Source organism: Streptomyces sp. NPDC023723 (assembly GCF_040639815.1).
Classification (GTDB): domain Bacteria; phylum Actinomycetota; class Actinomycetes; order Streptomycetales; family Streptomycetaceae; genus Streptomyces.
This window is the reverse complement of sequence record NZ_JBFAAP010000058.1, coordinates 1-42,335: the sequence shown is the minus strand read 5'-3', so window position 1 is coordinate 42,335 and position 42,335 is coordinate 1. Positions and strand designations below refer to the sequence as shown.

43 protein-coding genes and 1 pseudogene are annotated in these 42,335 nt (G+C 73.4%); 23 read left to right on the top strand and 21 right to left on the bottom strand.

Going from position 1 to position 42,335, the window contains the following annotated elements:
* Together AB0G32_RS34650 and AB0G32_RS34645 are read right to left on the bottom strand one after the other, a co-directional pair.
* Positions 1 to 340: pseudogene (locus AB0G32_RS34650) on the bottom strand (hypothetical protein); the annotation flags it as partial.
* A 104-nt stretch (positions 341 to 444) separates the two neighbouring features.
* Positions 445 to 675 carry a hypothetical protein gene (locus tag AB0G32_RS34645; RefSeq protein WP_361172793.1) on the bottom strand — a complete coding sequence of 77 codons (231 nt, stop codon included), beginning with the start codon at positions 673 to 675 and terminating at the stop codon, positions 445 to 447.
* A 114-nt stretch (positions 676 to 789) separates the two neighbouring features.
* Here AB0G32_RS34645 and AB0G32_RS34640 point away from each other — a divergent pair, with 114 nt between their 5' ends.
* Positions 790 to 1,695, top strand: a complete 906-nt coding sequence (locus tag AB0G32_RS34640; RefSeq protein ID WP_361172801.1) for a LysR family transcriptional regulator — start codon at positions 790 to 792, stop codon at positions 1,693 to 1,695.
* 168 nt (positions 1,696 to 1,863) lie between these two features.
* On the opposite strand, the gene AB0G32_RS34635 is transcribed toward AB0G32_RS34640, so the two are convergent.
* A complete protein-coding gene (locus AB0G32_RS34635) occupies positions 1,864 to 2,427 on the bottom strand; it encodes an NAD(P)H-dependent oxidoreductase (protein ID WP_361172790.1) in 564 nt (187 codons plus the stop codon).
* A gap of 131 nt (positions 2,428 to 2,558) precedes the next feature.
* On the opposite strand from AB0G32_RS34635, the gene AB0G32_RS34630 reads away from it, so the two are divergent.
* Together AB0G32_RS34630 and AB0G32_RS34625 are read left to right on the top strand one after the other, a co-directional pair.
* Complete coding sequence (locus AB0G32_RS34630) at positions 2,559 to 3,230, top strand: helix-turn-helix domain-containing protein (RefSeq protein WP_361172787.1); 672 nt, start codon at positions 2,559 to 2,561, stop codon at positions 3,228 to 3,230.
* A gap of 125 nt (positions 3,231 to 3,355) precedes the next feature.
* Positions 3,356 to 4,363 carry a LacI family DNA-binding transcriptional regulator gene (locus AB0G32_RS34625; protein WP_361172784.1) on the top strand — a complete coding sequence of 336 codons (1,008 nt, stop codon included), beginning with the start codon at positions 3,356 to 3,358 and terminating at the stop codon, positions 4,361 to 4,363.
* A gap of 29 nt (positions 4,364 to 4,392) precedes the next feature.
* Here AB0G32_RS34625 and trxA read toward each other — a convergent pair whose 3' ends face one another.
* Complete coding sequence (gene trxA / locus AB0G32_RS34620) at positions 4,393 to 4,776, bottom strand: thioredoxin (protein ID WP_361172781.1); 384 nt, start codon at positions 4,774 to 4,776, stop codon at positions 4,393 to 4,395.
* Positions 4,777 to 4,895: 119 nt separating this feature from the next.
* Between trxA and AB0G32_RS34615 the strand changes: the two genes are divergently transcribed.
* Positions 4,896 to 6,329, top strand: a complete 1,434-nt coding sequence (locus tag AB0G32_RS34615) for an NAD(P)/FAD-dependent oxidoreductase (RefSeq protein WP_361172778.1) — start codon at positions 4,896 to 4,898, stop codon at positions 6,327 to 6,329.
* Between the two features lie 81 nt (positions 6,330 to 6,410).
* Here the strand turns inward: AB0G32_RS34615 and AB0G32_RS34610 are convergent, their stop codons facing one another.
* Positions 6,411 to 7,055, bottom strand: a complete 645-nt coding sequence (locus AB0G32_RS34610) for a peptide deformylase (RefSeq protein WP_361172775.1) — start codon at positions 7,053 to 7,055, stop codon at positions 6,411 to 6,413.
* A 136-nt stretch (positions 7,056 to 7,191) separates the two neighbouring features.
* On the opposite strand from AB0G32_RS34610, the gene AB0G32_RS34605 reads away from it, so the two are divergent.
* Positions 7,192 to 8,610 carry a PepSY-associated TM helix domain-containing protein gene (locus AB0G32_RS34605; protein ID WP_361172772.1) on the top strand — a complete coding sequence of 473 codons (1,419 nt, stop codon included), beginning with the start codon at positions 7,192 to 7,194 and terminating at the stop codon, positions 8,608 to 8,610.
* Between the two features lie 31 nt (positions 8,611 to 8,641).
* Here the strand turns inward: AB0G32_RS34605 and AB0G32_RS34600 are convergent, their stop codons facing one another.
* The 3 genes from AB0G32_RS34600 to AB0G32_RS34590 all read right to left on the bottom strand — a co-directional run bounded on the left by AB0G32_RS34600 (position 8,642) and on the right by AB0G32_RS34590 (position 9,997).
* Positions 8,642 to 8,989: a tetratricopeptide repeat protein gene (locus tag AB0G32_RS34600; RefSeq protein WP_361172799.1), complete on the bottom strand. Its 348-nt coding sequence runs from the start codon at positions 8,987 to 8,989 to the stop codon at positions 8,642 to 8,644.
* Between the two features lie 80 nt (positions 8,990 to 9,069).
* Entirely contained in the window at positions 9,070 to 9,513 is a 444-nt protein-coding gene (locus AB0G32_RS34595) for a MarR family transcriptional regulator (RefSeq protein WP_361172769.1), read from the bottom strand.
* Positions 9,514 to 9,523: 10 nt separating this feature from the next.
* Positions 9,524 to 9,997, bottom strand: a complete 474-nt coding sequence (locus AB0G32_RS34590) for a MarR family winged helix-turn-helix transcriptional regulator (protein WP_361172766.1) — start codon at positions 9,995 to 9,997, stop codon at positions 9,524 to 9,526.
* A 146-nt stretch (positions 9,998 to 10,143) separates the two neighbouring features.
* Here AB0G32_RS34590 and AB0G32_RS34585 point away from each other — a divergent pair, with 146 nt between their 5' ends.
* Together AB0G32_RS34585 and AB0G32_RS34580 are read left to right on the top strand one after the other, a co-directional pair.
* Positions 10,144 to 10,470, top strand: coding sequence for a hypothetical protein (locus AB0G32_RS34585; RefSeq protein WP_361172763.1), 327 nt, complete (start codon positions 10,144 to 10,146; stop codon positions 10,468 to 10,470).
* 121 nt (positions 10,471 to 10,591) lie between these two features.
* Positions 10,592 to 11,974, top strand: a complete 1,383-nt coding sequence (locus AB0G32_RS34580) for a DUF3500 domain-containing protein (protein WP_361172760.1) — start codon at positions 10,592 to 10,594, stop codon at positions 11,972 to 11,974.
* A gap of 30 nt (positions 11,975 to 12,004) precedes the next feature.
* Here AB0G32_RS34580 and AB0G32_RS34575 read toward each other — a convergent pair whose 3' ends face one another.
* A complete protein-coding gene (locus AB0G32_RS34575) occupies positions 12,005 to 12,667 on the bottom strand; it encodes a TetR/AcrR family transcriptional regulator (RefSeq protein ID WP_361172757.1) in 663 nt (220 codons plus the stop codon).
* Between the two features lie 100 nt (positions 12,668 to 12,767).
* Between AB0G32_RS34575 and AB0G32_RS34570 the strand changes: the two genes are divergently transcribed.
* The 6 genes from AB0G32_RS34570 (at position 12,768) to AB0G32_RS34545 (ending at position 18,705) form a co-directional block, all read left to right on the top strand.
* A complete protein-coding gene (locus tag AB0G32_RS34570; protein WP_361172754.1) occupies positions 12,768 to 13,922 on the top strand; it encodes a CaiB/BaiF CoA-transferase family protein in 1,155 nt (384 codons plus the stop codon).
* Positions 13,922 to 14,947 (top strand): LLM class F420-dependent oxidoreductase, encoded by a 1,026-nt coding sequence (locus AB0G32_RS34565; RefSeq protein ID WP_361172751.1) that lies wholly within the window; start codon positions 13,922 to 13,924, stop codon positions 14,945 to 14,947. Before AB0G32_RS34570 ends, AB0G32_RS34565 begins: the two co-directional genes overlap by 1 nt.
* Positions 14,948 to 14,973: 26 nt before the next feature.
* A complete protein-coding gene (locus tag AB0G32_RS34560; protein ID WP_361172748.1) occupies positions 14,974 to 16,140 on the top strand; it encodes an acyl-CoA dehydrogenase family protein in 1,167 nt (388 codons plus the stop codon).
* Positions 16,137 to 17,915 carry an AMP-dependent synthetase/ligase gene (locus AB0G32_RS34555; RefSeq protein ID WP_361172745.1) on the top strand — a complete coding sequence of 593 codons (1,779 nt, stop codon included), beginning with the start codon at positions 16,137 to 16,139 and terminating at the stop codon, positions 17,913 to 17,915. Before AB0G32_RS34560 ends, AB0G32_RS34555 begins: the two co-directional genes overlap by 4 nt.
* Positions 17,916 to 18,070: 155 nt before the next feature.
* A complete protein-coding gene (locus AB0G32_RS34550; protein WP_361172742.1) occupies positions 18,071 to 18,193 on the top strand; it encodes a hypothetical protein in 123 nt (40 codons plus the stop codon).
* 107 nt (positions 18,194 to 18,300) lie between these two features.
* Positions 18,301 to 18,705 (top strand): hypothetical protein, encoded by a 405-nt coding sequence (locus AB0G32_RS34545; RefSeq protein ID WP_361172739.1) that lies wholly within the window; start codon positions 18,301 to 18,303, stop codon positions 18,703 to 18,705.
* Here the strand turns inward: AB0G32_RS34545 and AB0G32_RS34540 are convergent.
* From AB0G32_RS34540 to AB0G32_RS34520, 5 genes are all read right to left on the bottom strand, one after another.
* Positions 18,659 to 19,063 carry a hypothetical protein gene (locus AB0G32_RS34540; RefSeq protein WP_361172736.1) on the bottom strand — a complete coding sequence of 135 codons (405 nt, stop codon included), beginning with the start codon at positions 19,061 to 19,063 and terminating at the stop codon, positions 18,659 to 18,661. The two genes, AB0G32_RS34545 and AB0G32_RS34540, sit on opposite strands and share 47 nt — an antisense overlap.
* A gap of 446 nt (positions 19,064 to 19,509) precedes the next feature.
* Positions 19,510 to 20,415, bottom strand: a complete 906-nt coding sequence (locus AB0G32_RS34535; protein WP_361172733.1) for a hypothetical protein — start codon at positions 20,413 to 20,415, stop codon at positions 19,510 to 19,512.
* Positions 20,416 to 20,472: 57 nt separating this feature from the next.
* The gene (locus AB0G32_RS34530; protein ID WP_361172730.1) at positions 20,473 to 21,363 is read right to left on the bottom strand and encodes a fumarylacetoacetate hydrolase family protein; all 891 of its coding nucleotides are present in this window, start codon (positions 21,361 to 21,363) and stop codon (positions 20,473 to 20,475) included.
* The gene (locus tag AB0G32_RS34525; RefSeq protein ID WP_361172727.1) at positions 21,360 to 21,896 is read right to left on the bottom strand and encodes an SDR family NAD(P)-dependent oxidoreductase; all 537 of its coding nucleotides are present in this window, start codon (positions 21,894 to 21,896) and stop codon (positions 21,360 to 21,362) included. The genes AB0G32_RS34530 and AB0G32_RS34525 overlap by 4 nt, the downstream gene beginning before the upstream one ends.
* The gene (locus AB0G32_RS34520; protein ID WP_361172724.1) at positions 21,893 to 23,002 is read right to left on the bottom strand and encodes an epoxide hydrolase family protein; all 1,110 of its coding nucleotides are present in this window, start codon (positions 23,000 to 23,002) and stop codon (positions 21,893 to 21,895) included. The genes AB0G32_RS34525 and AB0G32_RS34520 overlap by 4 nt, the downstream gene beginning before the upstream one ends.
* 94 nt (positions 23,003 to 23,096) lie before the next feature.
* On the opposite strand from AB0G32_RS34520, the gene AB0G32_RS34515 reads away from it, so the two are divergent.
* Positions 23,097 to 24,023, top strand: a complete 927-nt coding sequence (locus AB0G32_RS34515; protein ID WP_361172722.1) for a LysR family transcriptional regulator — start codon at positions 23,097 to 23,099, stop codon at positions 24,021 to 24,023.
* 890 nt (positions 24,024 to 24,913) lie between these two features.
* Here the strand turns inward: AB0G32_RS34515 and AB0G32_RS34510 are convergent.
* Positions 24,914 to 26,029 (bottom strand): acyl-CoA dehydrogenase family protein, encoded by a 1,116-nt coding sequence (locus AB0G32_RS34510; RefSeq protein WP_361172719.1) that lies wholly within the window; start codon positions 26,027 to 26,029, stop codon positions 24,914 to 24,916.
* 87 nt (positions 26,030 to 26,116) lie between these two features.
* Here AB0G32_RS34510 and AB0G32_RS34505 point away from each other — a divergent pair, with 87 nt between their 5' ends.
* A complete protein-coding gene (locus AB0G32_RS34505; protein ID WP_361172716.1) occupies positions 26,117 to 26,743 on the top strand; it encodes a TetR/AcrR family transcriptional regulator in 627 nt (208 codons plus the stop codon).
* 19 nt (positions 26,744 to 26,762) lie between these two features.
* Here the strand turns inward: AB0G32_RS34505 and AB0G32_RS34500 are convergent, their stop codons facing one another.
* Complete coding sequence (locus AB0G32_RS34500) at positions 26,763 to 28,259, bottom strand: aldehyde dehydrogenase family protein (protein ID WP_361172713.1); 1,497 nt, start codon at positions 28,257 to 28,259, stop codon at positions 26,763 to 26,765.
* Entirely contained in the window at positions 28,256 to 29,170 is a 915-nt protein-coding gene (locus tag AB0G32_RS34495; RefSeq protein WP_361172710.1) for an oxygenase MpaB family protein, read from the bottom strand. Before AB0G32_RS34495 ends, AB0G32_RS34500 begins: the two co-directional genes overlap by 4 nt.
* Positions 29,171 to 29,433: 263 nt before the next feature.
* On the opposite strand from AB0G32_RS34495, the gene AB0G32_RS34490 reads away from it, so the two are divergent.
* From AB0G32_RS34490 to AB0G32_RS34465, 6 genes are all read left to right on the top strand, one after another.
* On the top strand, positions 29,434 to 30,072 hold the full coding sequence (locus AB0G32_RS34490; RefSeq protein ID WP_361172707.1) for a methyltransferase domain-containing protein: 639 nt from the start codon (positions 29,434 to 29,436) through the stop codon (positions 30,070 to 30,072).
* Positions 30,073 to 30,190: 118 nt separating this feature from the next.
* Positions 30,191 to 30,379, top strand: a complete 189-nt coding sequence (locus tag AB0G32_RS34485) for a hypothetical protein (protein WP_361172704.1) — start codon at positions 30,191 to 30,193, stop codon at positions 30,377 to 30,379.
* Between the two features lie 21 nt (positions 30,380 to 30,400).
* Positions 30,401 to 31,096 carry a hypothetical protein gene (locus tag AB0G32_RS34480; protein WP_361172701.1) on the top strand — a complete coding sequence of 232 codons (696 nt, stop codon included), beginning with the start codon at positions 30,401 to 30,403 and terminating at the stop codon, positions 31,094 to 31,096.
* A 41-nt stretch (positions 31,097 to 31,137) separates the two neighbouring features.
* A complete protein-coding gene (locus AB0G32_RS34475) occupies positions 31,138 to 32,040 on the top strand; it encodes a hypothetical protein (protein ID WP_361172796.1) in 903 nt (300 codons plus the stop codon).
* The gene (locus AB0G32_RS34470) at positions 32,037 to 32,960 is read left to right on the top strand and encodes a hypothetical protein (protein WP_361172698.1); all 924 of its coding nucleotides are present in this window, start codon (positions 32,037 to 32,039) and stop codon (positions 32,958 to 32,960) included. The genes AB0G32_RS34475 and AB0G32_RS34470 overlap by 4 nt, the downstream gene beginning before the upstream one ends.
* Complete coding sequence (locus AB0G32_RS34465) at positions 32,957 to 34,039, top strand: serine hydrolase domain-containing protein (protein WP_361172695.1); 1,083 nt, start codon at positions 32,957 to 32,959, stop codon at positions 34,037 to 34,039. The genes AB0G32_RS34470 and AB0G32_RS34465 overlap by 4 nt, the downstream gene beginning before the upstream one ends.
* Positions 34,040 to 34,143: 104 nt before the next feature.
* Here AB0G32_RS34465 and AB0G32_RS34460 read toward each other — a convergent pair whose 3' ends face one another.
* Together AB0G32_RS34460 and AB0G32_RS34455 are read right to left on the bottom strand one after the other, a co-directional pair.
* A complete protein-coding gene (locus AB0G32_RS34460; protein ID WP_361172692.1) occupies positions 34,144 to 35,520 on the bottom strand; it encodes an alpha-lytic protease prodomain-containing protein in 1,377 nt (458 codons plus the stop codon).
* A 149-nt stretch (positions 35,521 to 35,669) separates the two neighbouring features.
* On the bottom strand, positions 35,670 to 37,334 hold the full coding sequence (locus AB0G32_RS34455; RefSeq protein ID WP_361172689.1) for an alkaline phosphatase D family protein: 1,665 nt from the start codon (positions 37,332 to 37,334) through the stop codon (positions 35,670 to 35,672).
* Between the two features lie 179 nt (positions 37,335 to 37,513).
* On the opposite strand from AB0G32_RS34455, the gene AB0G32_RS34450 reads away from it, so the two are divergent.
* Entirely contained in the window at positions 37,514 to 37,792 is a 279-nt protein-coding gene (locus AB0G32_RS34450) for a hypothetical protein (RefSeq protein ID WP_361172686.1), read from the top strand.
* 146 nt (positions 37,793 to 37,938) lie between these two features.
* The gene (locus tag AB0G32_RS34445) at positions 37,939 to 38,298 is read left to right on the top strand and encodes a cupin domain-containing protein (protein ID WP_361172683.1); all 360 of its coding nucleotides are present in this window, start codon (positions 37,939 to 37,941) and stop codon (positions 38,296 to 38,298) included.
* Between the two features lie 12 nt (positions 38,299 to 38,310).
* On the opposite strand, the gene AB0G32_RS34440 is transcribed toward AB0G32_RS34445, so the two are convergent.
* Both AB0G32_RS34440 and AB0G32_RS34435 read right to left on the bottom strand, forming a co-directional pair.
* Positions 38,311 to 41,328 carry a glycoside hydrolase family 38 C-terminal domain-containing protein gene (locus tag AB0G32_RS34440; protein WP_361172680.1) on the bottom strand — a complete coding sequence of 1,006 codons (3,018 nt, stop codon included), beginning with the start codon at positions 41,326 to 41,328 and terminating at the stop codon, positions 38,311 to 38,313.
* A gap of 231 nt (positions 41,329 to 41,559) precedes the next feature.
* Positions 41,560 to 42,335, bottom strand: a 776-nt coding sequence (locus tag AB0G32_RS34435; protein ID WP_361172677.1) for an FtsX-like permease family protein, incomplete at its 5' end; no start/stop codon positions are given.

Here is a 42,335-nt window from a genome sequence, read left to right as displayed (position 1 = left end):
GTGCTGACGACAGGGTTGCGGCCCGGGTAGGACGCCGCCTCGTCGCCGCCGGACTCGGCGCCCGCCTGGGATGGTAGAGGACCGGCCGCGGCGCCGCGGCCGGTCCGGCCGGGCGGCAGACCAGCAGCGGCACGTCGGGCGCGCCGGGCGGGCCCGGCACCAGCCGCTCCGCCGCCTCGAAGGCGCCGTCCAGGGTGGGGTCCAGCACGGCGGCCAGCTCCCGGGCCTGGGCGCGGCGGGCGGGGAGGTCCCGCAGGGCGAGTCCCGGCCCGAAGTCCGCCGGGGCGGCGTCCAGGACGGCGGCGACTTCGGGGTCGAACGGGGGCGGGACCTGCGGCATGGTTCTCCGTACGTCGTCGGGGGCGGGGCGCGGGAGCGGGTGCGGCCCGTCCCGTGGTCCCTACCCTTGTGCCCCGGTCGTCGCCCTCGTGCCCCGGTCGGTTCCTACGGGCCCGGCCTGCGCGCCGGCCGGCCGGACGGGGCCGGCGCTGGACGGCTGCGCGAGACCACGCGGCTGCCGCCGCCGTCGACGACCCGCATCTGGAGCGAGCCGCAGGCGCACCGGGACCACACCGTGTGCCCGGTGGCCGTGGGGTGCCGGGACACCACCTGGTAGGGCTCGGCGCCGTCCGGCCAGCCGCAGTGCGGGCAGGCGGTACCGGTCGTGCTGGTCATGGCGGCTCCTTGTCCGTGTGCGGTCACTGATCTTCCGACACGGCCAAGGGTGCGGCGGAACGTCCGTTCACGTCCAGGTTGACTTCACGGACCACATTGTGAAGCGTGGCCTTCATGATTGACCTGCGCCGGCTGCACGTCCTCAGGGCGGTCGCCCACTACGGCACGGTCACCGCCGCCGCCCACGCCCTGCACTTCACGCCGTCCGCCGCCTCCCAGCAGATCCGGCAGCTCGCCCGGGAGCTGGGCGTCGACCTGCTGGAGCCGCGGGGCCGCGGGGTACGGCTCACCCCCGCCGCCGAGCGCCTGCTCACGCACGCGGACGCCATCCAGGCCCGCTGGGAGGAGGCGGAGCTGGACCTGAGATCGGGCCGGGCGCAGCCCACCGGACCGCTGCACGTGGCCGGGTTCGCGGCAGCCGTCTCGGCGCTGCTGGCTCCGATGGCGGCCCGGCTGCGCGAACGCCATCCCCGGCTCACCGTCCGGGTCCGGGAGGCCGGCGTACCGGACAGTTTCGACCTGCTGTTCGAAGGTGCGGTTGAGCTGGCCGTGGTGGAGTCGACGCCGCACAACCCGCCGCCGGGCGACGCCCGCTTCGACCAGCGGCCGCTGCTGGAGGAACCGTTCGACCTGGTCGTTCCCGAGGACCACCCGCTGGCCGGCCGGGACGGCGTGGACCTGGCGGACGCGGCGCACGAGTCCTGGATCGCGCCGATGCCCGAGAGCCCGTGCCGGACCCATGTGATGGCGGCGTGCGGCGGGGCCGGCTTCACCCCCGACGTGGTCCACCACGCCGTGGAGTGGGACGTGACCGCCCACCTCGTCGCCCACCGCCTCGGCGTCGCGCTGATCCCGCGGCTGGCCCGGCTGACCCCGGACCTGCCGATCGTCCGGGTGCGCTGCGCCGGCCGCCCGCACCGCACGCTGCTGACCTGCACCCGGCGCGGCGGCCACCAGCGGCCGGCGGTCGCCGCGGCGCTGGCGGAACTGCGCACGCTGGCGCCGACGGCGGTGGCCTGACCCGAGTACGAAACTTGACCCGCGTACGGAACCCGAGGCCCGTACGGAACCCGAGGCCCGCACGGAACCCGACGCGCGCACGAAACCTGGCCCGCGCACGGAACCCGACCCGCGCACGGAAAGGGGCCGGAGCCCCGCTGGACTCCGGCCCCTTTCCGCGCGCGCCGATCAGGCGGCCGCGATCTCCCCGGCGTGGCTGTGCAGCCGCGCGACGACCTCGGTGAGCTGGGCGGCGACCTCGGAGTCGTCCACCGGGTGGGTCTCGGCGAAGCGGGTCAGCGAGCCCGGGATGGACAGCTTCAGGTCCTCGACCACCTTGCCGCCGGCGATGCCCACGGCCTTGCGGGTGTCGTCCTGCGCCCACACGCCGCCGTACTGGCCGAAGGCGGTGCCGATGACGGCGACCGGCTTGCCGCCGAAGGCGCCGGCGCCGTACGGACGGGACAGCCAGTCGATGGCGTTCTTCAGCACGGCCGGAATCGTGCCGTTGTACTCCGGCGACAGGATCAGGAAGGCGTCGGCGCCCTGGGCGGCCTCGCGCAGCCGGGCGGCGGCGGCCGGCACGTTGCCCTCGACGTCGATGTCCTCGTTGTAGAAGGGGACCTCGGCCAGGCCCTCGAAGATCTCCACCTCGGCGCCGGCCGGGGCGAGCTTGCCGGCCGCCTCGGCGAGCTGGCGGTTGTGCGAACCGGCGCGGAGGCTGCCGACGAAGGCGAGGATACGAACAGACATGGTGATGACTCCAGGCACTGAAAACACTGCGGAAGACTGCGGATACGAATCCGGACCGAGGTCCGTTTAAAGTTCTAGCACCCTAAGCGGACCGCGGTCCAGTTTTCTTCCCGATGCTTTACGCTGACGACATGTCCGCCACCCTCCCGCCCAGCCCGAAGCCCTCGGTGCCCGTCGATCCGCCCCAGCTCCTCCAGCTCGGCGCGGGACCGCTGGAGCGGGAGCCGTGCCTGCGGGCGGACGCCGCGCGCAACCGGGCCCGGCTGCTGGAGGCCGCCGCCCGGCTGATCGCCGAGCACGGCGCGGCCGGGGTCACGATGGAGGCGGTGGCGGCCGCGGCCCAGGTCGGCAAGGGCACGGTGTTCCGCCGCTTCGGCGACCGCACCGGCCTGCTGATGGCGCTGATGGACCACTCGGAGAAGAAATTCCAGGCTGCGCTGCTCGGCGGCCCCCCGCCGCTGGGGCCCGGGGCGCCGCCGGTGGAGCGCCTGCGCGCGTTCGGCTGCGCGCTGCTGCGCCGCGCCAGCGAGGAACTGGACCTGCAACTGGCCGCCGAGCCCGGCCCCGAGCGCCGCTACACCGTCCCGGCCCGCCGCTTCCAGTGCGCCCATGTCGCCCTGCTGCTGCGCCAGGCGGCCCCGGACGCCGACGGCGAACTGCTCGCGCACACCCTGATGTCCTCGCTCGACCCGGTGCTGGTCCACCATCTGACCGTGCAGTGCGGGATGCCGCTGGCCCGGCTGGAGCGGGCCTGGCTGGACCTGGTGGCGCGGGCGACCGGGACGCCGTCGCCGCGGTGCTGAGGGTGCCGATCGGTCATTTCTGACGTTCGGTCAACTCCCTTGCCGGGCCCAAGACTTCGTCCGATCCGGACTACCTTCCCCCGGCCGACGGCCCGCGCCGCGGCTCTGCCAAGATGCCGTACGTCATGGTGCAGATACCGAACCCGCCCGTGCCCACGAGTGCCGATGTGGCCCGTCTGGCCGGCGTCTCGCGCGCGACCGTCTCCTACGTCCTGAACAACACCCACGCGGTGCGGATCAGCGAACCCACCCGCCGCCGGGTCCGCGAGGCCGCCGAACAACTCGGCTACGTCCCGCACGCGGCGGCCCGCACGCTGCGCGCCGGGCACAGCCGCACGGTCGTGATGCCCGCGCCCGCCTTCCCCACCGGCCCGCTCTACACCCGGTTCGTCGGCGAACTCCAGGGCGCCCTCGGCCAGCTCGACTACACCGTCGTGCAGTACGGCGCCGGCGGCCCCTACGGCGACGACGACGCCCGCGCCTGGGCGGAGCTGCGGCCGATCGCCGTACTGGTCCCCGGCCCCGGCCTCGGCCCGCGCGGCGTGCAATTACTCAAACGCTCGGGCGCCCGCGCGGTGGTGACCTTCGGACCCGAGGCCGTGGACGGCGCGCACGCCCTGCTCATGGACCACCGGACCGTCGGCCACGCCGCCGCCCGGCACCTGTACCAGCGGGGGCGGCGCCGCATCGGCGTGGTCATGCCGGCCGAACCCGGCCTGCGGCTGTTCTGCCTGCCCCGCCTGGAGGGCGTCCGCCGGGCCCTGTCCGGCACCGACGCCACCCTCACCGAGCTGCCCCTCGGCTACGAGGAGGAGGCCGCCGCCCGGCTCGCCGCCCGCTGGGACACCCTGCGGCTGGACGCCGTGTTCGCGTACAACGACGAGTACGCCATGCTGCTCTCCCGCGCCCTTCAGGACGCGGGGATCGCCATCCCGGAGCGGACGGCCGTCATCGGCGCCGACGACCTGGTGCTCGGCCGGCTGCTGCGGCCCCGGCTGAGCACCGTCCGCCTCGAACTGCCCGCCGGCCGGGAACTCGCCGCCCTCGTCGACCGGGCCGTACGCGAACCCGGTGCCGTCCTCGAGCGCCGCACGGCGCTGGGCGTCCGCGTGGTGCACCGCGACTCCAGCTGAGCCCCGCACGGGGGCGGGGGCACCGCGCCCTACTGCCCGCTCTGCTCCGACTGGGACTGCTGCTCGGCGACGGACTTGCGGACCTCGTCCATGTCCAGCTTGCGGGCCTGTCCGATGACATCCGTCAGCGCCGCCTCGGGCAGCGCGCCCGGCTGCGCGAACACCGCCACCTGGTCCCGGACGATCATCAGCGTCGGAATGGACTGGATGCCGAAGGCCGCGGCCAGCTCCGGCTGCGCCTCGGTGTCCACCTTGCCGAACACCAGGTCCGGGTTCTCCTGCGCCGCCTTCTCGTAGACCGGGGCGAACTGCCGGCACGGCCCGCACCAGGACGCCCAGAAGTCGATCAGGACGAACTCGTTGTCCGTGACCGTCCGGTCGAAGTTCTCCTTGGTGAGCTCCATGGTGCTCATGGCTGATCCCTCTTCCTGGTTCGGGGCGGCTGCCGTCGGCGCAAACAGCGACGGTCCGGTGGGTATTCCGCGCACGTACCCATGTGGCCCCGGCGCACACCACCCACCAGACTGACCCCATGACGGAAACGGAATCCAACGTGTACGACGTCGTGGTGATCGGCGCCGGACCGGTCGGCGAGAACGTCGCCGACCGCACCCGGGCGGCCGGACTGAGCACCGCGATCGTGGAGAGCGAACTGGTCGGCGGCGAATGCTCCTACTGGGCGTGCATGCCCAGCAAGGCGCTGCTGCGACCGGTCATCGCCCGCGCCGACGCCCGCCGCACCCCCGGACTGCGCCAGGCGGTACAAGGCCCGCTCGACACCGCCGCGGTCCTCGAGCACCGCGACTACTACACCTCCGACTGGAAGGACGACGGCCAGGTCCAGTGGATCGAGGGCATCGGCGCCGACCTGTACCGGGGGCTCGGGCGGCTCGCCGGACCGCGCACCGTGGAGGTGACCGGGCCGGGTGGCGAACGGCGGGTGCTGACCGCCCGGCACGCCGTCGCCGTCTGCACCGGCAGCCGCGCCGCCCTGCCGCCGCTGCCGGGCCTCGCCGACGTCCGCCCCTGGACCAGCCGCGAGGCCACCAGTGCCCATCAGGTGCCGGGCCGGCTGATCGTGGTCGGCGGCGGCGTGGTGGCCGTCGAGATGGCCACCGCCTGGCAGGCCCTCGGCGCGCGCGTCACCGTACTGGTCCGGGGCGGGGGACTGCTGGACCGCATGGAGCCGTTCGCCGGGGAACTGGTCGCCGCCGCGCTCACCGAGGCCGGCGCCGACCTGCGCACCGGTACCTCCGTCAAGTCCGTCAGCCGCGAGAACGGCACCGTCGTCGCCGTCACCGACAGCGGCGAGCGCATCGAGGCCGACGAGATCCTCTTCGCCACCGGACGCGCGCCGCGCACCGACGACATCGGCCTGGACACGGTCGGCCTGGCGCCGGGCTCCTGGCTGACCACCGACGACAGCCTGCGGGTCACCGGCCACGACTGGCTGTACGCCGTCGGGGACGTCAACCACCGGGCGCTGCTCACCCACCAGGGCAAGTACCAGGCGCGGATCGCGGGCGCCGCCATCGTCGCCCGGGCCTCCGGTACGAGCGGCCTGGACGCCGGCCCCTGGGGCGCGCACGCCGCGACCGCCGACCACACCGCCGTCCCGCAGGTGGTCTTCACCGACCCCGAGGCGGCCTCCGTGGGCCTCACCCTGGCCGAGGCGGAGCAGGCCGGCCACCGGGTGCGCGCCGTCGACGTGGACCTCGCCACGGTGGCCGGCGCCGGGCTCTACGCCGACGGCTACCGGGGCCGCGCCCGGATGGTGGTCGACCTGGAGGACGAGATCGTGCGCGGGGTGACCTTCGTCGGCCCCGGGGTCGGCGAGATGATCCACTCCGCGACCGTCGCCGTGGCCGGCCAGGTCCCGGTCAGCCGCCTGTGGCACGCGGTGCCGTCGTACCCGACGATCAGCGAGGTGTGGCTGCGGCTGCTGGAGTCCTACCGGGACAGCTGACCGCACCGTCTCCCGGCCGGTGCGGGCGGCCCGGGGCGCTCGCGGCGCGGTTCGCCCGGCCGGGGGTCCGCCGGACGGCGTTCAGGGCAGGTCGAAGCCCAGTGCCGTCGCCGCCTCGTGCGGGGTCGGCTGGGTCCAGCGCTGCGTCATCGACCGGGCCGACGCCAGTGAGCGCGGCTCCGCGCGGTCCACGTAGAGCGTCCCGTCGAGGTGGTCCGTCTCGTGCTGCACGATCCGGGCGGGCCACCCGGTGACCACCTCGTCCAGCGCGCGGCCGTGCTCGTCCGCCCCGGTCAGCCGCACCCGCGCCGGCCGGGCCACCACCGCCTGCCAGCCCGGCACGCTCAGACAGCCCTCGAAGAACGCGGCCCGGCCGGCCCCGACCGGCTGGTACGCCGGATTGACCAGCACCCGGAACGGCTGCGGCACCCGCCCGCGCGCCTGCCGCACCTCCGGCGGCACCGGCGCCGGGTCCTCGATCACCGCGATCCGCAGCGCCACCCCCACCTGCACGGCCGCCAGGCCGACCCCCGGCGCCGCCCGCATGGTGACCCGCAGCGCCTCGACGAACCGGGCCAGCAGCGCCGGTTCCAACTGCCCGTCGAACGGCTCGGCCGGGCGCCGCAGCACCGGATCGCCGGCCTCGACGATCGGCAACGGACCGACCCCGGCCAGGAGTTCCTCGACCTGCTCGGCGAGTGGCGTACGTCCGGCCCAAGTTCCCATCACGCCAGCATGCCACGGCCCACTGACACCGCCCCGCGCGCGAGTGACGCACGTCACACACCCGGCCGGGAACCCGGCGCACCCCGGTTCCGACCACTGAACCGCCACGCCGCCGAACGCCCCCGGAGAGACGCCCATGACGACCGCTTCCTCGACCACCACGGACGAGGCCCCGCAGCCGCCCGCCGCGCCGCCGGCGCCCGGCAGCTGGTCCCCGCTGCGTCCCCTCGTACTGCGCCTGCACTTCTACGCCGGGGTGTTCGTCGCCCCGTTCCTGCTCGTCGCGGCCGTCACCGGCCTGCTGTACGCCGCCTCCTTCCAGGCCGAGAAGCTGGTGTACGCCCACGAGTTGACCGTCCCCGACGTGCGGGAGCGCGCGCTGCCGGTGTCCGAGCAGGTCGCCGCCGCCCGCAGGGCCCACCCCGAGGGCACCGTCTCCGCCGTCCGCCCCGCGCCCGAGGCCGACGCCACCACCAGGGTGATGCTGTCCGGCGTCGCGGGCGTCGACCCCGCCCACACGCTCGCCGTCTTCGTCGACCCCTACACCGCCGAGGTGCGCGGCGCCCTGGAACAGTACGGCTCCACCGGCGCGCTCCCGCTGCGCACCTGGATCGACGAGTTTCACCGGGACCTGCACCTGGGTCAGCCGGGGCGCCTGTACAGCGAGTTCGCGGCGAGCTGGCTGTGGGTGATCGCCGGCGGGGGACTGGTGCTGTGGTTCTCCCGGCGCCGGGCCCGCCGGAAGGTGCGCGGCACCAGCGGACGCCGCCGCACCCTCGGCCTGCACGGCGCGACCGGCGCCTGGCTCGCCGCCGGGCTGGTCTTCCTCTCGGCGACCGGCCTGACCTGGTCGACGTATGCCGGGGCCAATGTCGAGAAGCTGCGCGTCTCGCTCGGCCAGACCACCCCCGCCGTGTCGTCGGCGGCGGCGGGCGGTGAGCACGCCGGGCACGGCGCGGCGGCGGGCACCGGTGGGGACGCGGCGCACGGCGTCGGCCTGGACGCGGTGCTGGCCGCCGCCCGCGCCGAGGGCCTCGGTGACCCGGTCGAGATCGTCCCGCCCGCCGACGCCTCCACCGCGTACGTGGTGAAGCAGGTGCGGCGCAACTGGCCGGAGAAGCAGGACGCGGTCGCCGTGGACCCGGCGACCGGCGAGGTCACCGACGTGCTGCGGTTCGCCGACTTCCCGGTGCTGGCCAAGCTCACCCGCTGGGGCATCGACCTGCACACCGGCAACCTGTTCGGCCTGGTCAACCAGCTCGCCCTGATGGCGCTGGCGCTCGCGCTGATCCTGCTCATCGGCTGGGGCTACCGCATGTGGTGGCAGCGCGGCCGGGGCTCGTCCTTCGGCCGCCCGGTCCCGCGCGGCGCCTGGCAGCAGGTGCCGCCGTACCTGCTCGTACCGCTGCTGGCCTGCGTCGCGGTCCTCGGCTACTTCCTTCCGCTGCTGGGCATCCCGCTCGCGGCGTTCCTCGCCGCCGACATCGCGCTCGGCGAGATCGCCCACCGCCAAGGGCGGCGGACGTACGCGAACGGCCCGGCCACGAAGCGCTGAGCCTCGGGACCGGACCGTCCGTGCGGCCGGCTCAAGCCTTGGCGAAGTCGCCCGCGAGGGCCGCGGCGATCCGCAGCTGGGAGTCGGCCTCGTCCTGGCGGCCCTGGCGCTCCAGCGTCCGGCCCAGCATCAGCCGGGCGTAGTGCTCCACCGGGTCGCGCTCCACGATGACCCGCAACTCGGCCTCCGCGCGGCGCAGTTGTGCCGAGTGGTAGTAGGAGCGGGCCAGCAGCAGCCGCGGCCCGGTCTGCTCCGGCGCCTCCTCGACCAGCCGGTCGAGGACGCGGGCCGCCGCCGCGTAGTCCTTGGCGGCGAAGAACATCCGGGCGCGCTCCCAGCGCTCCGCGGGCGTTCCGTGGTCGTAGTAGGTCGGTCGGATGGTGTTCACGGGTGGCCTCCTTCGGACCGGTCAACCACCCGAGGTGGTTGAACATTCCACGATCCGGCGGAGGGGTGCGGTCAGGCCGTCAGGGCGGCCAGTTCCGCGTCGGCCCGCTCCTTGACCTGGGCGAGCACCCGGCCGGCCGCCGCGAGGTCCGCGGCCGGGAGGCCGGCCCAGACGCGGGCGGAGATGCCGCCCACCTCGGTGGTGATCCGGGAGTGCAGCGCCCGCCCCTCGTCGGTGGCCCGCAGCCGGGAGCCCTCCGGGGCCACCAGCCCCTTGGCGGTCAGCGCGGCCACGTCGTCCGCTGTGCCGGCCGCGCCGCTCTTCAGGGCGTCGTGCACCTCGGCGACGAGCGCGCCGTGCTCGACGGGCGCCGGGGCCAGGACCACGAGGCGCAGGGCGAGCTGCTGCCGGAAGGTGAGGCCGTACCGGTCGAGGACCGCCTCCAGGACGCCCCGGGCGGCGTAGTGGGCGAGGCCGAGGCTCCGGCTGTCGGCGGCGGGCGGGGGCTGTGTCATGACTGCTCCTTCACGGGGCGGCGGGCGTGGACGGGTCGAGCGGTGCGTCGAGCAGGGAAAGCAGGTCGCGGGTGAACTCCCGCGTCCGGTCGGCGTCGAGCCCGCCCAGCGGGGCCAGCATCCGCTCCAGCAGTTCCTGGACCACCTCGATCGCCCGGCGGGTGACGTCCGCGCCCCGCTCGGTCAGCGCCAGTTGCATGGCACGGGGGTCGCGGGGATCGCGGGCGCGCCGCACCAGGCCGGCGGCCTCCAGGGAACGGGCGAGCTTGGAGACGTAGAGCGGTTCCAGCCCGGTGTGGTCGGCCAGCCGGCGCTGACTGGGCCGCTCACCGGCCCGCCGCATCCCGTACAGGGACGCCACCAGCGAGTACTGCGCGTGCGTCAGCCCCAGCGGGGCGACCGCGCGGTCGACGGCCACCCGCCACTTCGTCGACAGACGCCACACCAGGAAGCCGGGGGTCGGGCCCCCGTGTGCCGGACTCATGAGCGAAACAGTACATGGCTATTATGTACATGGCTACTGTCGGAAGGGCGTTGTCAGTGCCAGGCCGCAGAATGCGGTCAGCGAGATCAACTCCGGCCGGACCGGGTAGGCGGTCTCGGGTCCCGCCCCGCAGAAAGGCCTCGTCGATGCCGTTCACCACCGCCGGTCAGTCCAGCCCGGACACCGTCCAGGTCCTGCGCGTCATCTCCGACGCGCGGACCCCGGTCTTCGTCACCGAACACCCCGGCGGGCGGCGCAGATACGGCTACTGGCGGCCGATGGAGCCCGGCACGGCGGCGGGCGGCTGCCACGTCGCGCTGCCCACCGCCGTCTGCGAGGAACTGCGCGCGACCGGCCGGATCACCCTCGGCGAGCCCATCGTCGACCCGGCCAAGACGACCTACCGGGTCCGTGCGGTCCCCGCGCACACCGCCGCCGCCCGCACCCGCCGGCAGTGGCTCCGCGCGGCGTAACCGGTGCGAGTCCAAGCAAAGGGAACAACAGGGCGGTTGGTGCCCGTCGCGGCGAGCATTCCTACCCTGCGCACAGCTTCTTGCCATCGCACACATAATTGTTGACGAAATCGTTCTGTACATGGTCAACGAAACACACGGACACAAGCCCCGCACGCAGGCGGCCCACCGCTCCCGCCGCTGGTTCATGAACAAGGCCCTGCTCGCGGGCGGTGTCTCCGCCGTCGCGGTCATGGGCGGTTACGCCGCCACCCAGGCCGGCGCCGAGACAACGGCGGCCGCCGACACCTCGGCGAGCCCGAGTGCCTCTCCGTCCGGTCCGCCGGCCGGCGGACCCGGCGGTGGGCCCATGGCCATTGCCTACGACGACTTCGTCGGCGTCACCACCGACGGCACGGTCATCGACGATCTCTACGCGATCCACTCCACCGGTGTCTCCACCACCCCCGTGGTCCGTGCCGCCGCGGCCTTCGTCGACTCCCTCACCGACGACCAGAAGTCGTCCACCCTCTACGAAGTCGACGCCGACCAGTGGCTGGAGTGGACCAACGTCGACTCCAATGACCGCGACGGCCTCGCCCTGCGCGACATGACGGAGAATCAGTCCGGTCTCGCTCTCAAGCTGCTCAAGGCGGCGCTGTCGGCCCGCGGCCTCAAGCAGGCCAACAGTATCCGCAAGCTCAACCAGTACCTCGGTGAGTACTCGGGCGACACCACCAAGGCGCTCAACGAGGACGCCTATTGGTTCACCGTCATGGGCACCCCCTCGGCGACCGAGGCGTGGGGCTTCCAGTTCGAGGGCCACCACCTCGTCATCAACTACTTCGTCCTGGGTGACCAGGTCGTGATGACCCCGACCTTCATGGGCTCCGAGCCGACGAAGATCACCTACGACGGGGTGAACTACCACCTGTTCCGGGAGGAGACCACCGCCGGTCTCAAGCTCCTGCGCTCGCTGAACAGCACCCAGTTCGCCGCCGCGCTCTCCGACCAGGAGAAGTCCGGTGACGACCTGAGCGTCGGCGCCTACCAGGACAACAACGTCGTCCCCTACGCGGGAGTCAAGGGATCCGACCTGAACCGCCGCCAGCAGCAGCTCCTGCTCGACCTGGCCGAGGTGTACGTCGGCTACCAGGACGAGGGGCATGCTCGGGTCCGGATGCGGGAGATCGAGAAGCACCTCGACGACACCTACTTCCTCTGGATGGGTGAGTACGAGGACGACTCGGCGTTCTACTACCGCATCCACAGCCCGGTGGTACTGATCGAGTACGACGCCCAGCACCCGCTCGCCTGGCACGAGGAAGAGGACGGCAGCTCCGCGTCCCCGTCGGCGTCGGCTTCCGGCACCCCCTCGGCCTCCGCCTCGACACTGCCGGGCGGTGCCCCGGGAGGCCAGTCGGCCGAACCCACCCAGCAGCACATCCACACCATCATCCGCACGCCCAACGGCAACGACTACGGCGTGGACCTGCTCAAGCTGCACCTGGCGACCGACCACTGAGCAACCCGGCAGGCCGCGGGGCCGGCCGGCTCACCCAGTCACGGCCGGCCCCGCTTCACATACCGCGTCCGGATGTCCCACCGTGCCCAGGCTGAGCAGGACATGGCGCCGGGCCACCTCCTCGGCGGTCAGCGGACCGTCCGGGCGGTACCAGCCGGCCACGCCCTGACACATGATCAGCACCGCGCGGACCGCGTCGGCCGGGATCGGAGTGGTGAAGACACCCCGCTCGATGCCCGCCGCCACGGTGTCCAGCAGCATGTGTTCGAGATAGTCGCGCAGCGCCACGTACCGGGCCCGGTTGCCGGGCTCCAGGCTGCGGATCTCGGTGTCCAGGAACGCCAGCCCCTGCCGGTGGGCCATGTAGAGCACGATCGACTCCACCATCGCGCAGAACCGGGGCAGCGGTTCGTCGCCCGCCTCCTCGGCGGCGGCCCGGCAACGGTCGAGGACGTCCTTGATGGACGTCTCCAGCAAGGTGGCGAGCAGCGCCTGCTTGTTCTCGTAGTGGTAGTAGAGCGCGGGGACCGTGACCCCCACCCGGCCGGCGATGTCCCGGACCGACGTGCCGTGGTAGCCGTGCTCGTCGAACGCCGCCATCGCGTGCACCAGGATCGGGTGCAGTCCGAGCGGTCCGTAGGTCCGCCAGTGCGACGCGGCGGGGGCGGTGGTCTCTCGGGCATCACTTATCACTCGCTCAGTATAAGTCCCTCTGTCGTCTTCATTGACCCGTAACCGAGCCGCCCCTACCTTCTTAGCGAGCGCTAAGTAGGTCGATGGCAAAGGGGTGTTGATGGATACCGACAGCCGGGAGTGCGGGCCGCTCGCGGGGGTGCGGGTGGTGGAGCTGGCCGGCATCGGGCCCGGCCCGTTCGCCGCGATGCTCCTCGCCGACCTCGGCGCCGACGTGGTCCGCGTCGACCGGCCCGGCACCCCGGCGCTCGGCGTCGACTCCGCGCACGACGTCACCAACCGCAACAAGCGCTCGGTGCTGGTCGACCTCAAGGCACCGGACGGGCCGGCCACCGTACGCGCGCTCGCCGCCCGCGCCGACATCCTGATCGAGGGCTACCGGCCCGGCGTCGCCGAGCGCCTCGGGGTCGGACCGCAGGACTGCCGGGCCGGCCACCCGGCGCTGGTGTACGGCCGGATGACCGGCTGGGGCCAGGACGGCCCGCTCGCGCCCCGGGCCGGTCACGACATCGGGTACATCGCGACCGCCGGCGTGCTCGGCATGATCGGCGCCGCCGGCGGCCCGCCCGCCGTCCCCGCCAACCTGCTCGGCGACTACGCGGGCGGCTCCCTCTACCTGGTCGTCGGCGTGCTCGCCGCCCTGCACCACGCCCGCGCGAGCGGCATCGGCCAGGTGGTGGACGCCGCCATCGTCGACGGCGCCGCCCACCTCACCGCCGTCGTGCACGGCATGCTCGCCGCCGGCGCCTGGCGCGACGAGCGGGGCCGCAACCTGCTCGACGGCGGCTGCCCCTACTACGCCGTCTACCCGACGGGTGACGGCGGCTGGATGGCGGTCGGTGCCCTGGAGCCGCGGTTCTACGCCGAGTTCGTCCGGCTGCTCGGCCTGGCCGCCGACGAGCTGCCCGACCGGCACGACCCGCGGCACTGGCCCGGGTTGCGGGCGCGGTTCGCCGAGCGGTTCAAGACCGCCGGACGGGACGCGTGGACGGCCGTCTTCGAGGGCACGGACGCCTGCGTCGCCCCCGTCCTCTCGCTCGGCGAGGCCGCCCGCCATCCGCACCTCGCCCACCGCGCCACCTTCACCGAGGCGCACGGCATCGCCCAGCCGGGCCTCGCCCCCCGCTTCGCCACCACCCCCGGCGCGCTGCGGCTGCCGCCCGCCCGGCCCGGCGCCCACCAGGCCGAGGTGGCCCGCGACTGGCACGTCGACGCCCTGACCGCCGCCGGCACCGAGACCGAGAACGGACGCTGATGGAACTCTCCACCCCGCTCCAGTACGCCGCCGACCCGCGCACCGCCGCCGACCGGGCCGCCGCCCTGGAGACCGCCGGGCTCGACGCGGTCTGGGTGGCCGAGGCGTACGGCTTCGACTCGCCGACCGTCATGGGCTACCTCGCCGCCCGTACCACCCGGATGCGGGTCGGCTCCGCGATCCTCAACGTCTACTCCCGCACCCCCGCGCTGATCGCCCAGACCGCCGCCGGACTCGACGCCCTGACCGGCGGCCGGGCCGTGCTCGGCATCGGCGCCTCCGGTCCCCAGGTGGTGGAGGGCTGGCACGGCCGCCGCTACGACAAGCCGCTCGGCCGCACCCGCGAGACCATCGAACTGGCCCGCCGCATCTGGCGCCGCGAGGTCGTCGAACACCACGGCATCACCGACCTGCCGCTGCCGCCCGAGAAGGGCGGCACCCTGGGCAAACCCCTCAAGCTGCTCAGCCACCCGGTGCGCGACACCATCCCCGTGTACGTGGCCGCGCTCGGCCCCGCCAACGTCCGGATGACCGCCGAACTCGCCGACGGCTGGCTGCCGTTCCTCTACGTCCCGGAACACGCCGGCAAGGTCTGGGGCACCCCGCTCGCCGAGGGCACCGCCCGCCGCGACCCCGCCCTCGGCCCGCTCGCCGTGGTGGCCGGCGGCCTGCTCGCGGTGGGGGAGGGGGCGGCGGCGGTACGCGACCTGGTCCGGCCCCAGGTCGCCCTGTACGTCGGCGGCATGGGCGCGCCCGGCCGCAACTTCTACTACGACCTGGTGTGCGCCTACGGCTACGAGGCGGCGGCCGCCGCCATCCAGGAGCACTACCTCGCGGGCCGCAAACGGGAGGCCGAGCGCGCCGTCCCCGCCGACCTGTGCGAACTGCTGTGCCTGGCGGGCCCCGAGGGCTACGTCCGCGACCGCGTCGAGGCGTTCCGCGAGTCCGGGGTGACCATGCTCAACGTCACCCCGGTCGACCCCGAACCGGCCCGGCTGATCGAGCGGGTCAAGAGCTGGCTGTGAGACACCACCCCTGACCCGGAGGCGCCATGGAACGGACCATCTGCACGGCGGAGCACGAGGCGTTCCGCGACACCGTACGCACCTTCCTCACCAAGGAGGTCCTCCCGCACCACGAACGCTGGGAACGCGACGGCGTCGTCAGCCGCGAGGTGTGGCGGGCGGCCGGCCGCCAAGGTCTGCTCGGCCTCGCCGTACCGCAGGAGTACGGCGGCGGAGGCACCGACGACTTCCGCCACAGCATGGTGCTCATCGAGGAGTTCGCCCGCGCCGGGGCGTCCGGCCTGGCGCTGAGCCTGCACAACGACATCGTCGGCCCCTACCTGACCCGGCTGGCCACCGGCGAGCAGAAACGGCGCTGGCTGCCCGGGTACACCTCGGGCGAGCTGATCACCGCCGTCGCCATGACCGAGCCCGGCGCCGGCTCCGACCTCCAGGCAGTCCGCACCACCGCCACCGACCAGGGCGACCACTACCGCCTGGACGGCACCAAGACGTTCATCTCCAACGGCATCCTCGCCGACCTGGTGATCGTCGTGGCCCGCACCACCGCCGAGGGCGGCAGCGGCGGCCAGAGCCTGCTGGTCGTGGAGCGCGGCATGCCGGGCTTCGAGCGGGGCCGCAACCTGGCCAAGATCGGCCAGAAGGCGCAGGACACCGCCGAGCTGTTCTTCGACGGCGTACGCGTCCCGAAGGCGAATCTGCTGGGGGAGGAGAACCAGGCGTTCGCCTACCTGATGGCCAACCTCGCCCAGGAGCGGCTGGCCATCGCGGTCGGTGCCGCCGCGGCGGCCGAACACGTCCTGGCGCTGACCGTCGAGTACGTCAAGGAGCGCGAGGCGTTCGGCCGGCCGCTGGCCAGGCTCCAGCACGTCCGGTTCGAGGCCGCCGAGATGGCCACCGAGTGCGCGGTCACCCGCAGCTTCGTCGACCGCTGCGTCACCGAGCACAACGCCGGCCGGCTGGACGCCGTGTCCGCCTCGATGGCCAAGTGGTGGGCGACCGAACTCCAGAAGCGGGTCGTCGACCGCTGTCTGCAACTGCACGGCGGCTACGGCTACATGGCCGAGTTCCCGGTCGCCAAGGCGTTCCTGGACAGCCGGGTGCAGACCATCTACGGCGGCACCACCGAGATCATGAAAGAGATCATCGGCCGCGCCGTGCTGGACCCGAAGCCGGCCAGGAGGCCGTCATGACCCTGCCCCAGCTCGTGACCCGCAACGCCCGCGAACACCCGGAGCTGCCCGCCCTGTCCTGGCGCGATCCGGCCGCGGCCGGCTGGACCACGCTCACCTGGGCCGAGGTGGGCGAGCACACCACCCGGCTGGCGGCCGGGTACGCGGCGCTCGGCGTCGGCCCCGGCGACCACGTCCTGCTGATGGCCGCCGACCGGCCCGAACACTGGCTCTGCGACCTCGCCCTGGCCCGCCTCGGCGCCGTCCCGGTCAGCGTCTACGGCACCTCCGCGCCGCCGCAGATCGCGCACATCGCCCGCAACTGCCGGGCCCCCCTCGCCGTCGTGGAGGGTGCCGCGCAGGCCGAGCTGTGGGCGCCGCTGCTGCGCGACACCGGCACCCCGCTGGCCCGGCTCGTCGTCATGGAACCGGGGGAGGAGGGGGACCACCTGCCTTACGCGGCCCTGTGCCGCGAACCCGTCCCCGAGGACTTCGCCAAGGCGCTGGACACCGCCCGCCCCGACGACCCGCTCACCGTCGTCTACACCTCCGGCACCACCGGCGAACCCAAGGGCGTGGTGCTCAGTCACCGCCAGGTGCTGGCCAACGCCCGGGCGCTGGACGCGGTGGTGGAACTGCCGCCCCATGTCGAGCACATCAGCTATCTGCCGTTCGCGCACATCGCGGAGCGCATGCTCGGCATCTACCTGCCCTGCCACCGCGCCTCCCACGTGTACCTGTGCGCCGACCCCGGCGTGGTCGCCGACGCGGTGCGGGAGATCCGGCCGCGGCAGTTCTTCGGAGTGCCCCGGATCTGGGAGAAGCTGGCCGCCGCGGTCCGCGCCGGGCTGGCCCTGCTCCCCGCCGAGCAGCAGCGGGCGGTCGAGGAGGCCGCGCGGGTGGCCCGCGAGCACGTCGGCTGCCGGGAGCGGGGCGAACCACCGCCCGCCGGGCTGGCAGCCGCGTACACCGCCTGCCGGGAGCGGGTGCTGCTGCCGCTGCTGCGGGCCGGCGGTCTGGACCGGGTCGGCTGGGCGGCCAGCGCCTCCGCGCCGATGCCGCTGGACGTGGTCCGGTTCTGGGCCGGCTTCGGGATCGTCGTCATGGACGCCTGGGGCCTGACCGAGACGACCGGGGTGGCGACCACCAACAGCCCGCGCACCGGCTTCCGGCTCGGCTCGGTCGGCCGGCCCGTGGCGTCGGTCGAGGTGCGGGCGGCCGCCGACGGCGAGCTGGAGGTGCGCGGCGCGTCCGTCTGCTCCGGCTACCTCCAGGCGGACGGCTCGACCCGGCCGGTGCTGGATGAGGCGGGCTGGCTGCGCACCGGCGACATCGGGCGGATCGACGCGGACGGCTACGTCTGGGTCACCGACCGCAAGAAGGAGATGATCATCACCTCGACCGGCAAGAACGTCTCCCCGGCGCTGGTGGAGAACGCCCTGAAGGAACACCCGCTGATCGGCCAGGCGCTGGTGCACGGCGACGGCCGCTCCTACCTGGTCGCCCTGCTGGTCCTGGACGCCGAGGCGGCCCCGGCCTGGGCCGCCGCGCACGGCGTCGAGGCCGGCCCCGGCCCGGCCGGCCTCGCCGCCCACCCCGCCGTGCGCCAGGAGGTCGACCGGGCCGTCGCCGCCGCCAACAGCCGCCTCAACCGCACCGAACAGGTCAAGCGGTACCGGCTGCTGACCGGGGAGTGGGGCCCGGCCACCGGCGAACTCACCCCGTCCCTCAAGATGCGCCGCCGCGTCATCCGGGACCGCTACGCCGCCGAACTCACCGGCCTGTACGAGAACTGAACCGCGCCCCGCGCACCCCGGGCAGGGGGTGCGCGGGCCCGCGCCGCCTACAGGGGGTGCGACACTGGCGACCTCGCGTATTCAGCTGCCGCCAGTTCCCTACGGAGCCGCGCAAGGCGGTCACTGTCAGTGATCTCGGGTCGGCGAGTGCTTTAGTGCTGGATGTCGTCGGTATTGAGCCTGGTAATCCGCGTCAGCGGCTGCGCGTAGAGAAGAACAAGGACGGCTGCCACGCGGTCCTGGAGCGGGAGGGCGTCGCGGTGGACGAGCTGTCGTAGTAGCGCGAGCCGCTGGTGCTGGGTGATGGGCGCGGGATGTCTGTCGAGCGGTGCGGGATGATGACGGCGGACCTGTGATGGGACCTCATGGCCCAGCGGAGGAAGGCGTGCGTGAGGCGTCGGGCGGTGTAGCCGCCTGCGTACCAGGTATCGACCTCGGTCTGTGTGCAGTCGGCAAGGGCCCGTCCATGCTGGGCGAGGTGGGCGAGGAAGGCAATCGCAAGGTGGATCTCGTTGCGGGCCTGCTGGGTGTGGCTGCCGGTGAGCGGGTCACTGCCAGCCCGGCCGTGGAGACGTCGTTCGATGTGCCAGGCGACGAAGAGCTCCAACAGTTTGCGGTGCTCGGGATCGCTGACGGTCGACAGTTTCTCGGCGCGCCACCGCTGGAACAGCAGCAAGTGTCGGTCGGCTGGCGGCAGGACGCCGCACTGCACGAGGAGATCACGCAGGTAAGCTTCTCCGCGGCTATTCGGCCAACGAAGCACAATGTGCGTCCAGTTCGCATCGGATGAGATTCGCGTCGGTCCCGAGATACGCGCCAAAGGGGCAACGGCATGATCTTGCGGCCCTGATCCGCTCGGATCTACGTGCGGTGACGTGCAGCGGGGTCGCGTTCGACGCCGGGCACACGTCGAGCGTCGGTGTTCCGGCCGGCGCCTTGCGGTCGGTGAGGAACAGCGGGCCGCGGGTGCGGCGGGCGATGAGGCGGGGCAGGAGCTGGGCGGTGCCGGACTGCAAGTGAATCCACTCGATCACCCCGCCCTTGGCGGTGATCTTCCCCTGCTTGTCCTGCGGGTACAGGTCTTCTCGGCCAGGGCCTTGGTGCGGTCCGGCGGTGCCGGCCGCCGCTCGATGCCGATCGTCGGTCACCGCTGATCCAACCCTGGCGCTGCCACCAGCCGATCGCCTTGCGCGCGATGGACAACTCCCGGTTGACGATGTCGGCGTCCATCTGGTCCGTCCGCGCCGCCGCCAGCTCGGCCAGTACCTCGGGCAGCGCCGGGTCGTCGATCGCGGCGACGGGGAAGACGGGCGGCTTCGCGCCCCGGCGGGCGGTTCCGGTCGGCGCCGGCTCACCGGTAAGCATCCGCCCCCAGGCCGTCAGCGAGATCCGGTAGATCCGCGCGGAGGACTTCGCGATGCCCGCGCCGGTGAGGTACCGCTCGACCGCCGCGGTGTACGACGCGGCGCACCGGAAGTCCGATAAGCGGAATCACTGCTTCCGATGATCGCTGTGCGTCGGCCCTCGCGCCTGGTTCGGCCCTCAGCGTCACCCTGCTGCTTGTCCGCTCGTCGCGGTTGCACGAGAACGGGGCCTACCTGGCGGCCTCCGGATCGGCGGGCTGCGTGTCTCCCCTCTCCACGCGGAAGGGATATGTCCTGGCTGCGGTGAACGCGTCGTGGATCGGCATGATGAGCGAGGTGAGGCGACGGAGGTTGGCGTCGCCGATCGGCGTCCACAGCGCCGCGCAGTGCTCGTCGGTCTCGACCTCGATCCGCTCGCGCGCCGCGATGCCGGCATCGGTAGCGGTGCCGTCGGCGTTGAGCCAGCCGCGAGCGACGAGGCGTGTTGTTGCCGCAGCCACCTCCTCGTCGTCCCACAGCCGGGTGGCACGCGCGATCGCTTCCGGGAAGTGACCTGTCGCGGTTTGCAGCACGTTGCAGTCACACGGCCCGAGGTCGTTGGCGGCGAGCACGGTGACATGCGCGTCGCCGCGCCACTCGCGCAGCACCGTGATCTGCTGCCACAGCGCGACGAGCGGATCGGCTGGGAGGGGGACCGAGGCGTTGGCGGCAGCCATCGTCTTCCCGGCGAAGTCGGCGCTCGCGACGACCGGGTCGATCAGCGATCGCGCCTCGGCGATCTGATCGGCGGTGAGGCTGACGTCGACGCGCTGCAACGCACGATCGACGGCTGCGAAGCGAGCGGCCTGCCACTCCTCCGGCGTCGCTGTGTCCCACACGCCTGCCATGACCTGCACCGACCGCGGGCTGAAGTTGTAGAAGGCCGCGAGCGTGACCTGCCATGGGACTGCGCCCATCGGGGCTGACCGGAACGCGAAGTACGCCGGTCCGTACTCGGTCACGCCCAACTTGGCGGCCTCTTCCGGTGCCTCGGGGACGAAGTAGACGAACAGGTGGGTCGCGTTGATGGTGAGGCTGACCTCGCGGACGGCTTTCAGATCCATTTCAGCGCGTGCGAAGGTGCTGGCGAGATGCATTTCGGTGGTCTCCCGACAAGTGGAAAGGGAAAGATCGTTTTTGGTGCATCGGGTACGTCAGGACGGCTCTGGCGCGGCGATCCGTGCGGAGATCGCGCCGAGTTCCTGCACTTCGATCCGGACCGTGTCTCCCGGTGCCAGGTAGCGGCGGCGGCCGGACAACTCCTGGATGCAGCCGGTGCCCACGGGGCCGCTGGCGAGGATGTCACCGGCTCGAAGCGAGGTGCCGCGCGACGCGTGCGCCAGCATCTCGCCGAACGACCAGTGGATCTCGTCCCAGCTGCCGCCGCCGTAATGCTCATCGTTGACGTACCCGTCCATCCGCAACGCATAGCCCTTGCCCGAGCGATAGGGCTCCAGTTCGTCGGGGGTGACGAGGAACGGGCCGAGGCTGGTCGAGGCGTCCTTGCTCTTGGACGGGCCGTACACGAACCCCATCTCGCTCGCGGAGATGTCGCGTGCGCTCCAGTCGCAGTAGACCAGGTAGCCGGCGATGTGCTTCTCCGCGGTGGCGGCGTCAAGGTTCGAGCAGTCCCCGGCGATCACCGCGGCGACCTCGACCTCGTAGTCCCACAACTGGGCGCCCGGCGGGATCGGGACCTCGTCGTGCGGTCCCTTGATCGCCGCCGGGTTGGAGAAGTAGAAGAGCGGATACTCGTACCAGACCGGGCTGACCCTGCCGTCGCCAACGGCTGCCTTACCCGCGTTACTGATGTGACGTTCGAACGCGGCGAAGTCCCGGACCGCCGGGGGCACCGGTATCGGCGGCAGCAGGTCGGCCGTAGCCAACTCGACGATCTCAGACGGTTCTCTGGTCGCGGCGGCCTCCAGCCCGCCTTCGGCGCGCAGCAGCTCCAACAGGCCCGAGCCCACGGCGTGGATCTTGTTGTCGTGCACCACGCCGCAGCGCGTGGAGCCGTCGGCGGAGCGGTAGCTGACCCACTTCATCGGGCAAGCACCTCCCGTTTACCGGTCGCGCGAAGACGACAGATCTGCGCGGCCTCGGCCTCGTCGTAGTCGCCGGCGAAGCTCGTGGCGACGGTGCCGGGGAAGGTGTTCACGTACCGGATGGCGGGGTGACGGCCGACGAAGTCGACCGCGAGCGCAGCGTTGAGGATCCCGGCCTGGATCATCGCGGTGAGGCCGTGATACCGCGTCCGCTGCTGAAGGTCGTCCCAACGTGGGGGCCCGAAACGCCCGGCGCCGCCGAAGTTGAGCACGACCGGATCCGCGGCGCGGCCGAGTAGGCCGGCCAGGCCGTGGCTGAGCAGGAAACGGCTGAGGTAGGTCAGCGCGAAGTTGGACTCCAGGCCGTCGGCGGTCTCCCTACGCTCCAGGTCGGCCCGGATGAACCAGGCGCCGGGCTCGGCCTTGGCCTTGTCCGTCCCGACGACCACGACCTGGTCCCCACGCTCGAGGTGGACGCGGGCGAGGCCGCGCCCGATGCCGTCCGTGCCCCCGGTGATCACGACCGTCTTCATGCGGCCACCGTCCGCGCGAACTTGACGATCTCCTCGACGAACAGCTCAGGCTGCTCCAGGGCGGCGAAGTGGCCGCCCGCGGGGATGTCGTCGTTGAAGTAGCGCAGGTCGTGATAGGCGCGCTCGGCCCAGATGCGCGGGGTACGCGTCAGTTCGTCCGGGAAGACGCTGACCCCGACGGGAAGGTCCAGCTCGGTCAGAGCGAGCGGCTGCCGGGCGTACTCCCAGTACAGGCGGGCGGAGGAAGCGGCGGTGCCGGTGAACCAGTACAGGGAGATGTGGTCGAGGATCTCGTCGGGGGTGAGGGCGTCGGGCCGGGCCCAGTCGAGGAACTTCTCGTAGATCCAGGCGGCCTGCCCGGCCGGGGAGTCGGTCAGGGCGTAGCCGATGGTCTGCGGCCGGGTGCGCTGCACGACGTGGTATCCGGAATGGACGGCGATGAAGCGGCTGCCCTGATCGAGTGCGGCCTTCTCCTCAGGGGTCGGGGCGTCGCCGACCGGTGGTGCGGCGAGGAACTCAGGGAAGTTGACGTGGATCGCACGCAGGCCCGTCAGGCGCTGCGCCCCCATGCGGGTCGCGACGACACCGCCCCAGTCGCCGCCCTGGGCCAGGTAGGAGTCATAACCGAGGCGCCGCATGAGCACGCCGTACGCACGGGCGATCCGGTCCGGGCCCCAGCCTGGCGAGGCGGGTTGGTCGGAGAAGCCGTAGCCGGGCATCGAGGGGACGACGAGGTGGAAGCCGTGCTCGGTGAGCGGGCCGACGGTCTTGAGGAACTCCAGGAACGAGCCCGGCCAGCCGTGCAGCAGCAACAGGGGGGTGGCGTCGGGGCGGGGTGAGCGTACGTGCATGAAGTGGAGGCCGAGGCCGTCGATGGTCGTGCGGAACTGGCCCAGCTCGTTGAGCCGCCGCTCCAGATCGCGCCAGTCGTACCCGGTGGCCCAGTACTCCAGCAGCCCCTCAAGGCGCTCCCGCCGCACCCCCTGGCCGTTGTCCGGCGCTGTCTCCCGGCCCGCAAGACGTACCCGGTGGAGCCGGTCCTTCAGATCCTCCAGGGCACTGTCCGGAATGTCGATACGAAACGGTGTCACGCTGTCCGATGTCATGGTCACCACGGTGCGGCCGCGACGAGCGCGCAGTCCAATGATTGTTCCGACACATGTAATACAGGCCGCGTATAAGTGCAGCTAGAGTGGGGTGGTGTCCGAACGCTTCCCCGCACCCGTGGACCTCGACCTCCGGCTGGTGCAGTGCTTCACGGTGGTCGCCGAGTACCAGCACTTCGGCCGTGCCGCCGAAGCGCTGCACACCACCCAGCCGTCGCTGAGCCGGCAGATCCGCCGCCTCGAACAGCAAGTGGGCGTCCGCCTGCTCGACCGCACCACGCGCGGCACCCGGCTCAGCGAGGCCGGCGAGGTTTTCCTGCCCCGGGCCCAGGGGGTGCTGCGCGCCGCGGTCGAGGCGATGGCCCGCACCCGGGCCGCGGCCCGGCCCAGCAGCATCACCATCGGCTACACCAAGGGGCTGGTCATCACTCCGGCCGTTCGCGCCCTGCTCGACCGCAATCCCGATGCCGAGGTCCACACCCGCCTGCTCGCCTGGAACGACTCGCGCGCCGCGCTGTTGGAGCACCGCGTCGACGCGGTGGTGACGCGCCTGCCGTTCCCCACCGACCAGCTGCGCGTCACCGTCCTCTACGACGAACCGCGCGTACTGGTCGTGCCCCGGGACCACCGTCTGGCCGGCCAGGAGTCGGTCACCCTCGGCGACATCGCCGACGAGCCGATCCCCCACGTACGCCAGTCCGACCCGTTGCTGAACGCCTACTGGCGGCTCGATCCCCGGCCCGACGGGCGGCCCGCGCCCGACGGCCCCCTGGTCGAAGCCCTTGAGGACAAACACGAACTCATCGCCGCCGGGCAGGCCGTGGCCATCGGGCCGCCCCTCGACCACGCGACCGGCCTGCATCCCAGCCTGACCACCGTCCCGTTGCATGGGGTCGAACCGAGCCAGGTCGTACTCGCCACGCGCACCGGCGACCGCGGCCGTCTGGTCACCGCCTTCCGCAAGCATGCCGAAGCTCTGCTTACCGGAACCCACCGTGCAGGACCGATCCGCACGACATGATCAGCGGCAGCTCCGCCCGCATACGCAAGCGGTCATGGCCCCTGCCTGGTCCGCCGCCACAGCGTCCCGACGAGATCGGGGATCTCCTCCGGGGACGTCCTGCGTACCGCTGAACCGGACGACGCCGAGCGCGCCGCGCTCGAGCAGGGCGTGGACAGTGCGGCGCGGTCAGGCCGCACCTCGCGCATTCAGCACCACACCCGGTGTGCACCGCGCTCACCGCGCCCGATGCCGGCCTTTCGACAGAACCCCGGCCATCCTGATACAGCGCAGGACCCGCCGCGAGTACGACCGGTCGGCGGACATCTCGTGCACGCGCTTGGCCAGGATCTCCGCGTCCTGGGTGTCGGCCGCGAACTGTGTGGTCGGCCGTGCTGGCCGGGTTCCGGGGATGACGGAAGGCAATCCCGTTCAGGACGGGGCCGAGAGGGCTTCACCCGTACGTGCTGCACGTCCTGGACAGTGCCTCAGTGACTCCAGACAACGAAGCCGAGCCGGGTCGGGCCGGACTTGTTCGCGACTAGGTCCCAGTCGCTCCCCACCGGCGTCCAGCACGCCACCACGTCCTCTGGCGACCGCTCCCAGCGCATGAACGCTCCCGCCCCTGCGCCGACTGATCGTTCGGCCTGACGAACCGGACGGACATGAAGCATCGGGAGGGCAGAAGAGAGCGGCAGCTACTTCGCACCGGGGGTCAGAGACAGGAGACCGGGGCCTTGTCATCCTGATGATGGCCGTCACGCCGGCCTGCTTGCGGACCAGGCCCAGGTGGTGCCTGGCGGTCCGCTCCGCCCGGTACGCCGGCAGCGTCCCCTCAGGCAGCTCCACCGCCCGCCGCACGAAGTCCACCACCATCTCCGGGCCCCTTGGCGCGTACCCCGGTCACACCCCTACAGCCCGTAGCTCTTGCCGATGATGTCCCGCTGGATCTCACTGGTCCCGCCGTACACCGTGGAGACGACCGCGGCCCGCAGATGGCGTTCCATGCCGTACTCGGTGGCGTAGCCGTACCCGCCCATCAGCTGCACGCACTCCAGCGCGACCCGCTTGGCGGTCTCCGTCGCCTTCAGCTTGGCCATCGACGCCTCGCGCGCGAAGAGCCGGTCCGGCGCGGCGTCGCAGTCCGCCGCCACCTCGCGCACCAGCAGCCGTACGCACTCGATCTCGGTGGCCAGGTCGGCGACCCGGTGCCGCAGCGCCTGGAAGGTGCCGACCGGCCGGCCGAACTGCTCGCGCTCGCGGACGTACGCCACCGCGTCGTCGAACGCCCGCCGGGCCAGCCCCAGCATGGTGGCGGCCAGGAACAGCCGCTCGTAGTTCAGCCCGGCCATCAACTGCCGCCAGCCCGCCCCCACTTCGCCGACCACCGCGTCGGCGGGCAGCCGCACCCCGGTCAGGAAGACGTCGTTGACCTCCCGGCCGCCCATCGTCTCGATGCCCCGCACCTCGACGCCGGGCGTGTCCATCGGGACGTGGAACATGCTCAGCCCGCCGTGCTTGTCCGCGCCGGTCCGGGCCACCAGCAGCATGCTCTCGGCGAGATGGGCGTTGGAGATCCAGGTCTTCTGCCCCGCCACCAGCCAGCCCCCGTCCGGCTGCCGCTCCGCCCGGCAGCGCAGCGCGCCGACGTCCGAACCGGCGCCGGGCTCCGACATGGCGATCGACAGCACCGCGCCCCGCACCGCCCCGCCGAGCACCTCCCGCCGCCGCGCCCGGCCGGCGAACCGCTCGTACGCCTTGGCGGTGATGACGGTGGTGATGAACCCGCCCGCCGGGACCAGACCGTAGGAGGTCTCCTCCAGGAACACACAGGCGTCGGCGAGACCGCCGCCCGCGCCCCCGTACTCCTCCGGCAGGCAGACCCCGAGCCAGCCCAGGCCGGCCAGCTTGGCGTAGACCTCCGCGTCGTGCGGCCGCTCCCGGTCCCCGCCCGCGCACTCGCGCTTGGCGAAGTCCCGGACGGCGGCGGCGAGATCGGCCTGCTGCTCGGTGAGACGGCTTCCCATGACGATCCTCCGGATACATCGATACGTATATATGGCACTTGTGTCTTTGTTGCTGTTCTGGGGTATGCCGGTACCGTGAGGGGCACCATGACGATTTCTGCGAACGACTCCCTGCTCGCCCGGGCCATCGCCCGGCCCGAGACGGAGGAGAAGGTGGCCCGGCGCATCCTGGACGCCGCGCTGGAACAGTTCACGACCTTCGGCCTGCGCCGCTCCTCGGTGGACGACGTCGCCAAGCGGGCCGGGGTGTCGCGGGTGACGGTGTACCGGCGGTTCCGGTCCAAGGACGGCCTGGTCGAGGCCTGTCTGCTGCGCGAGGGCAGCCGCTTCTTCCAGCAGCTGGACGACGCCGTCGCGGGACTGCCGACGATGGAGGACCGGGTCGTGGAGGGCTTCGTGGTGGCCCTGCGGCACACCAGGGAACACCCGCTGTTCGGCGGTCTGCTGCGGCTGGAGCCCGAGCTGGTGCTGCCCTACTTCACCGTGCAGGGCGGCCCCTCCCTCACCGCCACCACCGACTATCTGACGGCCCATCTGCGCCGCGCCCAGCAGGCCGAGGGCCGCCCGGACTCCGACCCCCGCCCGGTGGCCGAGCTGATGGTCCGGGTCGCCGTCTCCTTCCTGCTCAACCCGGCCGGCTGCATCGAACTCGACGACGCCGACCAGGCCCGCGCCTTCGCCCGCCGCTACCTCGCCCCGCTGCTCGCCGCCTGACCGCCCGCCGCCCGACCGCTCAGCGCCGTCGATGGAGCCCTCGCACCAGGGCCACGGCACGGGCCTTCGCTGCGGCCGGGGTGCGGAACGACGTGAGGTCGAAGGGGGCCGCGAACCGCCGGACGGTGACCGACTGCGGCGCGGCGAAGGCCCGCAGCCCGTCCGCCCCGTGGATCCGGCCGAAACCGGAGTCGCCGGACCCGCCGAACGGCAGCGCCGGCACGGCGGCGAAGCCCAGCACCGAGTCGACCGACACCGCGCCCGCGCGCAGCCGCGCCGCGATCCGCGCACCGGTGCGGCGGCTGCCGCAGAACACCGCCGCGCCGAGCGCGTACCGGGAGGCGTTGGCGCGCCGCACCGCCTCCGCCACGTCCGCCACCGCGTTGACGGCGACCACCGGACCGAAGGTCTCCTCGGTCATGGCGGCCGAGTCCTCGGGCACGTCGGCCAGCACGACCGGCGACACGAACGGCCCCTCCCGATGGTCCGGCGGGGCGAGTTCGGCCCGCGCCCCGCCGGCCAGCGCCTGCGCGACATGCCGCTCCACCACCGCCACCTGGGCCGGCATGGTCATCGGCCCGTAGGAAGCGTCCGGCCCCGCCCCGGGGCGCAGCGCGCGGGCCCGCTCCACCACCCGGCGGCACAGCGCGGCGTGCACCTCCCGCACCACGTAGACCCGCTCCACACCGGCGCAGGTCTGCCCGGCGTTGCTCATCGCGCCCCACACGATCGCGTCGGCGGCGGCGTCGAGGTCCGCGTCGGCGGTGACGATCACCGCGTCCTTGCCGCCGCACTCGGCCAGGAACGGCGTCAACCGCTCGGCGCACACCGCCATCACCTTCCGCGCGGTGCCCGGCGAGCCGGTGAAGGCGACCTTGTCGACCCCGGACCGGGCCAGCGCCTCCCCGGTCCCGCCCGCCCCGGTGACGACGCCGAACAGCCCGGCGTGGGCCGGCACGGCCGCGTCGAACGACTCGGCCAGCAGCACGCCCGTGCCCGGGGTGTACTCCGACGGCTTGAACACCACGGCGTTGCCCGCCGCCAGCGCGTAGCCGATCGAACCCATCGGCGTGTACACCGGGTAGTTCCAGGGGCCGAGCACCCCGACCACCCCCAGCGGGCGGTACACCAGCGAGGCTGCCTGATCGGCCGCGACCAGCCCGGTGCGGACCCGCCGCCGGCCCAGCACCCGCCCGGCGTTGCGCGCCGCCCAGTCCAGGTGGCCGAGGGCCAGCAGCACCTCCAGCTCGGCGTCCTGGCGCGGCTTGCCGGTCTCCGCCGCCACCGTCCCGGCCACCGCGTCCAGTTCGTCGGCGAGCCGACGCTTCCAGCGCAGCAGCAGGGCCCGCCGCCCGGCCGCCGGGAGCGCGGCCCAGCGGGCCTGGGCCTCCCGTCCCCGGTCCACCGCCCGCGTTGTCTCTCGCGGGCCGTGCACCGGGTGGTCGGCGAGCACCTCGCCGGTGGCCGGGGCCCGGGAGACGAACGTGTCGGCCGGCTGCGGGGTGGTCCGGGTCATCGGCACTCCTTGGAATCCGCGGATGCTTCCTGTGCGCTCCGCTCCTCGGCGAGCGGCTCAAGCGGCCTGCCCTGGGCCCAGTGCGGGCCGAGGTCGTCGAGGGTCCAGCCGAACGGATAACTGCGGGGCTTCTGCCGGTACCGCCACCAGCCGGGGCGGGCCGGCATCCGGCGTACCAGCGCGGCACGGGTGCGCAGGGCGCGGTGCGCCGCCGCGCGCAGCCAGCGCGGCTCGGGGGCGAACCCCAGCGCGGTGAGCAGCGGTTCGTCGAGCAGGGCCAGCGAGAGCCGGGCCACCAACGGCCGCAACGGCCGCGGGTACCAGCCGGTGAGCACCCGCAGGGTGGCCGCGGCGACCCGGCGGTTGGCCGGGTCGTAGGCGAACATCTCCCGCTCGTAGGCGTCGAGGAGCCGCTCGAACCCGGCGTAGTCGGCGGGCAGGCCGGTGATGCCCATCAGCTCGCCCATCCGCCGGCCCACCAGCGCCAGGCTCTCGGTCTCCTGCCAGGACAGCGGCCGCCAGCCGTACCGGTCGATCCACCGCTTCGGCCCGACCACGGTGGTGGCCAGCACGTAGCGGTAGTCCTCGTTGGGTATCCGGTAGCGGCCGTGGATGCGGTTGAGGTGCCGGGCGGTCGCCTTCCCGTGCGCGGAGTCCAGGCCCTCGCGGACCATCTCGTAGGCGATCAGCACCGTGTCGTCGTACCGCTTCTGGCCCGCGCGCTCGAACTCCTGGGTGCGGTCCAGCAGCCGGGAGATGCGCGGTACGCCGTAGTCGCGCAGGAAGGCGACGGAGACGCCCTGCGTGTAGTCCCAGGGGAACTCGTACTGGGTGAGCAGCCAGAAGATCCGCTCGTGGTCCGTGCGCGGATCGAGTCGTTCGATCCGCCGGAGCCGGCTGTAACGCCCCATGCGCTGATGCCTCCCGGTAGCGAGAGAGCCGAAGATACAAAAACTATCGACTTGTTTCATCGGGTGCGTCAAGGCCGCGGACACGACGGACCGGTCCGGAGCGGGCGCCCCGGCGGCCCGCCGCCGGCCGACCAGCCGGACCGTCACCGTCCGCTTTGCCGAACCGGCAAAGTCGTTCGCCGCCGGCGCGGTGTCCGGGGCAGGCTCGCCGGTGCGCCGCCGCACTCCCGCGGCGGCCGGCCCGTCCGTCCCGGAGGCACCCCATGACCAGCAACCCCCTCTCCGCCCGGCCCACCGAGTTCTGGGAGTCCCGCTACCGCGACTCAGGCCGGGTCTGGAGCGGCCGCCCGAACGAACTGCTGGTGCGCGAGGCGGCCGGACTGGCGCCCGGCACCGCCCTGGACCTCGGCTGCGGCGAGGGTGGTGACGCCGTGTGGCTGGCCTCCCGGGGCTGGCGGGTCACCGGCGTGGACATCGCCGCCACGGCCCTCGAACGCGCCGCCGCGCACGCCGCCGAGGCGGGTGTCGGGGACCGGACCGCCTGGCAGCGGCACGAGTTGGGCGAGTCGTTCCCCGCGGGCTCCTTCGACCTGGTGAGCGCGCACTACCTCCAGTCCCCGGTCGCCCTCGACCAGCGCGGCGTACTGCGCCGGGCGGCCGCCGCCGTCGCGCCCGGCGGCACCCTGCTGCTGGTCCTGCACGCCGGCTGGCCGTCCTGGCAGACCGAACCCCCGTTCGATGCCGAGTTCCCCACCCTGGACGGCCTGCTGGCCGACCTGGACCTGCCGGACGGTGAGTGGACCGCCCAGACCTGCGAGACCGTCCGCCGGGCCAGCGCATCCCCCGAGGGTGTCGACGGTTACCGCGAGGACCACGTGTGGCGGCTGCGGCGAAATCAGTGATGTCCGATTTGTTGAAAAAAGTACGGTAAGAGTTTTTTTTGAGAGATAGGCATGTTTTGTGACTGGAGGGACACCTGTGGTGTGAAGGCTTTTGACCGACCTAGAGGGAGATGGTGACATGCCTTCCAAGGACACGGTGACCGAAGAGATCACCCGCACCCCGAACATCGACATCGACGCGGTACTCGACCCGGCCGAGGCGGATGGCGTCTTCCGCGACAGCCGCGAGTGCGCGGCGCTGGCCCTGGCGGGCGGTCAGGGAGGCCTGCTGCTGTCGCCGCCGACCCCGCGCCCGAAGAAGGGCTGACCTGACCGACAGGAGCAGTGAATGCACCAGCCAGGCACTTCGTCCCTTCTGACGGACGCGGTGCGGGAATTGGCTGCCGGCGTGGCCTCCGCTCTCAGCAGCGGGGGCCACGGCCCGGTGTCCGGGGACCTGCCGCCGGCCGTCGGCGCCGACGGCTTCGCACCGGCCGCCGTCCGGGTCCTGGGAGCCGACTTCCTGCTGCCGCACCGTCTCTTCGGCACCCGCCCGGGCGAGACCGAACTCGCCCTGTTCCGGCAGGCCGTGGAGAGCTACCCGCCCCGCGCCGACGCGGCGCCCACCGTGGTGTGGAGCCACTGGGCGATGACCCGCACCCTGCACCGACTGACCGGACCCGGCTCGGTGAGCCCCGGCCCCGAACCCGGCGCCGGCTGGCTCGACGTCGCCGACTGGCGGGTCCTGACCCACCAACTCGCGATCCTGGCCCCGCTCGCGCTGCCCGGCGAGGACTGCGCCGTGGCCCGCGTGGCCCGGCACCGCACCCTCGACCTCGCCCGCGGCTTCGTCCGCGCGGTGCGCCGCCGCGACTGGCTCCAGGCGGCCGGCGCCGGCCGGTGGCTGACCCTGCTGGACGACGTCCCGCAGACCCTGGGCCTGGCATCCGGGCTGGACTTCGTGGAACTCATGGCCGACGGCGACCCGCAGACGGGCCTCCAGGTACGGGCGGCCCGGCAGTTGCGCACCGGGGCACTCGTGTGAGCGCCGTGACCGTCCGGGCGGCGGCCCGGGACGTCCGGGACATGGCGGAGACGGCACTGGCCTGGGCCGACGGCCACCGCGCCGCCTTCACCCTCGGCGACGACGCGCTCGCCGCGTACGCCGAGGTCAACCGCACCTGGAAGCCGCTCGGCGAACTCGCCCAGGTGTGCGCCACCGTGACCGCGCTCACCGCCCCCGCGGATCCCCTGCACAGGCGCGCCCGCGACCTGCTGGCGCACGCCTGGGAGCAGACCGGCCGGGGCGCGCTCTTCCTCGCCCTGCAACGGCAGGAACCCTTCGCCACGTACCCGCTGGAGGTCTACGCCGCCTTCGCCGCGGCCGGACTGCGGCACCGCCGCTACGAGCGGGCCGCCGCCACGGTGGCCCGCACCCGCGGCTGGCGGCTCACCGAACAGGACCCGACCCGCCGGCTCGGTGTCCGCGCCGCCGAACGGCACAGCGGCATCACCCGGACCGGCGCCCCCGACGCGCCGCGGGACGGCACCTGGCTGGGCGGCCTGCCCGAACCGTGGACCTTCGAACGGTCCGCCGGATACGCCCTCACCCATGTCGTCTTCCACCTCACCGACTGGGGCCGGGCCGGGCCGGCCGGCGTCCCGGCCCGCCTCGCGGAGTACCTGACGCAGTGGCTGCCGCCCTGGCTCGACACCTGCCTGGACGCCGGCCTGTGGGACCTGAGCTGCGAACTCCTCGCCGTCGCGGCGAGCGTGCCCGGCTCCCTCGAGCCGCCCGCACTCCAGGAGGGGTGGCAGCGCCTGGCGGCGGCCCGGCATCCCTCGGGCGCGCTGCCCGAGGTGGCCGCGGCGCCCGCCGACGACTTCACCCACTGCTACCACTCCACCCTGATGACCGCGTTCGCGGCCACCCTCACCGACGTACACCTCAGCGACGTACACCTCGGCGGACAAGGAGCGCCCGGATGACCGCCACGCGCCTGACGCACACCGTCGGGGCCCGCGCCCTGGAATGGCTGTGGGCCCACCGGGACGGTTTCCGGCTGGAGCCCGACGTGGACCCCGAGGTGGGTCTGCTCCAGCGCTTCAAGCCCATCGGCGAGCTGGCCCTGATCTGCAAGGTGCTCTTCCGCGAGGGCGTGGCCGGCTCCCGGCAGACCCAACTGGCCCGTCAGCTCCTCGACCACGTCTGGCGCGAGACCCTGGACGGCGGCCGGATGCTGGTGCGCGGCCAGCGCACGGAACCGATCTCGTCCATCCCCTTCGAGGTGTACCTGCCCTTCAAGGAACTGGGCCACAGCCAGCCCGAACTGGAACGGGCCGCCGTCCTCAACCACCGGCTGGACAGCTGGGCGTCCTTCGAGCGCACCCCCACCCGAAGACTGGGCCTGGCCGCGTTCCAGCGCCGCTTCGGCCTCACCCCGCGCCCCGCTGAGGCCGAGGCCCTGACCCAGACCTGGCTGGCCCGCACCCCCGAACCCTGGACCGTCGAGGGCCACATCGCCTACGACATCACGCACGCCGTCTTCCACCTCACCGACTGGGGCGAGAACCCGGCCGGCCTGCCGCCGCACGTCGCCGACTACCTCACCGCCTGGCTGCCGGCCTGGCTGGACGACTGGACCGACCTGGAGCGCTGGGACCTGCTCGGCGAACTCCTCGTCGTCGACGCCTGTCTGCCGGAGCCCACCCTCGACGAGCGGGCCTGGGAGGCGTTCGCCGCCGCCCAGCAGCCCGACGGCGCGATGCCCGCGATCCGCCGGATGCCCGAGGGCGACCCCGACGAGGTGTTCGACACCGTCTACCACCCGACGCTGGTCGCCGCCTTCGCCGCCACCCTGGCGACCTCCCGCTCCTTCACCGCGCTCGCGCACACCGCCACCTCATGACCACCCGGACCGCCCCGACCGCGCTCTGGCCGACCGCCCCCCTCGACGACCCCGCCCCGGCCGGCGACCCCGGTTCCGCGGCGGAGGACGCCGAGCGGCTCGAAGCCGCCGTCGTGGCGTCCGACGCGCCCGACACCGTCTTCGCGCTCTCCCGGCACGGCCGCCGTACCGTCCGCTCCGGCGGCACCGCCCCGCCCCCCGGCGCCGCGCGCGAGGACCTGCGCTACGAGATCGGGTCGGCGACCAAGACGTTCACCGGACTGCTGCTGGCCCGGCTGATCCGGGCCGGCCGGCTCACCGGCGGCGAACCGGCCGTCGCCTGCCTGGCCCCCGGCCGGGGCGCCGGAGCCGACCCGGTGACCCTCGCCCACCTCATCACCCACACCGCCGGACTGCCCGCCCTGCCACCCGGGTTCCGCGCCCGCGCCCTGCCGGCCTGGCGCACCAACCCCTACGGCCGCTTCCCGGCCGACCGGGTCGTCGACGCCTTCCTGCGGCACCGCCCGCACCGCCGGCCCGGCACCCGCTGGCGCTACTCCAACTACGGCGTCGCCGTGCTCGGCCACGCCCTCGCCGCCGCCACCGGCACCGCCTGGGAGGAACTGCTCACCGGACACGTGCTGCGCCCGCTCGGCCTGGCCGGCACCGCGCTCGCCCCCGAGGGCCCGGCGGCCGACGCCGTCGGCCACACCAAGGACGGCAGCGCCCCCGTACCGCCCTTCGACGCCGGCGGCTTCCAGGCGGCGGGCGCCGTCCGCGCCACCCCGCACGACCTGCTGACCTTCCTGGAGGCGCACCTCGACCCGGACGGGTCGCCGGCCGCCGACGCCCTGCGCGCGGTCCGGGTGCCCGTACTGCGCCGCGGCTGGGACCACCGCCACGTGCACACCATCGCCTGGTTCCGGCACCCCGTCGACGGCGGACCGATGTACTTCCACAGCGGCGCGACCCTCGGCCAGCAGGCTTTCCTCGGCTTCCGGCCGGACACCGGCACCGCGCTGGCCGCGGTCTGCACCCGCCGCTTCCGCGCCCACGACCCGTTCGTCGCCGGCGCCTACGCCCTCCTCGCGGAGACCTGAGCGGACCGCAGATCCGACAGCTGATCCGACCGCCGAACGGCGTCCGGCCCGGGGAACCTCCCCCGGGCCGGACGCCGTTCCACCGCCGGCCGGTCAGCCGCCCGTCAGGCCCGCTGCCACAGTGCCGGCGTGCCCTCCGGCGACCAGGCGACCTGCGCCTGGTGGTTCTGGAGGCACGTGTACCGCACACCGCCGTAGACGACCGTGGTGCCGGCCTGGTAGACCCGGCCGGTCCGCCAGCCGTCCGCCGCCCCCTCGTCCGCCGGGGCCGGCAGGGTGGACCGGGTTTCCTGTGTCTTCAGGGTGAGACCGAACTCCTCCAGCACCGGGTTGACCGGCTGGAAGAAGGTCGTCCCGCCGTTGGTGCAGTCGCCCGAGCCGCCCGAGGTGATGCCCTGCGCCTGGGCGCCCGCGACGAACGGGCCGCCGGAGTCGCCGGGTTCGGCGCACACCGTGGTCTGGGTGAGACCGTCGACGGTGCCCTCCGCGTAGCTGACGCTGGCGTCGTGCTGCTCGATGGTGCCGCAGTGCCAGCCCGTCGTGGAGCCCGAGCGGCACACCGCCGCCCCGACCAGCGCCTGCACCGAACCGGCCACCTGCACCTTCGTGTCGCCCTCGCCCTTCACATCGGGCGTGGCCGTCCAGGTGTCGTTGACCCCCACCCACGACATGTCCTTGCTGGGGAACGTGGACGCCTTGAACTCGCCCTGCGCGGACTTGTCGGCGCCCGTGGTCTTCGCGCCCGGCTTGCCGCAGTGCCCGGCCGAGACGAAGCCCTGCTCCTGGGTCTTGGTGACGGAGAACCCGATGGAGCAGCGCGCCTTGTCGTCGATGTAGTACGCCTCGCCGCCGACCAGGTCCGCCAGCACCCGCGGCCGGTTCTCCGACACCCGCACGCCCACGTCCTGCGCCTTCAGCCCGGCGGCCCGCACGAAGGCGGTGGCGGCCCGCTCGCTGGTGGCCTGCACCACGACCCGGTTGGCCGGCACGTCGACGTACCAGACCGGCGTGTCGGGGGTGCTGACCCGCCGGCCGGCGGCGTCCAGCCGCTCCTTGGCGGTCCTGAGGTCGGCCAGCGTCCGCTTGACGACGGTGGCCTCGGCGCCCTGCGCCCGGATGGCGGCCACGTGCGAGGCGTCGGTGGTGGCGACGGTGAGCCGGGCCGAGGTCGTGCCGCTCACCCAGGCACCGGCGAAGTGGGTGCCCAGCGTGGTGCGCAGCCGGCCCGCCCGGGTGCCTGCCTCGGCCTCGTTGACCAGCCGGGCCGTCGCCTGCTCCGCCGTCAGCCCCAGGTCGCGTTCGAGGGCCCGCAGCACCTGCGCCGACGGACGGTCGGCGCCGAGCGTCTGGGCGGCGGTGGGCAGCGGGCCCGGCGCGGGCGGCGGCCCGGCCGACGCGGCCGAGGGGACGGCGGTCAGGACCAGCGCGCCGAGCGCGGTGAGAGCGGCGCGGCGGTGGCCCGTGAGGTGTCTGCCGACCATGCGATGTGCCTCCTGAGACATTCCGGAGAAAGGTGGGGGAGTGCTAGCCCTAGCCCGAACCGCCCCGGGTGATGCCGGACGGGCGCGCGGTTCGCGCTTTGGGGGACGCCGACGGGTGCCAAGTGCAGTACGCGGACCCGCCCGGCCGCTCACGCCGGCTTCAGCCCCGGCGCGCCGGCCTCGGTGACGAAGGACGCGGCGGTGCTCAGCGCGGCGCCCGGCTGGGAGATGGCGTCGACCGTCTTGAAGTCGAGCCGGGCCGACTCCCGGCCGATCTCCACCGTGGCGAGACCGCGCTTGCCGTTGAAGAACTTCATGTGCGGGTTGGCCTTCATGTACGTGTCCCAGGTGTCGGGCTTGTCCACCCCGTCCTTGCCGCTGGCCACCGACGTGCAGGTCAGCTCGGTGCCCAGGGTCTTGGAGTCCGGGTCGTCGAAGTCCTCCTTGATGTCGAAGGCGTAGGCGACGTGCACGTCGCCGGTGAGCACCAGCCAGTTGTCGACGCCGGCCGCCTTGGCGCCGGCCACCACCCGGGCCCGGGAGGCGCGGTAGCCGTCCCAGGCGTCCATGGACATCCGGGCGTCGGCGGTCAGGTCGAACTTGCGCTGCGAGAAGGTGACCTGCTGCGGCATCACGTTCCACAGCGAGCCGGAGGACTTCCAGCCGTCCAGCAGCCAGCGCTCCTGCGCGGCGCCGGTGATGGTGCGCGCCGGGTCGTCGGACTCGGCGCCGGGCGCGTGCGGCCGGTCGTCGTAGGCCTGGTCGGAGCGGTACTGCCGGGTGTCGAGGATGTCGAACTGGGCCAGTGTGCCCCAGTGCAGCCGCCGGTACAGCTGGGCGTCGGGGCCCTGCGGGAGCTGGGCGGAGCGCAGTGGCTGGTGCTCCCAGTAGGCGCGGTAGGCGGCGGCCCGGCGGACCAGGAACTCCGACTGCGGCACGTCGTTCTCGGGCACGCTGCCGGCGTAGTTGTTCTCCGTCTCGTGGTCGTCCCAGGTGACCACGAACGGGTGGGCGGCGTGCGCCGCCTGGAGATCCGCGTCGCTCTTGTACAGCGCGTAGCGCAGCCGGTAGTCGGCGAGGGTGGTCGCCTCCCGGTTGAACACGTCGGGCAGCGTGATGTCGGTGTACCGGCGCTCGCCGCCCGCCGAGTTGACCGCGTACTCGTAGAGGTAGTCGCCGAGGTGGAACACCAAGTCGACGTCCTCCTCGGCGAGGTGCTTGTGCACGGTGTAGTAGCCGTCCTGGTAGGCCTGGCAGGCGACGGCGGCCAGCCGCAGGGCGGACGGGGCGGCGTCCGCGGCGGGCGCGGTCCGGGTGCGGCCGGCCGGGCTGATGAACGCACCGGCGCGGAACCGGTAGTAGTACACGGTGTCCGGGTCCAGGCCCTTTACGTCGACGTGCACGCTGTGGCTGTACTCCGGGTAGGCCAGCGCCGTGCCCTGGCGCACCCGGACGCCGAAGTACTCGTCCAGGGCCACCTCCCACTCCACCGTCACCCGCTGCTCGCCCAGTCCGCCGTCGGTCGCGAACGGCTCGGGCGCCAGCCGGGTCCACAGCAGCACCGAGTCGGGCAGCGGGTCACCGGAGGCGACGCCGAGGGTGAAGGGGTCGTCGGTGAGCCGGGCGGCGTCCAGTTCGGGCGCGGCGACGGCGCCGCGGGCCGGCAGGTTGGTGGAGAAGGCGAGCGCCGCGGCGGCCGCGGTGACGGTGAGGAAGCGCCGGCGGCCGAGGTACCGGGCGGCGGCGCCCAGCACGGCGTCGTGCGGGGAGAAGGCATGTGCGGCCAGTGCGCTGGGACGGCCCGGGAACGCCATCTGGGGTCCTCTCGTACGGGAGCGGCGGACCATGCATGCTAAGCAGACAAAAAACCCAAAACGGGAGAAACGTGCGGGGCGTGGGGACTGATCACACAGGAGGCGGTACGACGCGCCGGGCGCGGGCCGCACCGGACGGGGTGTCAGCCGGGCCGCCGGGCACCGGAGTCCGGCGGCCGGTGAGCGCGGCGCGGTCACCGCGCGGCTCCTTGGCGGCGCCCGCCGCGGCCGGCGCCGCGCTCGCCGCCTTCCACCCGCGCTACGGCAGCCTCGGCAACCCGCCGGGCACCGCCCCTGCCGCCCCTGCCGCCGGGCCACCCCCGCCGCCCGGTCACCTACGCCCAGTAGCGGTCGCCTACGCCCAGTACCGGCGCCGCACCATCGTCCCGGGCGCCACGGCCCCGACCGGCGGCCCGCTCCGCACCGACGCCGTGATCACCCCGCCGCCGGACCGCTGAGGCCGCCCGCCGGTTGGCGTCCGCGGCCCGCCGGACGGACCATGGAGGGGTGGGGCCAGGCCCCCGCCGGTGTCAGCCGTGGACAGCGCGGGGCAGACGGAGACCGGCCCCGGCCGCGCACACGGCGGCCGGAAAGGAGGAGCGTCATGCTGGAGATCAAGACGCTCGACAAGCCCGACGAACGGCGCGACTTCCCCAAGGGACACATCGAGGCGGTCCACATGAGCGGACTCGACTTCGCCGTCGCCACCTTCGAACCGGGCTGGCGCTGGTCGGAGTCGGTGGCCCCGCTGGCCGGCACCGACAGCTGCATGATCCACCACAACGGGTACGTCCTGCGGGGGCGCATGCATCTGCGCATGGACGACGGCGCGGAGAGCGAGGTCGGCCCCGGCGACGTCTTCGTCTGCACCCCCGGACACGACGCCTGGGTCGTGGGCGACGAACAGGTCGTCGTCCACGACTTCGCCGGCGGCATGGCCCAGGAGTACGCCAAGGCCGATTAGCCGATCAGCCGGTCAGTCGGCCCGCCGCACCCGCAACGTCACGATCTCGAACGGACGGAACGTGATCTCCACCGGCTCCCCGGCGGCCCAGGAGGCCGACCGGACGGCGGTGTTGCCGACCTCGGCGGGATCGCGTTCCAGGAGGTCGGTCGTCCAGGCGCGGGCGAACGGCTCGGACACCTCGATCCGGGTCCGGGCCCGGCCGCCGCGGGCCTCGTAGAGGCGGACGACGAGGTCCCCGGAACGGTCCTCGGCGAGTTTGACCGCCTCCACCACCACGGCCGGCGAGGAGACCGCGACCAGCGGCGCCACCGGTCCGCCGCCGGTGACCGCGCGCACCGGCAGGTTGAGCCGGTAGCCGGTGTCCAGGGCCTCCAGCAGGGTCGGGGCGGCCCGCAGCGCCGTGCGCAGCACATGCTCGCCCTGGTCGGCGTGCGGGTCGGGGAAGCGCGGCGCGCGCAGCAGGGACTGCCGGACCAGGGTGAACACCGACCCGTCGGCGGCCCAGCACCGGGTGATGTCATGGCCGTACGTCGAGTCGTTGGCGACCGCGGCACCGAAGTCCGGTTCGCCGACGTGCACCCAGCGGTGCGCCGACGTCTCGAACCGGGCCGCGTCCCAGGACGTGTTCGTGTGCGTGGGCCGCTGGACGTGCCCGAACTGGATCTCCGAGGCGGCCCGGTCGGCGTGCACCGCGAGCGGGAAGGCCAGCTTCAGCAGCTTCTCCCGCTCCCGCCAGTCGACCCGGGTCTCGATGTCCAGTTCCCGGGCGCCCGCGGCGAGCCGGAAGCGCTGCGTGAACGCCGACTGCCCGAACGAGCGCCGTACCACCAGCCCGTCGTCCCCCGCCGCCACCGCGTCCGCCTCGCGCAGCTCGGTGATGTGGCGGCGGTAGTGCGCGTCGACGTCCCAGGCGTCCCACTGGTTCGGCAGGTCGCGGCAGACCTGGAGCAGCGCCGCCGCCTCGCCCCCGGCCACCAGATCCCGGCCGAAGTCCCGCTCGACGAAGGACACCAGCAGCCCGGCCGCGTCGAAGGAGGCCCGGACCACACCGTTGTCCAGCACCCAGCCGGATCCGTCGGCCACCGCCGCCGTCGCGGCCGGTACGGCGCCCGGGGCCGCGCCCAGCGCCGGGACGCCCACTGCCGCGACCGGGGCGGCGTTGAACACGACCGGCGTCTCGCCCGCGCCGGCCAGGGCCCGCTGCGCCCCCTCGATCAGCGGCTCCAGGGCGGCGGCGACGGCCGCGTAGTTGCGCTCCGCGTCCTGGTAGACCCAGGCGATCGAGGAACCCGGCAGGATGTCGTGGAACTGCTGGAGCAGCACCGTCCGCCACGCCGCGTCGAGTTCCTCGTACGGGTACCTGCCGAGTCCGCGCCAGGCGGCGGTGGCCTGCCACAGCTCCGCCTCCCGCAGCAGGTGTTCGCCGCGCCGGTTGCCCTGCTTGGTCCGCGCCTGTGAGGTGTAGGTGCCGCGGTGCAGTTCGAGGTACATCTCCCCGGACCAGGTGCCCGGCGCCGGGTGCGACGCCTTCGCGAGGTCGAAGAAGTGACGCGGCGTGCCCACCTCGACCGCCGGTGAACCCTCCAGGGACCGGGTGCGGGCGGCGGCCTCCATCATCTCCCTGGTGGGGCCGCCGCCGCCGTCGCCGAACCCGAACGGCAGCAGCGAGACGTTGGAGAGGCCCTTCTCGGCGTACTGCCGCTGCGCGCGGGCCAGGTCGGCGCCCGACAGGTCGGAGTTGTAGGTGTCGGCGGGCGGGAAGTGGGTGAAGATCCGGGTGCCGTCGATGCCCTCCCACCAGAAGGTGTGGTGCGGCATCCGGTTGGTGTCGTTCCAGGAGATCTTCTGGGTGAGGAACGAGTTGGCGCCGGCCGCGCGGGCGATCTGGGGCAGCGCGGCCGTGTAGCCGAACGAGTCCGGCAGCCACACCTCGTCCGGCTCGAAGCCGAACTCGCGCAGGAAGAAGCCCTTGCCGTGCACGAACTGCCGGACCAGCGCCTCGCCGCCGGGCAGATTGGTGTCCGACTCCACCCACATGCCGCCGGCCGGCACGAACCGGCCCTCGGCGACCCGTTGCCGGATGCGCTCGAACAGCTCCGGGTAGTGCTCCTTGACCCAGGCGTACTGCTGGGCGCTGGAGCAGGCGAAGACGAAGTCCGGGTACTCGTCCATCAGGGCCAGCACGTTGGAGAAGGTCCGGGCGCACTTGCGGATCGTCTCCCGGGTCGGCCACAGCCAGGCCGAGTCGATGTGCGCGTGGCCCACCGCGACCACCCGGTGCGCGCTCGGGCAGGCGGGCGAGGACAGGACGTCCGCGAGCGCCGCCCGGCCCGCGGCGGCGGTGCCGGCCACCCGGTCGGGGTCCACGGCGTCGCACATCCGCTCCAGGGCGCGCAGGACCTCGGCGCGGCGCGGCAGCGACCGCTCCAGCTCGCCCAGCAGACCGGTCAGCGTCCAGCAGTCCCGCAGCAGCGCGTCGACCGTCAGGTCGCGCTCGACCAGGTCGGCCCTGCGCAGGGCGTAGATCGGCTCGGTGCCCGCGGTCCTCTTGTCGCCGAGCGGGGTGGGCAGATAGAAGTGGTGCCCGCCGACATCGGGGTTGGCGGCGGCCTCGACGTACAGGTCGACCGGGCCGGGGCCGACGGGGACGGCCGCGTTGAGCGGTTCGACGCCCTTCACGACGGTGCCGTCCGGGCGGTACACGAGCCCCTCGGCCTGGAAACCGGGCTGGCGGGCCGAGAAGCCGAGGTCGACGACGAGTTCCAGGGCCACCTCCGGCCCGCCCCACCCCTCGGGGATCTCCCCGGTGACGCGGAACCACGTCGTGCCCCACGGCCTGCTCCACGGCGTGCCGGGCGCGACCGGGGTGAACTCCTGCCGCACCGCCTCGGCGAACGGCACCGGCTCGTCCGGCACCTCCCACGCCGTCACGTCCAGCGCGCGGTGCCGGCGCTCCGCGGCGGGCGCGAGGCGCTCCCGTACGAAGCGCTCGACGCGCTTCTCGATCTGGGCGGTGGTGTCGTGCATGGGTCCTCCCGACGGGCTCGGCGGTCTGCTGGTCGGCTGTGCGGTGGACATCAGGCATGAGGCGGTGTCAGCCCGCCCAACGAGCCGCCCACCCGGTGAGTTTCCCGCGCGTGCGGCCGAACCGCTCCGGGTGCGGAGCGGACCGGCCGCGCCGCTCGCCGGAGTCCTGCCGGCGGCCGTGGTGCGCCGACCGCCCGCTGCCGCCCCGCCGAGCCGGGCCGGGACCCCGGATCACACCGCCACCGCCCGCACCGCCGGTACCCGCAGCACCCGGCGGGCCGTCCCCACACCGGTGCCCAGCGTCACCGCCGCCGCGACCGCCGTCATCGCGAGCCAGGTGCCCCAGAACGCGTCCGGCAGCACCGCGTCGGTGCGGACCACGGTGAACGGCACGATCCCGGCCAGCGCGGCCACCGTGCCGAACAGCACCCCCGTCACCGTGAGCAGCACGCCCTCCACCGCGACCGTGCCCAGCACCTGTCCCGGCGTCGCGCCCGCCAGCCGCTGCCGCCCGAACTCGCCGGAACGGGCGGCGGTCGCCGCGTACAGCGAGTTGACCAGCAGCACGCAGACGAACACCGCGATGATGCCGACCACCGTGAAGTTGAGCGTCTCCAGGTTCTTGGCGTCGACCGACTTCACCCGGCCCGACGCCGCCACCGCGTCGCTCTCCACCGCCTGGATGGTGAGCGTCGCCGTGGCCACCGCCATGAACAGGATCAGCGACATCAGGATGCCGCCCAGCCGGCCGGCCCGCTGCCGCAGATTGCGCACCGCGAGCCAGCCGCTCGCCCCGCCCAGCGGCAGCCACCCCACCGCCGCCGTCAGCAGCCGCGCCGCCAGCAGCGCGAAACCGACCGACAGCAGGATCGCCCCGTACGCGGCCGGTGCCATCAGCGCCTCGTCCGTCGCGGCGAACCCGAACGTCGAGCAGGCGCACACGGCCCCCGCGACCAGCGCCGCGTACGCCGGCAGGCGCCGCGCGGCCCGCCGCCCGCCCGGCCGGG

Excerpts from the sequence above, each read along its gene's own strand:
- AB0G32_RS34560 (WP_361172748.1), top strand. The coding sequence starts at position 14,974 with ATGGAACGGACCATCTGCACGGCGGAGCACGAGGCGTTCCGCGACACC.
- AB0G32_RS34530 (WP_361172730.1), bottom strand. The coding sequence starts at position 21,363 with ATGAAGTGGGTCAGCTACCGCTCCGCCGACGGCTCCACGCGCTGCGGC.
- AB0G32_RS34645 (WP_361172793.1), bottom strand. The coding sequence starts at position 675 with ATGACCAGCACGACCGGTACCGCCTGCCCGCACTGCGGCTGGCCGGAC.
- AB0G32_RS34635 (WP_361172790.1), bottom strand. The coding sequence starts at position 2,427 with ATGTCTGTTCGTATCCTCGCCTTCGTCGGCAGCCTCCGCGCCGGTTCG.
- trxA (WP_361172781.1), bottom strand. The coding sequence starts at position 4,776 with ATGAGCACCATGGAGCTCACCAAGGAGAACTTCGACCGGACGGTCACG.
- AB0G32_RS34595 (WP_361172769.1), bottom strand. The coding sequence starts at position 9,513 with ATGACACAGCCCCCGCCCGCCGCCGACAGCCGGAGCCTCGGCCTCGCC.
- AB0G32_RS34470 (WP_361172698.1), top strand. The coding sequence starts at position 32,037 with ATGACCGCCACGCGCCTGACGCACACCGTCGGGGCCCGCGCCCTGGAA.
- AB0G32_RS34535 (WP_361172733.1), bottom strand. The coding sequence starts at position 20,415 with ATGCATCTCGCCAGCACCTTCGCACGCGCTGAAATGGATCTGAAAGCC.
- AB0G32_RS34615 (WP_361172778.1), top strand. The coding sequence starts at position 4,896 with ATGACGGAAACGGAATCCAACGTGTACGACGTCGTGGTGATCGGCGCC.
- AB0G32_RS34580 (WP_361172760.1), top strand. The coding sequence starts at position 10,592 with ATGGTCAACGAAACACACGGACACAAGCCCCGCACGCAGGCGGCCCAC.
- AB0G32_RS34605 (WP_361172772.1), top strand. The coding sequence starts at position 7,192 with ATGACGACCGCTTCCTCGACCACCACGGACGAGGCCCCGCAGCCGCCC.
- AB0G32_RS34480 (WP_361172701.1), top strand. The coding sequence starts at position 30,401 with ATGCACCAGCCAGGCACTTCGTCCCTTCTGACGGACGCGGTGCGGGAA.
- AB0G32_RS34505 (WP_361172716.1), top strand. The coding sequence starts at position 26,117 with ATGACGATTTCTGCGAACGACTCCCTGCTCGCCCGGGCCATCGCCCGG.
- AB0G32_RS34610 (WP_361172775.1), bottom strand. The coding sequence starts at position 7,055 with ATGGGAACTTGGGCCGGACGTACGCCACTCGCCGAGCAGGTCGAGGAA.
- AB0G32_RS34630 (WP_361172787.1), top strand. The coding sequence starts at position 2,559 with ATGTCCGCCACCCTCCCGCCCAGCCCGAAGCCCTCGGTGCCCGTCGAT.
- AB0G32_RS34590 (WP_361172766.1), bottom strand. The coding sequence starts at position 9,997 with ATGAGTCCGGCACACGGGGGCCCGACCCCCGGCTTCCTGGTGTGGCGT.
- AB0G32_RS34460 (WP_361172692.1), bottom strand. The coding sequence starts at position 35,520 with ATGGTCGGCAGACACCTCACGGGCCACCGCCGCGCCGCTCTCACCGCG.
- AB0G32_RS34640 (WP_361172801.1), top strand. The coding sequence starts at position 790 with ATGATTGACCTGCGCCGGCTGCACGTCCTCAGGGCGGTCGCCCACTAC.
- AB0G32_RS34520 (WP_361172724.1), bottom strand. The coding sequence starts at position 23,002 with ATGACATCGGACAGCGTGACACCGTTTCGTATCGACATTCCGGACAGT.
- AB0G32_RS34625 (WP_361172784.1), top strand. The coding sequence starts at position 3,356 with ATGGTGCAGATACCGAACCCGCCCGTGCCCACGAGTGCCGATGTGGCC.
- AB0G32_RS34585 (WP_361172763.1), top strand. The coding sequence starts at position 10,144 with ATGCCGTTCACCACCGCCGGTCAGTCCAGCCCGGACACCGTCCAGGTC.
- AB0G32_RS34565 (WP_361172751.1), top strand. The coding sequence starts at position 13,922 with ATGGAACTCTCCACCCCGCTCCAGTACGCCGCCGACCCGCGCACCGCC.
- AB0G32_RS34510 (WP_361172719.1), bottom strand. The coding sequence starts at position 26,029 with ATGGGAAGCCGTCTCACCGAGCAGCAGGCCGATCTCGCCGCCGCCGTC.
- AB0G32_RS34440 (WP_361172680.1), bottom strand. The coding sequence starts at position 41,328 with ATGCACGACACCACCGCCCAGATCGAGAAGCGCGTCGAGCGCTTCGTA.
- AB0G32_RS34455 (WP_361172689.1), bottom strand. The coding sequence starts at position 37,334 with ATGGCGTTCCCGGGCCGTCCCAGCGCACTGGCCGCACATGCCTTCTCC.
- AB0G32_RS34485 (WP_361172704.1), top strand. The coding sequence starts at position 30,191 with ATGCCTTCCAAGGACACGGTGACCGAAGAGATCACCCGCACCCCGAAC.
- AB0G32_RS34465 (WP_361172695.1), top strand. The coding sequence starts at position 32,957 with ATGACCACCCGGACCGCCCCGACCGCGCTCTGGCCGACCGCCCCCCTC.
- AB0G32_RS34525 (WP_361172727.1), bottom strand. The coding sequence starts at position 21,896 with ATGAAGACGGTCGTGATCACCGGGGGCACGGACGGCATCGGGCGCGGC.
- AB0G32_RS34495 (WP_361172710.1), bottom strand. The coding sequence starts at position 29,170 with ATGGGGCGTTACAGCCGGCTCCGGCGGATCGAACGACTCGATCCGCGC.
- AB0G32_RS34555 (WP_361172745.1), top strand. The coding sequence starts at position 16,137 with ATGACCCTGCCCCAGCTCGTGACCCGCAACGCCCGCGAACACCCGGAG.
- AB0G32_RS34570 (WP_361172754.1), top strand. The coding sequence starts at position 12,768 with ATGGATACCGACAGCCGGGAGTGCGGGCCGCTCGCGGGGGTGCGGGTG.
- AB0G32_RS34475 (WP_361172796.1), top strand. The coding sequence starts at position 31,138 with ATGGCGGAGACGGCACTGGCCTGGGCCGACGGCCACCGCGCCGCCTTC.
- AB0G32_RS34490 (WP_361172707.1), top strand. The coding sequence starts at position 29,434 with ATGACCAGCAACCCCCTCTCCGCCCGGCCCACCGAGTTCTGGGAGTCC.
- AB0G32_RS34445 (WP_361172683.1), top strand. The coding sequence starts at position 37,939 with ATGCTGGAGATCAAGACGCTCGACAAGCCCGACGAACGGCGCGACTTC.
- AB0G32_RS34500 (WP_361172713.1), bottom strand. The coding sequence starts at position 28,259 with ATGACCCGGACCACCCCGCAGCCGGCCGACACGTTCGTCTCCCGGGCC.